Annotated in this window: 49 protein-coding genes (1 of these 49 only partly in view); 45 read left to right on the forward strand and 4 right to left on the reverse strand. The window is 65.3% G+C overall.

Going from position 1 to position 57,671, the window contains the following annotated elements:
* Window positions 1-87 precede the first annotated feature (87 nt).
* From rpoB to tuf, 7 genes are all read left to right on the forward strand, one after another.
* Window positions 88-3,798: a DNA-directed RNA polymerase subunit beta gene (gene rpoB / locus KQI12_RS00800; protein WP_216569933.1), complete on the forward strand. Its 3,711-nt coding sequence runs from the start codon at window positions 88-90 to the stop codon at window positions 3,796-3,798.
* 25 nt (window positions 3,799-3,823) lie between these two features.
* Window positions 3,824-7,648 (forward strand): DNA-directed RNA polymerase subunit beta', encoded by a 3,825-nt coding sequence (gene rpoC / locus KQI12_RS00805; RefSeq protein ID WP_253290752.1) that lies wholly within the window; start codon window positions 3,824-3,826, stop codon window positions 7,646-7,648.
* A 230-nt stretch (window positions 7,649-7,878) separates the two neighbouring features.
* Window positions 7,879-8,121, forward strand: a complete 243-nt coding sequence (locus KQI12_RS00810) for a ribosomal L7Ae/L30e/S12e/Gadd45 family protein (protein ID WP_216569935.1) — start codon at window positions 7,879-7,881, stop codon at window positions 8,119-8,121.
* A 74-nt stretch (window positions 8,122-8,195) separates the two neighbouring features.
* Entirely contained in the window at window positions 8,196-8,630 is a 435-nt protein-coding gene (gene rpsL / locus KQI12_RS00815) for a 30S ribosomal protein S12 (protein ID WP_216569937.1), read from the forward strand.
* A gap of 202 nt (window positions 8,631-8,832) precedes the next feature.
* The gene (gene rpsG / locus KQI12_RS00820) at window positions 8,833-9,303 is read left to right on the forward strand and encodes a 30S ribosomal protein S7 (RefSeq protein ID WP_216569939.1); all 471 of its coding nucleotides are present in this window, start codon (window positions 8,833-8,835) and stop codon (window positions 9,301-9,303) included.
* A 15-nt stretch (window positions 9,304-9,318) separates the two neighbouring features.
* Complete coding sequence (gene fusA / locus KQI12_RS00825; protein WP_216569941.1) at window positions 9,319-11,427, forward strand: elongation factor G; 2,109 nt, start codon at window positions 9,319-9,321, stop codon at window positions 11,425-11,427.
* A gap of 108 nt (window positions 11,428-11,535) precedes the next feature.
* Entirely contained in the window at window positions 11,536-12,735 is a 1,200-nt protein-coding gene (tuf, locus tag KQI12_RS00830; RefSeq protein ID WP_216569943.1) for an elongation factor Tu, read from the forward strand.
* A gap of 117 nt (window positions 12,736-12,852) precedes the next feature.
* Here tuf and KQI12_RS00835 read toward each other — a convergent pair whose 3' ends face one another.
* Window positions 12,853-13,347, reverse strand: coding sequence for a GNAT family N-acetyltransferase (locus KQI12_RS00835; RefSeq protein WP_216569945.1), 495 nt, complete (start codon window positions 13,345-13,347; stop codon window positions 12,853-12,855).
* A gap of 139 nt (window positions 13,348-13,486) precedes the next feature.
* On the opposite strand from KQI12_RS00835, the gene KQI12_RS00840 reads away from it, so the two are divergent.
* A complete protein-coding gene (locus KQI12_RS00840; RefSeq protein WP_216569947.1) occupies window positions 13,487-14,428 on the forward strand; it encodes a mechanosensitive ion channel family protein in 942 nt (313 codons plus the stop codon).
* A complete protein-coding gene (locus KQI12_RS00845) occupies window positions 14,421-15,026 on the forward strand; it encodes a hypothetical protein (protein ID WP_216569949.1) in 606 nt (201 codons plus the stop codon). Before KQI12_RS00840 ends, KQI12_RS00845 begins: the two co-directional genes overlap by 8 nt.
* A 42-nt stretch (window positions 15,027-15,068) precedes the next feature.
* Here KQI12_RS00845 and KQI12_RS00850 read toward each other — a convergent pair whose 3' ends face one another.
* Window positions 15,069-15,548: a DUF4830 domain-containing protein gene (locus KQI12_RS00850; RefSeq protein WP_216569951.1), complete on the reverse strand. Its 480-nt coding sequence runs from the start codon at window positions 15,546-15,548 to the stop codon at window positions 15,069-15,071.
* A gap of 79 nt (window positions 15,549-15,627) precedes the next feature.
* On the opposite strand from KQI12_RS00850, the gene KQI12_RS00855 reads away from it, so the two are divergent.
* From KQI12_RS00855 to rsfS, 25 genes are all read left to right on the forward strand, one after another.
* Entirely contained in the window at window positions 15,628-16,356 is a 729-nt protein-coding gene (locus KQI12_RS00855) for a pseudouridine synthase (protein WP_216569953.1), read from the forward strand.
* 162 nt (window positions 16,357-16,518) lie between these two features.
* Window positions 16,519-17,610: a CdaR family transcriptional regulator gene (locus tag KQI12_RS00860; protein WP_216569955.1), complete on the forward strand. Its 1,092-nt coding sequence runs from the start codon at window positions 16,519-16,521 to the stop codon at window positions 17,608-17,610.
* Between the two features lie 169 nt (window positions 17,611-17,779).
* The gene (gene ftsE, locus KQI12_RS00865) at window positions 17,780-18,469 is read left to right on the forward strand and encodes a cell division ATP-binding protein FtsE (protein ID WP_216569956.1); all 690 of its coding nucleotides are present in this window, start codon (window positions 17,780-17,782) and stop codon (window positions 18,467-18,469) included.
* A 4-nt stretch (window positions 18,470-18,473) separates the two neighbouring features.
* Entirely contained in the window at window positions 18,474-19,346 is an 873-nt protein-coding gene (gene ftsX, locus KQI12_RS00870) for a permease-like cell division protein FtsX (RefSeq protein WP_253290754.1), read from the forward strand.
* 16 nt (window positions 19,347-19,362) lie between these two features.
* Window positions 19,363-20,646, forward strand: coding sequence for a murein hydrolase activator EnvC (locus KQI12_RS00875; RefSeq protein ID WP_216569961.1), 1,284 nt, complete (start codon window positions 19,363-19,365; stop codon window positions 20,644-20,646).
* Between the two features lie 81 nt (window positions 20,647-20,727).
* The gene (locus KQI12_RS00880; RefSeq protein ID WP_216569962.1) at window positions 20,728-21,906 is read left to right on the forward strand and encodes a S41 family peptidase; all 1,179 of its coding nucleotides are present in this window, start codon (window positions 20,728-20,730) and stop codon (window positions 21,904-21,906) included.
* A gap of 105 nt (window positions 21,907-22,011) precedes the next feature.
* Entirely contained in the window at window positions 22,012-22,749 is a 738-nt protein-coding gene (locus KQI12_RS00885; RefSeq protein WP_216569964.1) for a hypothetical protein, read from the forward strand.
* Between the two features lie 78 nt (window positions 22,750-22,827).
* Complete coding sequence (greA, locus tag KQI12_RS00890) at window positions 22,828-23,307, forward strand: transcription elongation factor GreA (RefSeq protein WP_216569965.1); 480 nt, start codon at window positions 22,828-22,830, stop codon at window positions 23,305-23,307.
* Window positions 23,308-23,331: 24 nt separating this feature from the next.
* Window positions 23,332-25,266, forward strand: a complete 1,935-nt coding sequence (lysS, locus tag KQI12_RS00895; protein ID WP_216569967.1) for a lysine--tRNA ligase — start codon at window positions 23,332-23,334, stop codon at window positions 25,264-25,266.
* 195 nt (window positions 25,267-25,461) lie between these two features.
* Complete coding sequence (locus KQI12_RS00900) at window positions 25,462-26,226, forward strand: RNA methyltransferase (RefSeq protein ID WP_216569968.1); 765 nt, start codon at window positions 25,462-25,464, stop codon at window positions 26,224-26,226.
* A 48-nt stretch (window positions 26,227-26,274) separates the two neighbouring features.
* Window positions 26,275-27,546, forward strand: coding sequence for a DNA-processing protein DprA (gene dprA, locus KQI12_RS00905; protein WP_216569969.1), 1,272 nt, complete (start codon window positions 26,275-26,277; stop codon window positions 27,544-27,546).
* 149 nt (window positions 27,547-27,695) lie between these two features.
* Complete coding sequence (gene topA, locus KQI12_RS00910; protein ID WP_216569970.1) at window positions 27,696-30,071, forward strand: type I DNA topoisomerase; 2,376 nt, start codon at window positions 27,696-27,698, stop codon at window positions 30,069-30,071.
* Window positions 30,072-30,098: 27 nt separating this feature from the next.
* A complete protein-coding gene (trmFO, locus tag KQI12_RS00915) occupies window positions 30,099-31,400 on the forward strand; it encodes a methylenetetrahydrofolate--tRNA-(uracil(54)-C(5))-methyltransferase (FADH(2)-oxidizing) TrmFO (protein ID WP_216569971.1) in 1,302 nt (433 codons plus the stop codon).
* 37 nt (window positions 31,401-31,437) lie between these two features.
* Window positions 31,438-32,478: a phosphate acyltransferase PlsX gene (gene plsX, locus KQI12_RS00920; protein ID WP_216569972.1), complete on the forward strand. Its 1,041-nt coding sequence runs from the start codon at window positions 31,438-31,440 to the stop codon at window positions 32,476-32,478.
* A gap of 136 nt (window positions 32,479-32,614) precedes the next feature.
* The gene (locus tag KQI12_RS00925; protein ID WP_216569973.1) at window positions 32,615-32,845 is read left to right on the forward strand and encodes an acyl carrier protein; all 231 of its coding nucleotides are present in this window, start codon (window positions 32,615-32,617) and stop codon (window positions 32,843-32,845) included.
* A 336-nt stretch (window positions 32,846-33,181) separates the two neighbouring features.
* Window positions 33,182-33,859: a ribonuclease III gene (gene rnc, locus KQI12_RS00930; protein ID WP_216569975.1), complete on the forward strand. Its 678-nt coding sequence runs from the start codon at window positions 33,182-33,184 to the stop codon at window positions 33,857-33,859.
* Window positions 33,860-34,030: 171 nt separating this feature from the next.
* The gene (gene smc / locus KQI12_RS00935; RefSeq protein ID WP_216569977.1) at window positions 34,031-37,606 is read left to right on the forward strand and encodes a chromosome segregation protein SMC; all 3,576 of its coding nucleotides are present in this window, start codon (window positions 34,031-34,033) and stop codon (window positions 37,604-37,606) included.
* Window positions 37,607-37,660: 54 nt separating this feature from the next.
* A complete protein-coding gene (locus KQI12_RS00940) occupies window positions 37,661-37,924 on the forward strand; it encodes a cysteine-rich KTR domain-containing protein (RefSeq protein ID WP_216569979.1) in 264 nt (87 codons plus the stop codon).
* 36 nt (window positions 37,925-37,960) lie between these two features.
* Entirely contained in the window at window positions 37,961-38,860 is a 900-nt protein-coding gene (gene ftsY, locus KQI12_RS00945; protein ID WP_216569981.1) for a signal recognition particle-docking protein FtsY, read from the forward strand.
* Window positions 38,861-38,882: 22 nt separating this feature from the next.
* On the forward strand, window positions 38,883-39,614 hold the full coding sequence (gene rph / locus KQI12_RS00950; RefSeq protein ID WP_216569983.1) for a ribonuclease PH: 732 nt from the start codon (window positions 38,883-38,885) through the stop codon (window positions 39,612-39,614).
* Window positions 39,614-40,195 carry an XTP/dITP diphosphatase gene (locus KQI12_RS00955; protein ID WP_216569985.1) on the forward strand — a complete coding sequence of 194 codons (582 nt, stop codon included), beginning with the start codon at window positions 39,614-39,616 and terminating at the stop codon, window positions 40,193-40,195. The genes rph and KQI12_RS00955 overlap by 1 nt, the downstream gene beginning before the upstream one ends.
* Before the next feature lie 72 nt (window positions 40,196-40,267).
* Window positions 40,268-40,588, forward strand: a complete 321-nt coding sequence (gene yhbY / locus KQI12_RS00960) for a ribosome assembly RNA-binding protein YhbY (protein ID WP_253290755.1) — start codon at window positions 40,268-40,270, stop codon at window positions 40,586-40,588.
* A 25-nt stretch (window positions 40,589-40,613) separates the two neighbouring features.
* Entirely contained in the window at window positions 40,614-41,813 is a 1,200-nt protein-coding gene (gene nadD, locus KQI12_RS00965; RefSeq protein ID WP_216569988.1) for a nicotinate (nicotinamide) nucleotide adenylyltransferase, read from the forward strand.
* Window positions 41,814-41,819: 6 nt separating this feature from the next.
* Entirely contained in the window at window positions 41,820-43,370 is a 1,551-nt protein-coding gene (locus KQI12_RS12680) for an LCP family protein (RefSeq protein WP_216569989.1), read from the forward strand.
* A gap of 38 nt (window positions 43,371-43,408) precedes the next feature.
* Window positions 43,409-43,771 (forward strand): ribosome silencing factor, encoded by a 363-nt coding sequence (gene rsfS, locus KQI12_RS00975; RefSeq protein WP_216569990.1) that lies wholly within the window; start codon window positions 43,409-43,411, stop codon window positions 43,769-43,771.
* Window positions 43,772-43,870: 99 nt separating this feature from the next.
* Here the strand turns inward: rsfS and nifU are convergent, their stop codons facing one another.
* A complete protein-coding gene (gene nifU, locus KQI12_RS00980) occupies window positions 43,871-44,308 on the reverse strand; it encodes a Fe-S cluster assembly scaffold protein NifU (protein WP_216569991.1) in 438 nt (145 codons plus the stop codon).
* 151 nt (window positions 44,309-44,459) lie between these two features.
* Between nifU and KQI12_RS00985 the strand changes: the two genes are divergently transcribed.
* From KQI12_RS00985 to KQI12_RS01005, 5 genes are all read left to right on the forward strand, one after another.
* The gene (locus KQI12_RS00985) at window positions 44,460-45,617 is read left to right on the forward strand and encodes an AI-2E family transporter (RefSeq protein ID WP_216569992.1); all 1,158 of its coding nucleotides are present in this window, start codon (window positions 44,460-44,462) and stop codon (window positions 45,615-45,617) included.
* Between the two features lie 150 nt (window positions 45,618-45,767).
* A complete protein-coding gene (gene leuS, locus KQI12_RS00990; RefSeq protein WP_216569993.1) occupies window positions 45,768-48,197 on the forward strand; it encodes a leucine--tRNA ligase in 2,430 nt (809 codons plus the stop codon).
* A 28-nt stretch (window positions 48,198-48,225) separates the two neighbouring features.
* Window positions 48,226-48,612 carry a VOC family protein gene (locus KQI12_RS00995; RefSeq protein WP_216569995.1) on the forward strand — a complete coding sequence of 129 codons (387 nt, stop codon included), beginning with the start codon at window positions 48,226-48,228 and terminating at the stop codon, window positions 48,610-48,612.
* Between the two features lie 173 nt (window positions 48,613-48,785).
* Entirely contained in the window at window positions 48,786-48,968 is a 183-nt protein-coding gene (gene rpsU / locus KQI12_RS01000) for a 30S ribosomal protein S21 (RefSeq protein ID WP_101693723.1), read from the forward strand.
* 178 nt (window positions 48,969-49,146) lie between these two features.
* Window positions 49,147-52,140: a tetratricopeptide repeat protein gene (locus KQI12_RS01005; protein ID WP_216569996.1), complete on the forward strand. Its 2,994-nt coding sequence runs from the start codon at window positions 49,147-49,149 to the stop codon at window positions 52,138-52,140.
* Here the strand turns inward: KQI12_RS01005 and KQI12_RS01010 are convergent.
* On the reverse strand, window positions 52,118-52,906 hold the full coding sequence (locus KQI12_RS01010) for a hypothetical protein (protein WP_216569997.1): 789 nt from the start codon (window positions 52,904-52,906) through the stop codon (window positions 52,118-52,120). The genes KQI12_RS01005 and KQI12_RS01010 overlap by 23 nt on opposite strands.
* 84 nt (window positions 52,907-52,990) lie before the next feature.
* Here KQI12_RS01010 and KQI12_RS01015 point away from each other — a divergent pair, with 84 nt between their 5' ends.
* The 6 genes from KQI12_RS01015 to KQI12_RS01040 all read left to right on the forward strand — a co-directional run.
* On the forward strand, window positions 52,991-53,503 hold the full coding sequence (locus tag KQI12_RS01015) for a YqeG family HAD IIIA-type phosphatase (protein ID WP_216569998.1): 513 nt from the start codon (window positions 52,991-52,993) through the stop codon (window positions 53,501-53,503).
* Window positions 53,500-54,369 carry a TIM barrel protein gene (locus KQI12_RS01020; RefSeq protein WP_216569999.1) on the forward strand — a complete coding sequence of 290 codons (870 nt, stop codon included), beginning with the start codon at window positions 53,500-53,502 and terminating at the stop codon, window positions 54,367-54,369. Before KQI12_RS01015 ends, KQI12_RS01020 begins: the two co-directional genes overlap by 4 nt.
* A 22-nt stretch (window positions 54,370-54,391) precedes the next feature.
* Complete coding sequence (locus KQI12_RS01025; RefSeq protein WP_216570000.1) at window positions 54,392-55,456, forward strand: Xaa-Pro peptidase family protein; 1,065 nt, start codon at window positions 54,392-54,394, stop codon at window positions 55,454-55,456.
* 81 nt (window positions 55,457-55,537) lie between these two features.
* The gene (gene efp, locus KQI12_RS01030; RefSeq protein ID WP_216570001.1) at window positions 55,538-56,107 is read left to right on the forward strand and encodes an elongation factor P; all 570 of its coding nucleotides are present in this window, start codon (window positions 55,538-55,540) and stop codon (window positions 56,105-56,107) included.
* 294 nt (window positions 56,108-56,401) lie between these two features.
* Window positions 56,402-56,851, forward strand: coding sequence for a CD1247 N-terminal domain-containing protein (locus KQI12_RS01035; protein ID WP_216570002.1), 450 nt, complete (start codon window positions 56,402-56,404; stop codon window positions 56,849-56,851).
* Window positions 56,852-56,980: 129 nt separating this feature from the next.
* Window positions 56,981-57,671: the 5' portion of a transglutaminase domain-containing protein gene (locus tag KQI12_RS01040; protein ID WP_216570004.1), read on the forward strand. It continues 326 nt past the right edge of the window; 691 of the gene's 1,017 nt are visible here — the first part of the coding sequence; its start codon is at window positions 56,981-56,983; its stop codon lies off the right edge, out of view.

Below are 57,671 nucleotides of genomic sequence, written 5' to 3' on the forward strand. Positions count from 1 at the left end.
CGCGAGGCGGCCCTGACAGGTACGAAAAGTTTGGACGGCTGTCCGAACGACCGCCAGAGGCTATAGGGAAAGGAATGGTCATTCAGAATGGTCACAGACAGGATCAAAGACGTCTACTATGGCAAGACCCTCCGAAAGAGCTTTGCCCGCCACAAGGAGATACTGGAGATGCCGGATCTGCTGGCGATCCAGAAGGAGTCCTATCAGTGGTTCCTGGATAAGGGACTGCGGGACGTCTTCAAGGATGTCTCCTGCATCACCGACTACGCCGGCAACCTGGAGCTGTCCTTCATCGATTACTCCATGGATGAGCCGCCCAAGTACAACGTGGAGGAGTGCAAGGCCCGCGACGCCACGTACGCCGCGCCCATCAAGGTCCGTGTGCGCCTGCGCAACAAGGAGACCGAGGAGATCAAGGAGCAGGAGATCTTCATGGGCGACTTCCCCATCATGACCCAGGGGGGCACCTTCGTGATCAACGGCGCCGAGCGCGTCATCGTTTCCCAGATCGTCCGCTCTCCCGGTATGTACTACACCCGCACCGAGGACAAGGCCGGCAACGTCACCTACGCCACCACCGTCATCCCCTACCGGGGCGCCTGGCTGGAGTATGAGACCGACCTGTCCGACGTGTTCAACGTGCGGATCGACAAGAACCGCAAGCTCCCCATCACCTGCCTGATCCGCGCCATCGGCCCCAAGACCGACGCGGAGATCATCGAGATGTTCGGCGAGGATCCCCGCATCCTGGCCACGCTGGAGAAGGACACCTGCAAGACCTATGAGGAGGCCCTGCTGGAGATCTACCGCAAGCTCCGTCCCGGCGAGCCCCCCACGGTGGACTCCGCCGAGAGCCTGCTGAACGCCCTCTTCTTCGACCCCCGCCGCTACGACGTGTCCGCCGTGGGCCGCTACAAGTTCAACAAGAAGATGGCGATGGGCGCCCGCCTGAGCGGCCAGAAGCTGGCCATGCCCGTGGTGGATCCCGCCACCGGCGAGCTGCTGGCGGAGCCCGGCGAGGTCCTGACCCGCGAGCGCGCCCATGAGCTGGAGGACAAGGGCGTCAACGAGGCCGTGGTGGATGTGGACGGCGTGCAGGTGCGCGTCTTCGGCAACCACATGGTGGATATGTCCAAATTCGTGGACTTCGACCCCGAGGAGTGCGGCGTCAACGAGCGGGTGCGCTACACCGTGCTGATGGAGCTGCTGGACGAGTTCTCCGGCGAGGATCTGAAGGACGCCGTCCGGGAGCGTCTGGACGACCTGATCCCCAAGCACATCATCGTGGACGACATCATGGCGTCCATCAACTACCTGAACGCCCTGGCCTTCGGCATCGGCGCCCCCGATGACATCGACCACCTGGGCAACCGCCGCCTGCGCTGCGTGGGCGAGCTGCTCCAGAACCAGTTCCGGATCGGCTTCTCCCGCATGGAGCGCGTCATCCGTGAGCGCATGACGATCCAGGATCTGGACATCGTGACGCCTCAGTCCCTGATCAACATCCGGCCCGTCACCGCCGCCATCAAGGAGTTCTTCGGCTCCTCCCCTCTGAGCCAGTTCATGGACCAGACCAACCCTCTGGCCGAGCTGACCCACAAGCGCCGCCTGTCCGCTCTGGGCCCCGGCGGTCTGAGCCGTGACCGCGCCTCCTTCGATGTCCGAGACATCCACTACTCCCACTATGGCCGCCTGTGCCCCGTCGAGACCCCCGAAGGTCCCAACATCGGCCTGATCTCCTACCTGTCCGCCTTCGCCCGGGTCAACCGCTTCGGCTTCATCGAGGCCCCCTACCGCAAGGTGGACAAGGAGACCGGCAGGATCACCGACGAGATCCACTATATGACCGCCGACGTGGAGGATGAGTTCACCATCGCCCAGGCCACCGAGCCCATGGACGAGGAGAACCGCTTCACCAACGAGCGCATCACCTGCCGTCACCGCAACGAGATCGTCTCCGTGGCCGCCAATCAGGTGGACTATGTGGACGTGTCTCCCCAGATGATGTTCTCCGTGGCGACCGCTATGATCCCCTTCCTGCAGAACGATGACGCCAACCGCGCCCTGATGGGCGCCAACATGCAGCGTCAGGCCGTGCCTCTGCTGACCACTCAGGCCCCCATCGTGGCCACCGGTCAGGAGTACAAGAACTGCATCGACTCTGAGGTCGCCATCCTGGCCGAGGAGGACGGCGAGGTGGTCAAGGTCTCCGCTCAGTACGTCTCTGTTCGGTACGAGACCCTGGGCCTGAAGGAGTACAAGCTGATCAAGTTCCTCCGCTCCAACCACGGCACCTGCATCAACCAGCGCCCCATCGTCTCCGCCGGCCAGAAGGTCAGCAAGGGCGAGGTCATCGTGGACGGCCCCTCCACCTGCAACGGTGAGATCGGTCTGGGCAAGAACATCCTCATGGGCTTCATGACCTGGGAAGGCTACAACTACGAGGACGCCGTCCTGCTGAACGAGCGCATGGTCAAGGAGGACGTGTTCACCTCCATCCACATCGAGGAGTACGAGACTGAGTCCCGCGACACCAAGCTGGGGCCCGAGGAGATCACCCGGGACATCCCCAACGTGGGCGAGGACGCCCTGAAGGACCTGGACGAGCGCGGCATCATCCGCGTGGGTGCCGAGGTCCGCTCCGGCGACATCCTGGTGGGCAAGGTCACGCCCAAGGGCGAGACCGATCTGACCGCCGAGGAGCGTCTACTCCGGGCCATCTTCGGTGAGAAGGCCCGTGAGGTCCGCGACACCTCTCTGAAGGTGCCCCACGGCGAGCGCGGTATCATCGTGGACGTGAAGGTCTTCACCCGCGAGGCCGGCGACGAGCTGTCCCCCGGCGTCAACGAGGTGGTCCGCGTCTACATCGCCCAGAAGCGCAAGATCTCTGTGGGCGACAAGATGGCCGGCCGCCACGGCAACAAGGGCGTCGTGTCCCGCATCCTGCCCCAGGAGGATATGCCCTTCCTGCCTGACGGCACTCCGCTGGACATCGTCCTGAACCCCCTGGGCGTGCCTTCCCGTATGAACATCGGTCAGGTGCTGGAGGTCCATCTTGGCTACGCCGCCAAGACGCTGGGCTGGAAGGTGGCCACCCCCATCTTCAACGGCGCCGACGAGAAGGACATCGCTGAGACCCTGACTCTGGCCGGCCTGTCCCCCGACGGAAAGAGCTGGCTGTACGACGGCCGTACCGGCGACCGGTTCGACAACCGGGTCACCGTGGGCTACGTCTACTTCCTCAAGCTGCACCATCTGGTGGATGATAAGATCCACGCCCGCTCCACCGGCCCCTACTCCCTGGTCACCCAGCAGCCTCTGGGCGGCAAGGCCCAGTTCGGCGGCCAGCGCTTCGGCGAGATGGAGGTGTGGGCCCTGGAGGCTTACGGCGCGGCCTATACCCTGCAGGAGATCCTGACCGTCAAGTCCGACGATGTGACCGGCCGTGTCCGCACCTATGAGGCCATCGTGAAGGGCCACAACGTGCCCAAGCCCGGCGTGCCCGAGTCCTTCAAGGTCCTGGTGAAGGAGCTCCAGTCCCTGTGTCTGGATATGAAGGTCCTGGACGAGAACGGCAGCGAGATCGAGCTCAAGGAGGACGACGAGGACACCTATCAGCCCGACCGCATCCGTGACGATGACGACTTCTACGGCTATCGTGACGAGAACACCGAGTCTGAGTTCGCGGCCGCCGGCGGCTTCACCTTCAAGGAGAACGACGACGATGACGATCTGGCTGCCGCAGGCACCGAGAGCCAGTCGGATGAGGATACGTTCCTGGACGACCAGGACATCTGAGATAGAGGGAGGAACGATCTAATCTATGAGTTACGCTGAATTCGACGCCATCCAAATCGGCATCGCCTCCCCGGAGAAGATCCGAGAGTGGTCCTACGGCGAGGTCAAGAAGCCGGAGACCATCAACTACCGTACCCTGAAGCCGGAGCGGGACGGCCTGTTCTGTGAGCGCATCTTCGGGCCCACCAAGGACTGGGAGTGCCACTGCGGCAAGTACAAGAAGATCCGCTACAAGGGCAAGATCTGCGACCGCTGCGGCGTCGAGGTCACCCGTGCCAAGGTCCGCCGGGAGCGCATGGGCCACATCGAGCTGGCCGCCCCCGTGTCCCACATCTGGTATTTCAAGGGCATCCCCTCCCGGATGGGTCTGCTGCTGGACATCTCCCCCCGCATCCTGGAGAAGGTCCTCTACTTCGCCAGCTATATCGTCACCGACCCCGGCTTCGCCCCTCTGGCCAAGAACCAGATCCTGTCCGAGAAGGAATACCGGGACATGCGGGAGAAGTATGAGGATGATTTCGACGCCGGCATGGGCGCCGAGGCCATCAAGAAGCTCCTGCAGGACATCGACCTGGAGCAGCTCTCCGAGCAGCTCCGCGCCGAGCTGAAGGACGCCTCCGGCCAGAAGAAGATGCGCATCGTCAAGCGGCTGGAGGTCGTGGACGCCTTCCGCATCTCCGGCAACAAGCCTGAGTGGATGATCATCGACGTACTGCCCGTCATCCCTCCCGAGCTGCGCCCCATGGTGCAGCTGGACGGCGGCCGCTTCGCCACCTCTGATCTGAACGACCTGTACCGCCGGGTCATCAACCGGAACAACCGCCTGAAGCGGCTGATCCAGCTGAATGCCCCTGATATCATCGTCCGCAACGAGAAGCGGATGCTCCAGGAGGCGGTGGACGCCCTGATCGACAACGGCCGCCGCGGCCGTGCCGTCACCGGCGCCAACAACCGCGCCCTCAAGTCCCTGTCCGATATGCTCAAGGGCAAGCAGGGCCGCTTCCGCCAGAACCTGCTGGGCAAGCGCGTGGACTACTCCGGCCGTTCCGTCATCGTGGTCGGCCCTGAGATGAAGATCTACCAGTGCGGCCTGCCCAAGGAGATGGCCATCGAGCTCTTCCGGCCCTTCGTCATGAAGAAGCTTGTGGAGGACGGCGTCGCCAACAACATCAAGTCCGCCAAGAAGATGGTGGACAAGGGCAAGGCGGAGGTCTGGGACGCGCTGGAGTTCGTGATCAAAGAGCACCCCGTCATGCTGAACCGTGCACCTACCCTGCACCGCCTTGGCATCCAGGCCTTCGAGCCGGTGCTGGTGGAGGGCCGTGCCATCAAGCTGCACCCTCTGGTTTGTACCGCCTTCAACGCCGACTTCGACGGCGACCAGATGGCTGTCCACGTCCCCCTGTCCGCCGAGGCCCAGACCGAGGCCCGGGTGCTGATGCTCTCCGCCAACAACCTGCTGCGGCCCCAGGACGGCGGCCCCGTCACGGTGCCGACTCAGGATATGGTGCTGGGCTCCTACTACCTGACCTTCGAGCGCTATGCCCCCCACGCGCCCGAGGAGGTCTATGAGGACGGCGCGGCCGTCAAGGCCGCCTTGGACGAGGGCAAGCTGGCCCCCGCCGATATGGTGTGGGTGAAGCATCCCGGTTCTCTGGACGACATCCCTACCGTGGCCGATGTGGCCGCCAACACCCCCGCCGGCGAGCTGCCCCGGGAGTGCCTGCCCTGCTACGGCAGTGACGACGAGGCCCGCCTGGCCTACGACGAGGGCGAGCTGGAGCTGCATATGCCCATCATGGTCCGCCGCACCGCGGTGGTGGACGGCGTGGAGCACCATAAGATGGTGCGCACCACCGTGGGCCGCCTGATCTTCAACGAGGGCATCCCTCAGGATCTGGGCTTCATGGACCGCACCGATCCCGAGCAGATGTTCGAGCCTGAGATCAACTCCATCACCGGCAAGAAGCAGCTGGGCAAGATCATCGACCGTTGCATCATCAAGCACGGCTTCACCGTGTCCGCCGGCGTGCTGGACGTGATCAAGGCCAAGGGCTACAAGTTCTCCACCCGCGGCTCTCTGACCGTCTCCATCTACGACATGACCATCCCTCAGAAGAAGTACGGCATGATCGCCGACACCGAGAAGGAAGTCGTGAAGATCGAGCGCCAGTACAAGCGCGGCTTCCTGACCAACGACGAGCGCTACCGCCTGGTCGTCAAGGCCTGGGAGCAGACCACTGCCGACGTATCCAAGGCACTGATGGACGGCCTGGACCGCTACAACCCCATCTGGATGATGGCGGACTCCGGCGCCCGTGGTTCCTCCGCCCAGATCCGTCAGCTGGCCGGCATGCGCGGCCTGATGGCCGATACCTCCGGCCGCACCATCGAGATCCCCATCAAGTCCAACTTCCGTGAGGGCCTGTCCGTGCTGGAGTACTTCATCTCCGCCCGAGGCGCCCGAAAGGGCATGGCCGATACGGCCCTGCGTACCGCCGACTCCGGTTACCTGACTCGCCGTCTGGTGGATGTCTCCCAGGAGGTCATCATCCGTGAGCACGACTGCGGTACCGACGACGGTATCATGGTCTCCGAGATCAGCGAGAACGGTCAGGTCATCGAGACCTTCGGCGAGCGCCTGAAGGGCCGCTATCCCGTGGATGACATCTGCAATCCCAAGACCGGCGAGGTGCTGTTCTCCAAGGACCGCATGATGATCCCCGACGACGCCAAGGTCCTGGAGGAGCACGGCATCTTCGAGGTCAAGCTCCGCAGCGTCCTGACCTGCCGCGCCCGGAGCGGCGTGTGTTCCAAGTGCTATGGCATCAACCTGGCCATCGGCGAGCCCGTGGGCGAGGGCGAGGCCGTGGGCATCATCGCGGCCCAGTCCATCGGTGAGCCCGGCACCCAGCTGACCATGCGTACGTTCCACACCGGCGGCGTCGCCGGCGGCGATATCACTCAGGGTCTTCCCCGCGTCGAGGAGCTGTTCGAGTCCCGCCGTCCCAAGAAGATGGCTCAGCTGGCCGAGATCGGCGGCCGGGTCACCATCGAGGAGACCAAGCGGAACGCCATGTGCAACCTCACCATCACGGCCCCCGACGGCGAGACCGTCACCTACCCCCTGCCGTACAGCGCGGGCATCCGCGTCAAGGACGGCGAGACCGTGGAGAAGGGCTTCGCCCTCACCGACGGTGCCCTGTATCCCCAGGACGTCATCCGGATCCGCGGCGTCCATGCGGTGTATGACTATCTGATCCGCGAGGTCCAGAAGCCCTACCGTCAGCAGGGCGTGGATATCAACGACAAGCACATCGAGGTCATCTGCCGCCAGATGATGCGGAAGGTCCGTGTGGAGGACGCCGGCGATTCCACGCTGCTCTCCGGCTCCACCGTGGAGCTCATCGAGTTCGAGGACGCCAAGGCCGCCGTCCAGGCCCGCATCGATGCCGGTGAGACCAACGACGGTCTGGAGCTCCGCCTCCCCACCGCCACCCGCCTGCTGATGGGCATCACCAAGGCCTCTCTGGCCACCGAGTCCTTCCTGTCCGCCGCCTCCTTCCAGGAGACCACCAAGGTCCTGACCGAGGCCGCCATCAAGGGCAAGGTGGACCACCTGCTGGGCCTGAAGGAGAACGTCATCATCGGCAAGCTGATCCCCGCCGGCTCCGGCCTGGCCGCTTATCGCAAGTACGATAAGATCGCCGACGAGGAGCCCGCCGCCGAGGGCGCCTCCGCTCCCATGGAGGACACGGTGGGCGCTCAGCCGGAGGTGGAGGAGCATGAGCCTCCCATGGAGGACGAGATCCTCTCCATCTCTCTGGACGATACCGGAGCGGACGCCTGATCCGGCGCTGGATAAAGTCCCAAGCGGCCCCCAGGAGCGATCCTGGGGGCCGCTTTTCACGTCTTTGTGCGAAAAATGGGGAAAAGCCGGTGAAAAAAGAGCAGTTTTTTTCTTGACGGACCGGAAGTACTATGGTATAATCCCAAATTGCGCAGGTATGCCTGCCATCTATGGAAAGAGTCCCAAAAACGACTCTTTCCCGAACGTTCGACCAGAAGGAGGGGGACGCGATGCTGACAGAGCTGAAGACTGGTTCCAAGGTCGTGGGCGTGAAGCAGACCAAGCGTGCCCTCGGAGACGGGAAGGCCGCACGGGTCTTCCTGGCGGAGGACGCTGATCCCCGCGTGGTCGAGCCGGTGGAGGCCATGTGCGCTGAGCGCGGTATCCCCGTGGTCCGGGTGCCCCATATGAAAGAGCTGGGGAACGCCTGCGGCATCGCGGTGGGCTCCGCTGTGGCCGCGCTCCTGGTTTGATTTTAACGGGGTGATCTTCGGACCATCCGGTTAAAATGATAGAATATGATCGATCAGAAAGGAGGAAACTACTCATGCCTACTTTTAATCAGCTCGTGCGCAAGGGACGCAAGGCTGCGACCTACAAGTCCAACTCTCCCGCCATGCAGTACAGCCTGAACACCCTGAAGAACCGTGAGACCGACCTGCCCTCTCCCCAGAAGCGAGGTGTCTGCACCGCGGTGCGTACGGCGACCCCCAAGAAGCCTAACTCCGCTCTGCGTAAGATCGCCCGTGTGCGTCTGACCAACGGTTACGAGGTCACCGCTTATATCCCCGGTGTCGGTCACAACCTGCAGGAGCACTCTGTGGTCATGATCCGCGGCGGCCGTGTCAAGGACCTGCCCGGCGTTCGTTACCACATCATCCGCGGCACTCTGGATACCCAGGGCGTCAACGGCCGGATGCAGAGCCGTTCCAAGTACGGTGCGAAGCGGCCCAAGGCTGGCAAGGGCGGCGCGAAGAAGTAACTTCGTCCCCCAAACTCACGCGGCATAGCCGCACACTGAACTGCATTGTGCGCTGAGCGCAAGGCAAACCGCCTTGCCGAGCGTTTACCATATAGGGTAGACCTCGGAGAGGCACTGGACAAGCAGGCACTTGTCTTGAACACGGGCCGCAGATCTGCGGTTCGAGTACCTATGAAATCATACTATGAAGGAGGGAAGCAAAGTGCCCAGAAGAGGTAACGTACCCAAGCGGGAGGTTCTGCCCGATCCGCTTTATAACTCCGTCCTGGTGACTAAGCTGGTCAACAGCATCATGCTGGACGGCAAGAAGGGCGTGGCCCAGAAGGTGGTCTACAGCGCGTTCGATATCATCAAGGAGAAGACCGAGAAGGATCCCCTGGAGGTCTTCACCACCGCTCTGGAGAACATCATGCCGTCCCTGGAGGTCAAGGCCCGCCGCGTCGGCGGCGCCACCTACCAGGTGCCTATCGAGGTCCGGCCTGAGCGCCGTCAGACCCTGGGTCTGCGCTGGCTGACCAACTACTCCCGCGCCCGCAGCGAGAAGACCATGAAGGAGCGTCTCGCCGGCGAGATCATGGACGCCGCCAACAACACCGGCTCCGCGGTCAAGAAGCGCGAGGACACCCATAAGATGGCCGAGTCCAATAAGGCCTTCGCCCACTACCGTTGGTAAGGGGGAGGAGAGACTATGCCTAGAAAAGTCGCTCTGGAGAACACCCGCAACATCGGCATCATGGCTCACATCGATGCCGGCAAGACCACTACCACCGAGCGTATCCTGTACTACACCGGCGTCAACTACAAGATCGGTGAGACCCATGATGGTACCGCCACCATGGACTGGATGGCTCAGGAGCAGGAGCGCGGCATCACCATCACTTCCGCCGCCACCACCTGCTATTGGAAGGGTACCAAGAACCAGTTCCCCCAGACCCGTCTGAACATCATCGACACCCCGGGCCACGTGGACTTCACCGTCGAGGTGGAGCGCTCTCTGCGCGTGCTGGACGGTTCCGTGACCGTCCTCTGCGCCAAGGGCGGCGTCGAGCCCCAGTCCGAGACCGTGTGGCGCCAGGCCGATAACTACAAGGTCCCCCGCATGATCTACGTCAACAAGATGGACATCATGGGTGCCGACTTCTACAACGTGCTGCACATGATCCACGACCGTCTGAAGTGCAACGCCGTCCCCATCCAGCTCCCCATCGGCAGCGAGGAGAGCTTCAAGGGCATCATCGACCTGGTGGAGATGGACGCTGACATCTACTATGACGATCTGGGCAAGGATATGCGCGTGGAGGAGATCCCCGCCGACATGATGGAGCTGGCCCAGGAGTACCGGACCAAGCTGATCGACGCCTGCGCCGATCTGAACGATGAGATCATGGAGCTGGCCCTCGAAGAGCAGCCCATCCCCCAGGATCTGATCCGCAAGACCATCCGTCAGGCCACCATCGACAACCACATGGTCCCCGTCACCTGCGGCACCTCTTACAAGAACAAGGGCGTGCAGAAGTTGCTGGACGCCATCGTGGATTATATGCCCTCTCCCGTGGACATCCCCGCCATCGACGGTGTGGACCCCGATACCGGCGAGGAGGACGAGCGTCATGCCGACGACAACGCCCCCTTCTCCGGCCTGGCCTTCAAGATCGCCACGGACCCGTTCGTGGGCCGTCTGTCCTTCGTGCGCGTCTACTCCGGCATCCTGAACACCGGCACCAGCGTGCTCAACTCCACCAAGCATCAGAAGGAGCGCATCGGCCGTATCCTCCAGATGCACGCGAACCATCGCGAGGACATCGAGTGCTGCTACGCCGGCGATATCTGCGCCGTCATCGGCCTGAAGAACACCACCACCGGTGATACCCTGTGTGATGAGAAGGCTCCCATCATCCTGGAGTCCATGGAGTTCCCCGAGCCCGTCATCCGCGTCGCCATCGAGCCCAAGACCAAGGCTGGTCAGGAGAAGATGGGCATCGCGCTGATGAAGCTGGCCGAGGAGGACCCCACCTTCAAGACCTACACCGACGAGGAGACCGGTCAGACCATCATCGCCGGCATGGGCGAGCTCCATCTGGAGATCATCGTGGACCGTCTGCTCCGCGAGTACAAGGTCGAGGCCAACGTGGGCGCACCTCAGGTCGCCTACAAGGAGACCGTCAAGAAGACCGTCGAGCAGGACACCAAGTATGCCCGTCAGTCCGGCGGTAAGGGCCAGTACGGCCACGTCCGCATCACGCTGGAGCCCAACGAGCCCGGCAAGGGTTATGAGTTCCTCAACGAGATCACCGGCGGCGTCATCCCCAAGGAGTATATCCCCGCGGTCGACGCCGGTATCCAGGGCGCCATGCAGGCCGGTATCCTGGCCGGCTACCCCGTCGTGGACGTGAAGGTCCATCTGACCTTCGGCTCCTACCACGAGGTCGACTCCTCCGAGATGGCGTTCAAGATCGCCGGCTCCATGGCCTTCAAGGAGGCCATGCGCAAGGCCAACCCCGTCCTGCTGGAGCCCGTCATGAAGGTCTCCGTCATCGTTCCTGATGAGTACCTGGGCAACGTCATCGGCGACCTGAACGGCCGCCGCGGCATGATCCAGGGCCAGGAGAGCCGTCCCGGCGCCACTCAGATCGACGCTCTGGTGCCTCTGGCCAACATGTTTGGCTACGCCACCGACCTGCGGTCCAGCACTCAGGGCCGCGGCCAGTACTCCATGGAGCCCCACAGCTATGTGGAGATCCCCAAGAGCATCGCCGAGAAGATCATCGCTGAGCGTGGCCGCAAGGACGCCGACTAAGCGAGAACTGAAAAATGAGGTTGCATTTTGTCTCTGCGTGGGATAAAATAGCATCATCATGACACCTTTTTCACCCCTACGAATCGAATTTAAGGAGGATAACCAAACATGGCTAAGCAGAAGTTTGAGCGCACTAAGCCCCATGTCAACATCGGCACCATCGGCCACGTTGACCACGGCAAGACTACCCTGACCGCCGCTATCACCAAGTACCTGGCTCTGAAGGGCCAGGCCCAGTATGAGGACTACTCCGCCATCGATAAGGCTCCTGAGGAGCGCGAGCGCGGCATCACCATCAACACCGCCCACGTCGAGTACGAGACCGACAAGCGTCACTACGCTCACGTCGACTGCCCGGGCCACGCCGACTATATCAAGAACATGATCACCGGCGCTGCTCAGATGGACGGCGCTATCCTGGTCATCGCCGCCACCGACGGCCCCATGGCTCAGACCCGCGAGCACATCCTGCTGGCCCGTCAGGTCGGCGTGCCCGCCATCGTTGTCTTCCTGAACAAGTGCGATCAGGTCGACGACGAGGAGCTGCTGGAGCTGGTCGAGATGGAAGTCCGTGAGATGCTGAGCACCTATGAGTTCCCCGGCGACGAGATCCCCGTGATCAAGGGCTCCGCTCTGAACGCTCTGACCTGCGAGGGCGGCGTGGACGATCCCGACTTCGCCTGCATCAAGGAGCTGATGGATGCCGTCGACGACTATATCCCCACTCCTGCCCGTAACGATGACCTGCCCTTCCTGATGCCCGTCGAGGACGTGTTCACCATCACCGGCCGCGGCACCGTCGCCACCGGTCGTGTGGAGCGCGGCGTCGTGAAGATGGGTGAGGAAGTCGAGATCGTTGGCCTGTCCGACGAGAAGAAGAAGACCACCGTCACCGGCATCGAGATGTTCCGCAAGCTGCTGGACTACGCTGAGGCTGGCGACAACATCGGCACCCTGCTGCGCGGCATCTCCAAGGCCGACGTGGAGCGTGGCCAGGTCCTGTGCAAGCCCGGCTCCATCCATCCCCACACCAAGTTCGTTGGTCAGGTCTACGTCCTGTCCAAGGACGAGGGCGGCCGTCACACCCCCTTCTTCAACAACTATCGTCCTCAGTTCTACTTCCGTACCACCGACGTGACCGGCGTCATCACCCTGCCCGAGGGCACCGAGATGTGCATGCCCGGCGATAACGTCGACATGAAGGTCGAGCTGATCACCCCCATCGCCATCGAGAAGGGCCTGCGCTTCGCTATCCGCGAGGGCGGCCGTACCGTTGGTTCCGGCGTCGTCATCGAGATCGACGAGTAATTTCAAGCCTGCTTGGAGTTATCGAGGCCCCCTGCCGCAAGGCAGGGGGCCTTTTCGCACCCGGATACTAGAAAATGCCCGGACCGTATCTCGCGGTCCGGGCATTTCCGGGTAAAATCAGAGTTCGATATAGTAGGGACAGATGTCCTCATAATGGCCGTCCTTCATCCGGAAGCCGCCGGGGATGACGCCCAGCTGGCGGAAGCCGATCCGCTCGTACAGGTGCCGGGCGTGGATGTTGCTGGCCACCACCGCGTTGAACTGGAGCACCCGGAAGCCGTGCGCCCTGGCCTGGACCAGAGAGTCCAGGACCAGCTTCTCGCCGATGTGGAGGCCCCGGCTCTCCCGGGAGACGGCGTAGCTGGTGTTGGCGATGTGGCCGCACCGTCCCACGTTGTTGGGATGGAGGATATAAAGGCCCAGGATCTGATGCCGCTCCGTGTCCTCGGCCACGCCGCACCAGGTCTGGGCGGCGAAGAAGGGTGCGGCAGTGGTCAGGTCCAGCAGGTCCTCCTGGGGGAAGGCGATGCCGTCCTCCACCACCTGATCCCAGATCGTGGTCATGGCGGGCAGGTCCTGCTCCGTATAGCCGCGGATGATGATGTGTTCCATAGGTCCGATCACGCTTTCTGTGAGATGATGTCTTATTATAGCATCCCGTCCCTGCGGACGCAAACGGTCGGATGCTTGCGCTTTTCGGCGCTTCATGGTACACTATGGAGACCGACTTTTTTGAGAGGAGGAGACGCCAATGCCTGCGGCTTCCATTCCCAGCCCGAGCCCCACCGCCAAGGCGGTGGATGAGATCATCAGCGACGTGGCCGACAGTACCGGCTCGACCGTCAGCGATGCCTTCCAGGAGGTGGCTCAGTCCACCGGCCTGAGCGATGTGCTCAAGGACCTGACCGGCCTGACCCCGGCCCGGCTGATCTCCATCGCCGTGCTGATCCTCTGCTGTATCCTGATCATCAAGGTGGTCCAGCGCTGTGTAGAGAAGCTCCTCCAGCGGGGCACCGTCGAGAAGAGCCTCCACAGCTTCCTGCGGACCAGCATCAACATCGTCCTCTGGTTCCTCTTCGTGCTGATCGTGGCCAGCGCCCTGGGCATCGACGTGACCTCACTGGTGGCCGTCCTGAGCGTAGCCGGCTTGGCCGTCTCCCTGGCGGTGCAGGGGAGCCTGTCCAATCTGGCGGGCGGCATCCAGGTGCTGGTCTCCAAGCCCTTCAAGGTGGGGGACTACATCGAGACCAACAGTGTCTCCGGCACTGTCCGGGAGATCAGTATGTCCCACACGAGGCTGGAGACGCTGGACAACAAGGTGATCTTCGTGCCCAACAGCGAGATCGCCGCCGCCAAGATCATCAACTACAACATGGAGGAGCGCCGCCGGGTGGACCTGACCTTCAGCGCCTCCTATGACGACTCCACGGAAGAGGTGGTGGGCGCGATCCAGGACGTGATCGCCGCCCATCCCAAGGCCCTCCGGGACCCCGCCCCCTTCGTCCGGCTCAGCGACTTCCAGGACAGCGCGGTCGAGTACACCGTGCGGGTCTGGTGCAGGACCGCGGACTACTGGGATCTGCGCTTCGACCTGCTGGAGCAGGTCCGGGACGCCTTCGACCAGAGGGGCATCGAGATGACCTATCCCCACCTGAACGTCCACATGATCGGAGGCGGGAAGCAGGATGGATGACCGTCAGCGGCGGATCATAGCCGGGCTCCAGCTCCTGATCACGGCTCAGACCCTCCAGATCGCGGCGGCCGCCGCCGGGCTCCTGCCCTCTGTCAGCATGATGCTCACCGGAGCCCTGGGCGTGGCCCGCATGTGTGTGGGCCTGACCGGCGCCTCCACTCTGCGGGGGCTGGGCGGCGCCTTCCGGAGCGCCTTCCGGCTGGCCGCGGCCGATGTGCTGGTGGTGTTCGGCGGGTCGATCGCCGCGTCGGTGCTGTCCGTGACGATCGACCTGGCCCTGCTGCCCCTGTTCATCGCGGCGCTGGGCTGTACCACCCAGGTGCTGGGCTTCCTGACCGTGGCCCGGACCTGTGAGGGCGTGTGCGGCCTCCTGCGGGAGCGGGGGGCCGAGGGCCTGTGTGGACAGAGCGTCCAGGTCTATGCCCTTTGTGCCATCAGTGCTCTGGCCGGCATGGCGGCTCAGGTGCTCAGCTTCGTGCCCATGGCGGCGGGCCGTTATCAGTTCGCCGTGACTCTGGCCGATATGATCATGATCGGCGCCGGAGGGGTGTACATCCGCTTCCTCCGCCAGAGCGGGAAGACACTGGCCGTCCGGTGAATGGAACACTGCCGCGCGGGGCTTCCCCGGGCGGCAGTCGTGCTATGAGGACGGTCCCGGCATGGCCAGGCCATGGAGGAATCCCCCCAGATCGGTGGCCAGGATGTCGCCGCCCACCACGGTGTCCCGGTAGAGGAGCAGGTCGGCCTGGACGTCTGTCTCCCCGGTGGGGTAGTTGGTGACGGCATAGGTGTACCGCCGGATCTTCTTCCCGCGGAGGGCGGCCAGATCGAAGCCCTGCTCCGCCTGGAGCTCCACATACTGGGCATAGGTCTCGTCGAACGCCTCCGGGACGCGGAGCTCCTCCACGGCCACGGGCTCCGGGGAGACCTGCCAGCCGTAGGAGGCCAGGTAGGCGATCCGGTCCTCGTTCGTGTGGATGCCGCCGGCGTCCAGCGCGGCAGCGGCCGGGTCCGCGGGAGAGCGCCGCGCGGCGGCGAAGAAGGCCCCGCCGCAGACCGCCGCCGCGGTCAGGAGGGCCAGGAGAGGTGCCCGGCGGAGCCGGGCCGTCCAGATGAACACATACAGCGCCCCTTTCTGCCGGAGCTTATGCGGGGGAGGGGCGTACTATGCCAGACAGAGGAACGAGGAGGACCGAGATATGGAACGGCTGGACAAGATCCTCACCGGAACGGGACGCTGGTCCCGGCGGGAGGTCAAGGAGCTGGTGAAGGCCGGACGGGTGCGGGTCAACGGGGCCGCGGCCCGTTCGCCGGAGGAGAAGTATGACCGGGAGGGGCTGGACCTCCGGGTGGACGGGGAGACGATCTCCGGAGCGCGCTTCGTCTATCTGATGCTCCACAAGCCCGCCGGTCTGGTGTCCGCCACGGAGGACCCCAGACAAAAGACGGTGCTGGAGCTCCTGCCTCCCCATCTGCGGCGGGTGGGCCTCTTCCCGGCGGGACGGCTGGACCGGGACACGGAGGGCCTGCTCCTGCTCACCAACGACGGGGCCCTGGCCCATGACCTGCTCTCCCCGAAGAAGCACGTGGACAAGACCTACTTCGTCCGGGTGGACGGGGCGCTGGACGAGGCGGACTGCGCCGCCTTCGCCTCCGGCATGACTCTGGGGGACGGACTGGAGTGTCTCCCGGCGGGACTGGAGCGGCTGGAGGCCCCGGACGAGGGCATCGTCACCCTCCGGGAGGGGAAATACCACCAGATCAAGCGGATGCTGGCCGCCCGGGGCAAGCCGGTGGTCTATCTGAAGCGGCTGACCATGGGCCCGCTGACCCTGGATCCCACACTGGAGAAGGGGGCCTGGAGGCCACTGACCGGGGAGGAGCGGGCGGCGCTGGAGGCCTGCCGGAGCCTGCGCCGCCCCGGATGAAGACCGGACGTTTCGGCATTTTCCACAAAAAACTTTCTCTGACCTATTGAAAAGAGAAAAAAAAGTCGTTATAATAGAGACCGTATCGAATGATCAGACAAGCGTGCGTGTGGATTTGAGAAGGGTTCCCAACGCAAACAGAGTTTAGGGGGGCATTTGTACATGTCTAGCAGGATTTTTCAAAGTGTGGTTCTCCAGATGAAGGACAGCACCGACCGGCCCATCGGCGTGATCGATTCTGAGGGCACGGTGGTCGCCTGCAATGAGCTCACCTGCATCGGTGAGCGCTGGTCCGGCGTGGTCGAGGCCGTCAACAGCGGCGAGGGCAACATCGTCACCTTCGAGGGCCGGACCTTCAAGACCCTCAGCGGCTGGGGCTCTCAGTTCGATTACGCGGTGTTCGTCCGCGGCGACGACGCCGAGGCCCGGATGCTCTGCTCCATGGCCGTGGTGGCCCTGAACGGCGCCAAGACCTACTATGAGGAGAAGCATGACAAGGCCACCTTCATCAAGAACATCATCTCTGACAACATCCTGCTGGGGGACATCTATGTCCGGGCCAAGGAGCTCCACTTCGTGTCTGAGCTCCCCCGCGCCGTGTTCCTGATCCGTCAGGTGGAGAGCAGCGACGTGGCCGCCATCGACGTGGTGCAGGCCCTCTTCCCCGATAAGCAGACCGACTTCGTCCTCTCCATCAGCGAGACCGACGTGGCCCTCATCAAGCAGCTCCCCGACGGGACCGAGAGCAAGGAGCTCTACAAGATCGCCAAGCAGATCGAGGAGGCCATCACGGAGGAGCTGAACATCAAGGTGGTCATCGGCATCGGCACCATCGTCAGCCACATCCGGGACTTGGCCCGGGCCTATAAGGAGGCTCAGGTGGCCATCGACGTGGGCAAGGTGTTCGATACCGAAAAGTCCATCATCAACTATGAGAACCTGGGCATCGGGCGCCTGATCTATCAGCTGCCCACCACCCTGTGCGAGATGTTCCTCCAGGAGGTCTTCAAGAAGAATCCCATCGACGCGCTGGATCAGGAGACCCTGTTCACCATCAACAAGTTCTTCGAGAACAACCTGAACGTGTCCGAGACCGCCCGGAAGCTCTTCGTCCACCGGAACACGCTGGTGTACCGTCTGGAGAAGATCAAGAAGCTCACCGGTCTGGATCTGCGGGAGTTCGACGACGCCATCACCTTCAAGGTGGCCCTGATGGTCAAGAAGTACCTGGTCTCCCGCGGCATCGACAATTGACAGATATCTCCCTGAATATGGACGATGGACATGCAGGATACAGGACGCGGAAACTGTATTCTGCATGTTTCCGTTCCGGGGACGTCCCATGTGTGTGGACCGGCACCGCTCGATACGCTGGGCCCGGATGCTCGCGGGCCACATCAAGACGCGCGAAAAAGAGGTAGTTATGATCCGTTTCATCGACATCTATAAGTCATACGACAACGGGACCAAGGCCCTGAAGGGCATCTCCATGCGGATCGACGACGGCGAGTTCGTCTTTTTGGTGGGGCCCTCCGGTTCCGGCAAGTCCACGATCATCAAGCTCATCACCGCCGAGGCGGCCCCCACCGAGGGGCGGCTGATGGTCAACGGCTACAACCTGAACACCATCCGTCCCCGGCAGGTGCCCTATATGCGCCGGACCATGGGCGTCATCTTCCAGGACTTCCGGCTCATCGAGAAGAAGAGCATCTATGAGAACCTGGTGTTCGCCATGCGGGCGGTGGGGGCCTCTCCCAAGGAGATCCGCACCCGGATCGCCTATGTGCTGGAGCTGGTGGGGCTGTCCACCAAGGCCGAGCGCCGGCCGGACGAGCTCTCCGGCGGCGAACAGCAGCGCGTGGCCATCGCCCGGGCGCTGGTGAACAACCCCAGCGTCATCATCGCCGACGAGCCCACGGGCAATCTGGACCCCCAGCGGTCCATGGAGATCATGATGCTCCTGGAGAAGATCAACGAGCTGGGCACCACCGTGCTGGTGGTCACCCATGAGAAGGAGCTGGTGGACCGCTTCGCCAAGCGGGTGGTCGCCATCGAGAACGGCCGGATCATCAGTGACGGCGTAGGCGGGTATTACGATAATGAGACGTTTTAATAATTTGGGATATTTCTTCTTGGAGGGCTTCCGGAGCATCTTCACCCACGGGCTCATGTCCTTCGCGGCGGTGTGCATGATCGTGTGCTGTCTGCTGATCATGGGCTCCTTCTCCCTGGTGGCCGTGAACCTGGACGAGATGCTGGGGGACTTCGAGAAGCAGAACGAATTTTTGGCCTACATCGACGAGAGCTGGAGCGACGAACAGGCCAGGGCCCTCCAAAGCCAGATCGAGGCCATCCCCAACGTGTCCACGGTCCAATTCATGAGCCGGGCGGAGGCCATGGAGGAGTTCGCCGCCAAGCAGGAGGAGACGGAGCTCTTCGACAGCCTGCCGGACACCGTCCTGCGGGACCGCTACCGGATCCATGTGGAGAACTTGGACCAGCTCAAGCAGACCGTGGCCCAGGTGGAGGCGGTGGACGGCGTGGTCAAGACCAGCGCCGCCTTCGAGGTGGCGGAGGGCTTCACCGTGGTGCGCAACATCGCCAGCGCCGTGGCCCTGATCCTGGTGGGCATCCTCCTGCTGGTGTCCCTGTTCATCATCACCAACACGATCAAGCTGGCCACCTTCAACCGCCGGGAGGAGATCGCCATCATGAAGATGTGCGGCGCCACCAACGGCTTCGTCCGCTGGCCCTTCGTGTTCGAGGGCATGATCCTGGGTCTGACGGGCTCTCTGGCGGCCTACTTCATCCAGTGGGGCGTCTACGTGCTGATCGGCCGGGCCATCAACACCTCGGACACCATGCAGCTGATCACCATGCTGCCCTTCGAGCAGATGGCCACGCAGGTGCTGGGCGTGTTCCTGGGCACCGGCTTCGTGATCGGCGTGGGTGGCAGCCTCATGGCCATCCGCAAGTTCCTCCAGGTCTAAGGCAAGGAGCGTCTGAATGGGAAACAAGACACAGAAGAAGCTGCGGAAGCAGCCGCCCAAGGGGGAGCGCTGGGACGGCCGCCGGATCCTCACCGCCGTGCTGGCCGTGGTCATGGCCCTGCTCATGATCCTGCCCATGGTATCCATGATCGCCAGCGGCACCGCCAGCGCCGTGACGCAGGCGGATATCGACAAGCTCAAGAAGGCCCAGCAGGCCTCCAAGGACCGTCAGGCCCAGCTGAAGGACCAGCTCAGCGGCCTGAAGGATGACCAGGCCGACGCCATCCAGAAGCGGACCCTCATCCAGCAGCAGCTGGAGGCCATCAGCAGTGAGATCGACAGCATCCAGGGCCAGATCACCTACTATGACGGCCAGATCCAGCAGAAGGAGGCCGAGCGGGTGGAGGCCGTGGCCAAGGAAGAGGCCCAGTACGACCTCTTCTGCCAGCGGGTCCGGGCCATGGAGGAGGACGGTACCGTCTCCTACTGGTCCATCATCTTCCAGGCGGAGAGCTTCACCGACCTGCTGGACCGGATCACCATGGTGGATGAGATCATGGACTACGACCAGGCGGTCATGGACCAGCTGGTGGCCACCCGGAAGCAGATCGAGGCCATCAAGGCCGACCTGGAGACCTCCCGGGCGGAACAGCAGGCCAAGAAGGAGGAGCAGGAGGCCAAGAAGAAAGAACAGCAGGCCAAGCTGTCCGAGGCCCAGGCCCTCCTAGACAAGATCAACGCCGACACGGCAGAGGTCAACCGCCAGCTGGACGCGGAGAGCAAGGCCGCGGCCCAGATCCAGGCGGATATCATCGCCAAGCAGAAGAAGCTGGAGGAGGAGCGGAAGAAGCAGAACATCGTGCTGGACACCGGCGGCGACTATATGTGGCCTCTGCCCGGCTACTATCGTCTGACCTCCGCCTTCGGCTACCGGATCCACCCGATCACCCACAAGGCCCACAGCCATACCGGCATCGACATCCCCGCGCCCGCCGGTACGCCGGTCTACGCGGCCAAGGGCGGGCAGGTGGTCACCTCGGCCCGGCACAGCTCCTATGGCAACTATGTGGTCATCGACCACGGCAATGGCAACTCCACCCTGTATGCCCACATGAGTAGCCGGGCGGTGTCCGAGGGCCAGATCGTGAAGAAGGGCGCCGTGATCGGCTATGTGGGCTCCACAGGCTCCTCCACCGGCAACCACCTGCATCTGGAGGTCCGGGTGAACTACACCCGGACGAACCCGGAGAAATGCTTCCCCGGACTGTACAATTCGTTCGTCCGGGCATATAATTCGTAAGAGACACATACATTCGGAACGAGACTGAGAGGGGAGCGCGGGAACGTGCTCCCCTCTGCGCATCTCCAGGGAGGGACCGATATGGACAAAACGAAGGACGGGCGGCGCTTCCGGGCGCGGGCCTTGGTACTGACGGCAGTGTGCGCCGTGCTGGCGACGCTGGCCCTGCTGGCCGCCGCCGTGTGGCTCGTGTTCGGGAAGGACGGCACGGCGGTGCTGGAGGGCCTCTTCCTGGTCCGGACCCAGTATGTGGGGGACGACGACTCCGCCGCCGTGGCGGACAGCGCCCTCTCCGGGCTGATCGACGGAGTGGGGGACCGCTGGTCTTACTATCTGGATCCGGAGCGCTATCAGGCGGAGCAGACCCGCCGGGAGAACGCCTATGTGGGCATCGGCGTCACGGTGGACTATACCAGCGGGGAGGGCCTGCGGATCCGGTCCGTCACCCCGGGCGGGCCGGCGGAGGCGGCGGGCCTCCAGGCGGACGAGATCATCACCGAGGCGGACGGCGTGTCTCTGGCGGGAGACGCCCGCTATGATGCCACCGACCGGATCGCCGGGGCGGAGGGCACCACCGTGCGCCTCACGGTCAAGGGCACAGACGGCGCCCTCCGGGAGGTGACGGTGGAGCGGAAGAGCATCCACACGGATCCGGTGTCCTATGAGATGCTGGACGGTCGAGTGGGCTATGTGGCCCTGAGCAATTTCTTCCGGGGGAGCGAGGAGGCCGTGAAGGCGGCGGTGGAGGACCTCCAGAGCCAGGGGGCCAGGGCGCTGGTGTTCGATATGCGGAACAACGGCGGCGGCTATCTGGATGAGCTGATCCCCATGCTGGACGATCTCCTGCCCGAGGGGACCATCTTCCAGACTAGGAGCAATGTGGGACGGGTCAAGACCTATGAGTCTGACGCGGACGGTGTGGATCTGCCCATGGCGGTGCTGGTGAACGCCGATACCTACTCCGCCGCCGAGATCTTCGCGGCGGAGCTCCAGGAGAAGGTGGGGGCCGCGGTCGTCGGCGTGCCCACCACCGGGAAGGGCTATTCTCAGATCCTGTTCCCCCTGACCAATGGGGGCGCGGTCGGCCTGTCCACGGCGGAGTACTTCACCGGAGAGGGCGTCAGCCTGATCGGCACCGGCCTGACGCTGGACCGGGAGGTGGCCCTCACGGACGAGGACGCCGCCAAGCAGAAGGCCGGGGTCCTGCCCAAAGAGGAGGATGCCCAGCTCCAGGCGGCACTGGAGCTGTTGCAAAGCTGATATCGTATCGTATAAAATAAAGCTCGATATACAGATAGGTGCGAAAAACATCGCCGGACGCATGGGACAGACCTGTCCCGCATATCCTGTCCCGAGGTGAGGGACATGGTGGGGATAGTCGTGTTGGAGCCGTCCGGAGGCTGGAGGCCCCGACTGGAGGAGGTCCAGATCCGGGGCCTCCGGCTGTATCGGGCCTCCGTGCCGGTGCCGGCCAGACCATCCCCGAAGCGGCTGGAGCGGCGGATCCGCCGGGCCGGACATCTCCTGCGGGAGGCGGGGTGCCGCCGGGTATTGACGGCGGAAGCGTTCTCCGGCTGGCCGGTGTTGGAGGAAGCGGGGCTCCGGCGGGTGGACCCCGGTCCGCTGTGTCAGGCCATGGGTGCGGAGCTGGCCCGGGCCTGGCTGGCGGCCCGGCATATCCCGCCCGGAGAGGCGGTGGTCGCCCTCTGCGGGGATGGGGTGGACGCGCGGCTCTTCGAGGCGGCCCAGACGCTCTGTCCGGAGGTACGGGGGCTGATCCTCCGAGCGGGAGAGCGGGGCCGGGAGCTGGCGGTCTGGTTGGAGGACCGGTATGGACTGCCCGTGCTGGAGGAGGACCGGCGGGCCTGCCTGCGGCTCTGGTATGCCCCGCCGCCGGACCCGCCGGAGGAGCGGGATCTGGTCCTCTGCGGACCGGTCCCGGCACTGGGCGGGCTGTCCCTCCAGCCACCCTTCGATCCGCCGGAGAAGCTGGCTCCGCTCCCCTTGACGGCCCTGCTCTGGGAGGAGGGGCGCCTGGCGCCGGAGGAGCTGAGGATACAGCTTGACAGCACAGGAAAAAGTACATATAATGTAGGGACATGATACGATAGTCTGGAATATCATGAGCCGTTCAGGCTCATTTCTCATGTTTCCGGCAAAAAAGGAAAGGTGTGCACAGCAATGGCAAAAGAGTTCAAGCTGAGCCCTGAGCGCTTCGAGCAGCTGAAAGAGGAGCTCAATTATCTCAAGACGGTCCGCGAGAAGGAAGTGGCCGATCAAATCAAGGAGGCCCGCTCCTTCGGCGACCTGTCCGAGAACAGCGAATATGACGAGGCCAAGAACGAGCAGGGCAAGCTCTACTCCCGGATCGCCGAGGTGGAGAACATCCTGGCCAACTGCACCGTCATCGAGGAGGAGCACAGCGACGACACCTCCATGGTCCGTCTGGGCAGCCGCATCAAGGTCCTGGACAAGGAGTTCGACGAGGAAGTGGAGTATGAGGTCGTGGGCTCTCAGGAGGCCGACCCCATGAACGGTCTGATCTCTGAGGACTCCCCCTTCGGTCGCGCCCTGCTGGGCAAGACCGTGGGCGACGAGGTGGAGGTGGAGGCCCCTGCCGGCACCCTGTACTACAAGATCCTCAGCGTAGAGAAGGCGTAACGAGAGAAAGGCGGAAGCACCACGATGAGTGAAGAAAAGAAGAAGCCCCAGCAGGAGGAGCCCTCTCTGTCCAGCCTCCTCCAGATCCGTCGGGACAAGCTGAAGGAGCTCCAGGACGCGGGGGAGGACCCCTTCCAGCAGACCCGCTTCGACTGGGACGCGACCTCTCAGCAGATCAAAGATCATTTCGACGCCATGGAGGGCAAGCCTGTGAAGGTGGCAGGCCGTCTCATGTCCAAGCGCGGCATGGGCAAGGTCAGCTTCTGCGACCTCCAGGACCGGGACGGTCGGATCCAGCTCTACGCCCGTCAGGACGAGATGGATGAGGCAGTCTATAAGAAGTTCAAGAAGTTCGACATCGGCGACATCGTGGGCGTCGTGGGCGAGGTGTTCCGCACCCAGCGGGGCGAGATGAGCGTTCGGGCCCACGACATCATCCTGCTGAGCAAGTCCCTCCTGCCTTTGCCGGAGAAGTTCCACGGCCTGCAGGACAAGGAGCTCCGCTACCGCCAGCGCTATGTGGACCTGATGGTCAACCCCGAGGTGAAGCGCAACTTCGTCATCCGGGCCCAGTTCATCAAGTTCATGCGCAGCTATCTGGACGACATGGGCTACATCGAGGTGGAGACCCCCGTCCTGAACACCATCGCTGGCGGCGCCGCCGCCCGGCCCTTCGTCACCCATCACAACACCCTGGACATCGATATGTATATGCGCATCGCCACTGAGCTGCCCCTGAAGCGGCTGATCGTGGGCGGCATGGACCGGGTGTATGAGATCGGCCGCATCTTCCGCAACGAGGGCATGGACCCCAAGCACAACCCTGAGTTCACCACCGTGGAGCTCTATCAGGCCTATGCCGACTTCCACACCATGATGGACATCGCCGAGGGCATCCTCTCCGGCGCGGCCCAGGCCATCCACGGCTCCTATGAGGTGGAGTGGCAGGGCGAGCGGATCGACCTGACTCCCGGCTGGCGCCGCCTGACCATGGTGGACGCCGTCAAGGAGTATGTGGGCATCGACTTCGGCGCGATCACCGATGACGCCGAGGCCGTGGCTGCCGCCAAGGGCGCCGGCGTGGAGCTGGCCGACGCGGCGGAGAAGACCTGGGGCAACGCCCTGTACGCCTGCTTCGACCAGAAGGTGGAGGAGAAGCTGATCCAGCCCACCTTCATCACCATGTACCCGGTGGAGGTCAGTCCCCTGACCAAGCGCTCTCCCGCCGACCCCCGGCTCACCGAGCGCTTCGAGCTGTTCATCTGCCACAGTGAGCTGGCCAACGCCTATTCCGAGCTCAACGACCCCATCGACCAGCGCTATCGCTTCGAGAAGCAGGTGGAGCAGCGGGAGCGGGGCGATGACGAGACCGAGATGCTGGATGAGGACTTCCTCACCGCTCTGGAGTACGGCATGCCCCCCACCGGCGGTATGGGCATGGGCATCGACCGCGCGGTCATGCTCCTGACCGGCGCGGACTCTATCCGTGACGTGCTCCTGTTCCCGACGATGAGGCCGCTGGACGCCCCCAAGAAGGACGCCAAGGCTCCGGCCGCCGCTGTGTCCGCTCCTGAGGAGACGATCGACTTCTCCAAGGTGCAGATCGAGCCCCTGTTCCAGGACTTCGTGGACTTCGAGACCTTCTCCAAGTCCGACTTCCGGGCGGTGAAGATCCTGGCCTGTGAAGCGGTGAAGAAGTCCAAGAAGCTGCTGAAGTTCACTCTGGACGACGGCGAGCGCACGGATCGCGTGATTTTGAGCGGCATCCATGAATATTATGAGCCGGAAGAGCTGGTGGGCAAGACGGCCATCGCCATCGTGAACCTGCCCCCCAGAAAGATGATGGGCATCGACTCCTGCGGTATGCTGATCTCCGCCGTCCACAGCGAGGAGGGTGAGGAGCGCCTCCATCTGCTGATGGTGGATCCCCATATCCCCGCTGGTGCGAAGCTGTACTAAGAGACCGGATATCGGACGCCCCGCTCTGTGGAAACGCAGGGTGGGGCGTTCGTTCGTCCAGATCGGTCCCGCCCCGCCGATTTCCGGCGACCGCTTGCAAAACACGGGACGGTTCGCTATAATGGATAGCCGTATCGGGCCCATCCTGACCGATGGAGCGCCGGAGCGGCCGGAGGGCCGCGGGAGGAGGGACCTATGGAGACGATCACGAGCCGCCAGAACCCGCTGTGCGTCCACATCCGAAAGCTGGGCGCCGAGCGGAAGTACCGCCGGAGCCAGGGACAGTTCCTCTGTGAGGGGGACAAGCTGGTGGAGGAGGCCCTACGCTGGGACGGCGGGGTGGAGGTCCTGCTCTGTGCCGGGGAGACCGAGCCGCCGGAGGGCGTCCCTCAGGGCGTCCGGCTGGTCCGGGTGCCGGAGGCGCTGATGAAGAGCCTATCCACCGTGGAGACGCCTCAGCACCGGCTGGCGGTGTGCCGCCGGAAGGACCGGACGCCGCCGGAGCCTCTGCCCGCCGGGAGCTATCTGGTGCTGGACGGGGTCCAGGATCCGGGCAATGTGGGCACCATCTGGCGGACTGCGGACGCTTTGGGGGCCGAGGGGCTGTTCCTGCTGAACGGGTGTGCGGACCCCTTCTCGCCCAAGGTGGTGCGCTCCACCATGGGGGCCTGTTTCCGCATGCCCGTCTGGGAGACGGACTTGGAGGGCCTGTGCCGGAGGTTGGAGGAGAGCGGCATCCCCCTGTATGCCACGGCTCTCCGGACAGACACGGCGGATGTGCGGCACATCGGCCTGCGCCCCGCCGCCGTGGTGATCGGCAGTGAGGGACGGGGCGTGTCGGCTCCGGTGCTGGAGCGGTGCGCCCAGACCATCCGCATCCCCATGCGGGAGCGGTGCGAGTCCCTGAACGCGGCGGCGGCCGCCGCGGTGGTCCTCTGGGAGATGGCCCGGGGCTTGTGAGCCCCAGATGCAGACAGAGCGATATAGATATAGAGGAGTGATGATCGGATGTCCACGCTGACCTACTGGCTGTGGCTGACCACCCGGCCCTCGCTGAAGCCCGGAGAGGCCGCCCGTCTGGCGGACCGCTTTGGCGGTCCGGAAAAGGTCTATTTCGCTGACCCGGCGGAGTATGAGCTGGCCGGCCTGTCCGCCCCGCTCCGGGAGGAGCTGGCCGCCAAGGAACTGGACTGGCCGGAGCGGATCCTGGAGGACTGCGCCCGTCTTGGCATCCGCATCCTCACGATCCAGGACGCGGAGTACCCGGAGCGCCTGCGGCAGATCGACACGCCGCCGGCCCTCCTCTACGTGAAGGGGCGGGCGATCCCCTTCGACGAGCTGGTGACGATCGGAGTGGTGGGCTCCCGGAACGCCACGCCCTACGGCAAGCGCATCGCCGAGGAGTTGGGCCGGGACCTGGCCCTCCGGGGCGCGGTGCTGGTGTCCGGCATCGCCCAGGGGCTGGACTCCACGGCTCTGCGCAGCGCCATCGAGGCCGGCGGCACCGTCTGCTCCGTCCTGGGCGGCGGCATCGACCGGGTGTATCCGGTCACCAGCGAGGATCTGTTTCGGATCGTCCCCCAGGTGGGGGCCCTCATCAGCGAGTATCCCCCGGGGACCGAGCCCGAGGGCTGGCACTTCCCAGTGCGCAACCGGCTGATCAGCGGCCTGAGCCTGGGCGTGGCGGCGGTGCAGGCCGGCGAACGGAGCGGGACCCTCATCACCGCCCGCACGGCATTGGATCAGAACCGGGACGTGTTCGCCTTCCCCGGCCCTGCAGGCAAGCGGTCCTGCGCCGGCACCAACCTGCTCATCCAGCGGGGCGAGGCCAAGCTGATCCAGTCGGCGGAGGACATCCTGGTGGAGTATGAGGGCCTCTATCCCGGACGGCTGACCGATCCGGACCGGGAGGGGACGCTCCTGACGGACGAACCTCCGCAGGCGGCTCCGCCCAGACGGGGGACCGCCGCCTCCCGACCGCTCCCGGTCCGTCCCCAGCGGCCGCCGGAGCCGGAAAAGGCGGTTGACAAGCCGGAGGGAAGGGCTTATAGTACGTTCAAAGACCAGAACGAGGGGTTTACGGAGGACGAGAAGCAGATCCTCCTGACCTTGGGTGAGCGGACTCTCCGTCCGGACGATCTGGTGGAGGAGACCGGCCTGACCGCCAGTCAGGTGCTGACGGCCCTGACCATGCTGACCATGCGCGGCTTCCTGAAGGAGGAGCCGGGCAACCGGTTCTTGGCACCCCTGATCTTCCGGGAGGAAGCCCCGGAGGAGTGACATCATAGAAGAGCGTACCTGAACATCGGCAGACCGGCCCCGCGGCGGCCTGCCGACGATCAGATCCGCTCTGCCGCCTGGATACAGGCGCGCCCGCGTGAGACGGGCAGGAACGGGACCTCGGGTCCCGCATATTTGGAGGTAGGAACGTGGCGAAAACTGATCTCGTGATCGTGGAGTCCCCCGCCAAGGCCAAGACCATCGGGAAATATCTGGGTCCCGGCTATCAGGTGAAGGCGTCCATGGGACATGTGCGCGATCTTCCGAAAAGCAAGCTGGGCGTGGACGTGGAACACGGCTTCGCCTTGGATTATCAGCCGATCAAGGGCAAGGAGGAGGTCATCGAGGACCTCCAGAGCGCGGCGAAGAAGAGCGCGAAAGTGTTCCTCGCCACCGACCCGGACCGGGAGGGCGAGGCCATCTCCTGGCATCTGAAGGAGCTTTTGGGCATCCCGGACGACAAGACCTACCGGGTGACGTTCAATGAGATCACCAAGAAGGTGGTCAACGAGTCCATCGCGGCCCCCCGGGCCATCGACCAGAACCTGGTGGATGCCCAGCAGGCCCGCCGGGTGCTGGACCGTCTGGTGGGTTATCAGATCTCCCCGCTCCTGTGGAAGAAGATCCGCCGGGGCCTGAGCGCCGGCCGGGTCCAGTCCGTGGCCACCCGTCTGGTGGCCGAGCGGGAGGCCGAGATCCGGGCCTTCGTCCCCGAGGAGTACTGGTCCCTGGACGTGGATCTGGAGCGGATCGCCCCCAACACGGGGGCCTTCAAGGCGTCCTTCTACGGGAAGGAGAAAAAGGTGGAGCTCCACAGCGAGGCGGAGGTCCAGGCTGTGGTGGCCGACATCCAGGGGGCCCCCTTCACCGTGCTGGGCGTGAAGCGGCAGGACAAGCAGCGCAATCCCGCGCCCCCCTTCACCACCTCCACCCTCCAGCAGGAGGCCAGCCGCAAGCTGAACATGACGCCCCGGCGTACCATGTCCATCGCCCAGCAGCTCTATGAGGGCGTGGATATCGAGGGCGAGGGCACCGTGGGCCTCATCACCTATATGCGTACCGATTCCCTGCGCCTCTCTGACGAGGCCACGGCGGCGGCCAAGGATATGATCCTGGGCCGCTACGGGCAGGACTACTATCCCGGAAAGCCCCGGGTGTTCAAGACCAAGTCCGGCGCTCAGGACGCCCACGAGGCCATCCGGCCCTCTGACGTGCGCCTGACCCCGGAGCAGGTGCGGAAGGACCTGACCAGTGAGCAGTACCGGCTCTACAAGCTGATCTGGAGCCGGTTCCTGGCCTGTCAGATGGCCCCCGCCATGTATGACAGCGTGTCCATCGACGTGGAGAGCGCCGGCTGGCGCTTCCGGGCCAACCACTCTGCCCTGAAATTCTCCGGCTACACCGCCGTGTATGTGGAGGGGAAGGATGAGGACGACGAGGTCCTGCGCCAGTCGCCCCTGCCCGACCTGAAGGAGGGCGAGCCCCTGACCCTCCTCCGGAACGAGCCGGGCCAGCACTTCACCCAGCCCCCCAGCCGCTATACTGAGGCCACCCTCATCAAGGCGCTGGAGGAGAAGGGGATCGGTCGTCCCTCCACCTATGCCCCCACCATCTCCACCATCCTGGACCGGGAGTATGTGGTCAAGGAGGGCAAGAACCTCCGTACCACCCCTCTGGGCGAGGTGGTCAACGACCTGATGAAGGAGAAGTTCCCCGACATCGTGGACACCGCCTTCACCGCCCGGATGGAGGAGCAGCTGGACGAGGTGGAAGAGGGCAAGGAGGACTGGAAGCAGGTCCTGGGCGGCTTCTACGGCGGCTTCGAGAAGGAGCTGGAGGCCGCCTCTCAGGACACGGAGCGCATCAAGGTCCCCGACGAGGTGTCCGATGTGATCTGCCCCCTGTGCGGCCGGAACCTGGTGTTCAAGTCGGGCCGCTTCGGCCGGTTCCTGGCCTGCCCCGGCTGGCCGGACTGCCCCCACACCCAGCCCATCGTGATCGAGATGCCCGGCCGGTGCCCCAAGTGCGGCGGAAAGATCCTGAAAAAGACCTCCAAGCGGGGCTATGCCTACTACGGCTGTGAGAACAACTCCAACAAGGACGAGAGCAAGCGGTGCGACTTCATGACCTGGGACGTGCCCGTGAAGGACAACTGCCCTGAGTGCGGCCACACCCTGTTCAAGAAGTCCGGCCGGGGCTTCAAGAAGCCCTTCTGCATCAACCCGGAGTGTCCCAACTTCCTGCCCGAGGACCAGCGGGGCTATAAGAAAAAGACCGCTGAGAACGCCGACCCCGCTCAGGGCGTGCCCCCTGAGGAGGAGAAGAAGCCCGCGAAGAAGGCTGCCGCCAAAAAGACGGCCTCCACGGCCAAGAAGGCTCCGGCCAAAAAAGCGGACTCCACCGCGAAAAAGACTCCGGCCAAGAAGCCGGCAGCGGCCAAAAAGACGGCTTCTGCCACGAAAAAGACCACGGCCGCCAAAAAGACGGCGGCGAAAAAGACGACGAAAAAGACCGACGCGGAGTAAGCGCTCCCGCCGGATGAAGGAGCATCCATGGAACCTGTGATCGTGATCGGCGCCGGCCTCGCGGGCTGTGAGGCCGCATGGCAGCTGGCCCAGCGGGGCATCCCCGTGATCCTGCGGGAGATGAAGCCCGCCCAAAAGACCCCCGCCCACCACTCCGATGACTTCGGAGAGCTGGTGTGCTCCAACTCCCTGCGCTCCGACCAGCTGGAGAACGCGGTGGGGCTCCTGAAGGAGGAGCTCCGCCGGATGAGCTCCCTGATCCTCCAGTGTGCCGATGAGCACCGGGTGGAGGCCGGCGGAGCCCTGGCGGTGGACCGCCACGCCTTCTCTCGCGCCGTCACGGAGAAGATCCAGGGCCATCCGCTCATCACGGTAGAGCCCGGCGAGGTCACGGAGATCCCTGCGGAGGGGAACGTGATCGTGGCCTCCGGTCCTCTGACCTCCGAGGCCCTGAGCCGGGGCATCCGGGCGTTCTTCCCGGAGAGCCGCTACCTGAACTTCTATGACGCGGCGGCCCCTCTGGTCACCTTCGAGAGCGTGGACATGGAGTCGGCCTGGTTCGCCTCCCGCTATGACCGGGGCACCCCGGACTACATCAACTGTCCCATGACCGAGGAGGAGTACGACGCCTTCTGGACCGAGCTCTGCGCCGCCCAGGAGGCGGAGGTCCACGGCTTCGAGGACAAGCACGTGTTCGAGGGCTGCATGCCTGTGGAGGTCATGGCCCGGCGGGGCAGGCAGACCCTCTGCTATGGTCCCCTCAAGCCCCGGGGCCTCAAGGATCCCAAGACCGGGAAGGAGCCCTATGCGGTGGTCCAGCTCCGCAAGGACAACGCCGAAGGGTCCATCTACAACATCGTGGGCTTCCAGACCCACCTGAAGTGGCCGGAGCAGAAGCGGGTGTTCTCCATGATCCCGGCCCTGCGGGAGGCGGAGTTCGTGCGCTACGGCGTCATGCATCGGAACACCTATCTGGACTCCCCCCGGATGCTGGACCGGTACTACCGGGCGAAGCACGACCCCCGGGTGTGCTTCGCCGGACAGATCACCGGCGTGGAGGGCTATGTGGAGTCCACTGCCTCCGGTTTCTTGGCGGCGGTGGAGCTGGCCCGCCGGCTCCAGGGGAAGGCTCCGGTGGACTTCCCCCAGGAGACCGCCGTGGGGGCTCTGGCCCTCTATGTGAGCAACGAGACCGTCACTGACTTCCAGCCCATGAACGTGAATTTCGGCATCATCCCGCCTCTGGGCTATAAGGTCAAGGGCAAGCGGAACAAGAACGCGGAGCTCAGCCGCCGCTCTCTGGAGCGCCTGGCGGAGCTGGAGGTCTGATCGGCCCGCCGCTGGGAAAGGAAAGAAGGAACTGCTTATGAAGATCATCGTGGACGCCATGGGCGGCGACAATGCGCCGGCCTCGAACGTGAAGGGCGCTCTGGCCGCCGTGAAGGAGCAAGGCGTCGAGGTCGTCCTGGTGGGCCGGGGCGAGGAGATCATGAAGGTCCTGGCCGATGAGGGGCTCAAGGAGCCCCCTGCCGGGGTGGAGATCGTCCACGCCTCCGAGGTGGTGGAGATCTGCGACGATCCGGCCACCGCCTTCCGGGAGAAGAAGGACTCCTCCCTGACCGTGGGCCTGGAGATGCTCAAGGCGGGGAAGGGCGACGCCTTCGTCTCCGCCGGGAGCACCGGCGCCCTGCTGGCCGGCGCCACCCTGGTCGTGAAGCGGATCCGGGGCATCCGCCGGGCCGCCATGGCCCCCGTGGTGCCCACCGGGAACGGCGGGGCCGTGCTGATCGACTGCGGCGCCACCGCCGAGTGTACCCCCGAGTATCTGCTCCAGTTCGCCTTCATGGGCTCCTACTATGCCGAGCACGTGCTGGGCCGCCCGGAGCCCCGGGTGGGCCTGCTGAACATCGGTGCGGAGCCCTCCAAGGGCACCGACCTCCAGCGCAAGACCTATGAGCTCCTCCAGAAGGCCGGGGACGAGGGCCGCATCCATTTCGTGGGCAATGTGGAGGGCAAGGAGGCCGTCTACGGCACGGTGGACGTGATCGTGTCCGACGGCTACTCCGGCAATATCTTCCTCAAGACCATGGAGGGCACCGGCGGCTTCCTGGCCAAGCGGCTCAAGGAGATGTTCAAGAAGAACGCCCTCACCAAGCTGGCGGCGGTGCTGGTCTCCGGCGGCCTGAAGGACTTCAAGAAGATCCTGGACGCCGGCGAGGTGGGCGGCACTCCCTTCATCGGCATCTCCAAGCCGGTGATCAAGGCCCACGGCTCCTCGGATGCCTACGCCATCAAGAACGCCGTGCGGCAGGCGGCCCGCTTCGCCTCCTCCGGCATCATCGAGGACATCACCGAGAACGTGGAGCATATGCGCCTGCCAGTCATGACCAAAAAAGAAGAGGCCTGATCGTGTAAGGACACGATTTTCCGCAGAGACGGGAAAATATGCCGCGCCCTATTGACAGAGCGCATCTTCTTGCCTATTATTTTAGTGCGATCACCCGGCCCGGATCCCGGGCCATAGATGATAGGAGAAGATAGAAATGATTTTTGAGAAGATCGTTGCGCTGCTGTCTGAGCAGCTGGGCGTGGACCCGGAGAACATCACCATGGACACCTCCTTCGAGGAGCTGGGCGCCGACTCCGTGGACGTGGTGGACCTGACCATGGCGGTGGAGGAGTCCTTCGGCCTGGAGGACCTGGCGGATGAGAACCTGTCCGGCATGACCACCGTGGGCGACTTCGTCCGCTTCCTGCAGACCAAGCTGGACTGAGACCGAACACGAACTGTCTGGAAAGCCCCGCTTCGGCGGGGCTTCCTCAGCGTGTCGAACCAGTTCGACACGCTTCTCAGAAATACAAGCATTTCTTCGATAGGATGCAGGCCGCCGCGCGCACTCGCTGTGCTCGCATGGTTGCAGCCTGAGAAGCGTTTTTTCTGAGGCACATGTCCTCAGAAAAAACGCCTTACATCTGATCCCGTCACCTGCGGGTGACGGAACTCTGCGAGGCTCATACATCGTTCGACGGAAGAAATGACTTTTTTGACAGTCTGAAGCCCCGCTTCGGCGGGGCTTCCTGTTTGAGACGATCAAAGGAGGAACATCATCATGCAGCACCTGGAAGAGATCCTGGGCTATACGTTTCGGGACCGTTCTCTGCTGGAGAACGCGCTGACCCACAGCTCCTACGCCAACGAGAACCGGTCCCGGGGCTGTCAGAGCAACGAGCGGCTGGAGTTCCTGGGGGACTCCGTGCTGGGCATGGTGACGGCCGATTTCCTGTACCGCACCCATCCCGACCTGCCCGAGGGCGACCTGACCCGCACCCGGGCGGCCCTGGTGTGCGAGGAGAGCCTGGTGGAGGTGGCTCGGACCTGGGGCCTGGGCGAATACCTGAAGCTGGGCAAGGGCGAGAACGCCGGCGGCGGCCGGAAGCGCCCCTCCATCCAGGCCGACGCGGTGGAGGCTGTGCTGGCGGCGGTCTATCTGGACGGAGGCATCGGCTCCGCCCGGAAGATCATCCAGACCTTCATCCTGGACAAAGAGGCGGAGAAGGCCCACAGCCGGGACTACAAGACCGCGCTCCAGGAGCTGGTCCAGCGGGAGAGCGGACAGGTGCTCCAGTACCGGCTCACCGGTTCCAGCGGACCGGACCACGCCAAGGTGTTCCTGGTGGAGGTGGATCTGAACGGGACCACCGTGGGCCAGGGCGAGGGCCACAGCAAGAAAGAGGCGGAGCAGAACGCCGCCAGGGCCGCGATCCAGCACCTGACCGCCGGCAAGTGACGGAACGAGATACGGGACCGTCCCACAGAGGGGCGGCCCCGTATCTTTTTGTCCGGACGGGCTGGAACTTCACCGAAAGGGTTTGCAAGGGGCGGAGAGAGTTGATATAATGATATATCACCCCTTTGTCCCGCCGGGACAGAGAGACAGAACGAGACGCGAGGTGACAGGATGTTCCTGAAAGCGCTTGAGATCCAGGGCTTCAAATCCTTTCCCGACAAGACCGTGCTCACCTTCGGGGAGGATATCACCGCCATCGTGGGACCGAACGGCTCAGGGAAGTCCAACCTCTCGGACGCGGTGCGCTGGGTCATGGGCGAGCAGTCCAGCCGGGCCCTCCGGGGCGGGAAGATGGAGGACGTGATCTTCGGCGGCACCGAGAAGCGCCGCCAGCTGGGCTTCGCCGAGGTGAGTCTGGTGCTGGAGGACCCCGACCATCAGCTGGGCCAGCCGGAGGACGAAGTCCGGGTCACCCGCCGCTACTACCGCTCCGGAGAGAGCGAATACTACATCAACCGGCACACCGTCCGGCTCAAGGACGTGAACGAGCTCTTCATGGACACCGGCCTGGGCCGGGAGGGCTACTCCATCATCGGGCAGGGCCGGATCGACGAGATCCTGTCCGTCAAGAGCGCCGACCGTCGGGAGGTCTTTGAAGAGGCCGCCGGCATCTCCCGCTTCCGCCACCGGAAGGAGGAGGCCGAGCGCCGGCTGGAGCGCACCGAGGAGAACCTGGTCCGCATCCGGGACAAGATCGACGAGCTGGAATTGCAGGTGGAGCCCCTCCGCCAGCAGGCGGAGAAGGCCAAAAAGTTCCTCCTCTGCCGGGACGAGATGCGGGGGCTGGAGATCTCCCTCTGGCTGGAACAGCTGGACCGGCTCCGCACCGAGGCCCTGCGCACCACGTCTGAGCACGAGCGGGCCGTCCGCCGGAAGGAGGAAGCCGCCAGGGCGCAGGAGGACCTGTACGCCAAGGCCGAGGCCCTGGGAGCTAGGATGCGGGAGAAGGATGTGGAGGCCGAGGGCATCCGCTTCACCATGATGCAGCGGCAGGCCGACGCCAACGGACTGGAGAGCGCCGTGGCCGTCCTCCGCAGCAGCATCCGGCATAACACCGACAACGCCGGGCGCATCCGGCGGGAGCTGGAACAGCAGGAGGGCCGGGAGGGCTCTCTGGACGAGCAGATCCGGAGCCGGAAGGACCGGCTGGCGGCCATCGCCGCCGAGACGGCGGACATCCGGACGGCCCTGACGGAGCAGGAGCAGGAGGCCGTCCGCCTGTCCGGTCAGGCGGGAGAGCTGGACGGCCAGCTCCAGGAGCTCCGCCGGAAGGCCGAGCTGGACACCGCCTCCGCCGCGGAGGCCAAGGCCCTGCTGTCCGCGCTGGCGGCGGCGGCCCAGGAGCTGCTGGACCGGGACGAGGCCATCCGCCGCTCCATCGCCGAGGAGGAGGAGTCCATCCGGGCGCTGGAGACCGAGGCCGCCGGGGCCCAGGCCGAGCTGGACAAGGCCCGGGAGGGCCGGGACGCCCTGCGCAACATCATCCAGGGCTATGGCCTGCGGGTCAGGACCCGGAGCGACAAGGCCGACAAGGCGGAACAACTCCGCCGGGACCTGGAGGTGGAGGACCGGAGCCTCACCGCCCGGATCCGGATGCTCCGGGAGCTGGAAAAGTCCTATGAGGGCTTCCAAAAGGCGGTGAAGCTGGTCATGGGCGAGGCCGGCCGGGACCGGCTCCGGGGCATCCGGGGCCCGGTGGCCAGCCTGATCCGGGTGCCGGATCCCTGGGCCGTGGCCATCGAGACCGCTCTGGGCGGGGCCATGCAGCACCTGGTGGTGGAGCGGCAGGAGGATGGCAAGGCCGCCATCCAGTGGCTCAAGCGCCGGGACGGCGGACGGGCCACCTTCCTGCCCATGGACGCGGTGCGGCCCTCAGACTTCCGGGACAAGGCCGTGGCGCAGGAGCCCGGCTTCGTGGGCATGGGCGACGCGCTGGTGTCCTTCGAGGCGGAGTACGGCCGCATCTTCTCCAACCTGCTGGGCCGGACCGTGGTGGCGGAGGACATGGACGCCGCCATCGCCATGGCCCGGAAGTACGGCCACCGCTTCAAGATCGTCACGCTGGACGGACAGGTGCTCAACCCCGGCGGCTCCATGACGGGCGGCTCGGCGAGCCGGTCCGCCGGCATCCTCAGCCGGGCCAACGAGCTGGAGCGTCTGGACCGGCAGGCCGCCGGCCTGTCCCAAAAGCTGGAGGAGGCCTCCCATGCCGCCGCCGAGGCGGCCCGGGAGGCGGCCAAGGCCCGCTATGAGCTGGAGACCGCTCAGGGCCAGGTCCGCCAGCACGAGGACGCCATCCTCCAGCTGGAGGAGCGCCGCGCCCGGCAGGAGGAGCGGCTGAGGGAGCTCCGGACCCGCCGGGACGAGCAGAGGGAAGAGCTCTCCCAGCTCTCCCAGCGGCAGGAGCAGACCGAGAACGACACCGGGAAGGCCCGGGCGCGCATCGAGGCCCTGGAGGGCTCCGCCGCCGCCCTGCGGGCCGAGGCCCAGGGCAAGGAGGCGGGCCAGCAGTCCTTCCGGGAGAAGATGGAGCTCCTCCAGACTGCCCTCCACGAGGGGAAGGCCCGTCTGGCCGCCCTGTCTGCCGAGAAGGAGACCACGGCGGACAGCCTGGAGGAGCTGGAGGCCCTGCGGCAGGATCTGGCCGGGGACCGGCTCCAGCAGACCGCCCTGCTGGCGGAGTTCGACGAGAAGAACGCCGGGCTGGAGCGGGAGATCCGGGAGAAGGAGGATCGGCTCTGTGCCATCCGCGCCGAGGCCAAGGACCGCGAGGAGGACATCGCCCGCCTGAACCGGGAGAAGCTGGACCTGGAGGCCCAGCGCAACCAGGCCGACAAGGACAGCCGGGAGCAGAACGCCGTCCTGCTGGAGCTGGAGCGCTCCGCGGCGGCGCTGGAGCAGAAGAAGCAGACCCAGGCCATGGAGGAGAAGAACCTGCTGGACAAGCTGTGGGAGACCTACGAGCTGACCCATCAGGCGGCCCTCCGCCAGCGGGTGGCGCTGGAGAGCGTCTCTCAGGCACAGCGCCGGGTGGCGGAACTCAAGCGGACCATCTCCGGACTGGGCAACATCAATCTGGACGCCATCGAGGAGTTCCAGCGGGTGAACGAGCGCTACACCTATCTGACCGACCAGCGGGACGACGTGGAGAAGGCCAAGAAGGAACTGGGCGGCATCATCGCCGCCATCACCGACGAGATGAAGCGCATCTTCGGCGAGGAGTTCGCCAAGCTCAACGAGGTGTTCCAGTCCACCTTCAAGGAGCTCTTCGGCGGGGGACACGCCTCGCTGGAGCTGGAGGATGAGGACGACATCCTCAACTGCGGCATCGAGATCCGGGTCCAGCCCCCGGGCAAGGCCCTGAAGATCCTGACCCTGCTCTCCGGCGGGGAGAAGGCCTTCGTGGCCATCGCCCTCTACTTCGCCATCCTGAAGGTGCGGCCCACCCCCTTCTGCGTCATGGACGAGATCGAGGCCGCTCTGGACGACGCCAACGTGAGCCGCTATGCCCACTACCTGCGCCGGATGGCGGACAAGACCCAGTTCATCGTCATCACCCACCGCCGGGGCACCATGGAGGAGGCCGACGTGCTCTACGGCGTCACCATGCAGGAGCGGGGCGTCAGCCGCGTCCTCACCATCGACCTGAACCGGGCCGAGCGGGAGTTGGGGCTCAAGGCCGATTGACCGGGAACTTTGACACGGCTTCGGCCGTCTATCCAGGAAGGAGCGATCCAAAGCATGGACTACAAGAAAGCGTGGAACTGGTCCAACGCGCTGACGGCGCTGGGCGTATTCGGCCTCATGCTGGGAGGCGGGTTTGCCCACCGGTCCCAGACCCTGTTCTGGGCGGTGGTGATCGGGGCCCTGGCCCTGGTGGCCGTGGGCTATGTGATCCACTTCAAATGGTGCCGCTGTCCCCACTGCGGGGACCGCATCCGGGTGACGGACTGGCTCATGCGCCTGCCCAAGATCTGCCCCAAGTGCCATGAGGAGCTGAAATGACGCCAGACCCATCAAGACAGAAAGGACCGAGATGACATGGGCTTTTTCGATAAGATCAAGGCGGGCCTGACCCGCACGAAGGAGAACATCGGACACTCCTTCGACCAGCTCTTCGCCGGGGAGCTGGACGACGATTTCTACGACGAACTGGAGGAGGCGCTGATCCTCTCCGACATGGGCGTGGAGACCGCCATGGAGGCGGTGGAGGAGCTCCGCCGCCGCGCCAAGAGCGAGAAGATCCGGGATGCGGAAGGGGGCCGGGAGTGCCTGCGGGGCATCCTCACCGAGTTCCTGGATGTGGGCGACCTGAGCCTGAAGCTGGACACGAAGCCCTCCGTGGCCCTGTTCATCGGGGTGAACGGCGTGGGCAAGACCACCACCATCGGCAAGCTGTCCGCCCATCTGAAGGGAGAGGGCAAACGGGTCCTCATGGCCGCCGCCGATACCTTCCGGGCCGCCGCCGCCGACCAGCTGGAGATCTGGTCCGAGCGGTGCGGGGTGGACATCGTCCGCCAGCACGAGGGGGCCGACCCCGCCGCCGTGGTGTTTGACGCCCTGTCCGCCGCCAAGGCCCGGGGCACCGACGTGGTCCTGGTGGACACCGCAGGCCGGCTCCACAACAAGCAGAACCTGATGAACGAGCTCAACAAGATCAGCCGCATCCTGGATCGGGAGCTCCCCGGCGCCGACCGGGAGACCCTGCTGGTGCTGGACGCCACCACTGGCCAGAACGGCCTCATCCAGGCCAAGCAGTTCCGGGAGGCCGCCGGCATCACCGGCATCGTCCTCACCAAGCTGGACGGCTCCGCCAAGGGCGGCATCGTGGTGGCCATCGCCCGGGAACTGGGCGTGCCCGTGAAGTACATCGGCGTGGGCGAGGGCATCGACGATCTGATGCCCTTCCAGCCCGCCGAGTTCGTGAAGGCGTTCATCTGAAACGAGACAGGAGGTCATTGATATGGGCAGTCGCATCGACGGCCGCGGGCCGGAGGAACTGCGTCCGGTGGAGATCCTCCCCGGCGTCAACAAATTCGCGGAGGGGTCCTGCCTCATCCGCTGTGGGAACACCCATGTGCTCTGTACCGCCAGCGTGGAGGACCGGACCCCGCCCCATGTGGCGGAGGGTCACGGCTGGGTCACGGCGGAGTACTCCATGCTCCCCCGTGCCAACCGGGAGCGGTCCCGGCGGGACATCTCCAAGCTGAAGCTCTCCCCCCGCTCGGCGGAGATCCAGCGGCTGATCGGCCGCTCCCTCCGGGCCTGCGTGGACATGGAGGCCCTGGGCGAGCGGTCCATCACTGTGGACTGCGACGTGCTCCAGGGGGACGGGGGCACCCGCACCGCCTCCGTCACCGGCGGCTTCGTGGCGCTGGCGCTGGCCTGCCGGAAGCTGATGGCCGAGGGGAAGCTGGAGAAGGACCCCATCGTGGGCCAGACGGCGGCCGTGTCCGCCGGCATCGTGGGGGAGGAGACCCTGCTGGACCTGTGCTATGAGGAGGACTCCTCCGCGCAGGTGGACCTGAACTGCGTCATGGATGACCAGGGCCGCCTGATCGAGCTCCAGGGCACCGGCGAGGGCCGTCCCTTCACCATCGAGGAGCAGCGGGCCCTGGTGGATCTGTGCGCCAAGGGCATCGAACGGCTCCAGGCCATCCAGCGGGCGGCGCTGGGAGAGGAGGCGCAGGCGTGATGAAGCTGGTGCTGGCGAGCAGGAACCAGAAGAAGCTCCGGGAGCTCCAGGAGATCCTGTCCGAGCTGGGCGTGGAGGTCCTCTCCGAGGCCGACGCCGGCGTGGACGTGGACGTAGAGGAGACCGGGACCACCTTCGAGGAGAACGCCTTCCTGAAGGCTCATGCGGTCATGGAGGCCAGCGGCCTGCCCGCGGTGGCCGACGACTCCGGCCTGTGTGTGGACGCCCTGAACGGCGCGCCGGGGATCTACTCCGCCCGATACGGCGGTCCGGGGCTGGATGACGTGGGCCGCTATCAGCTCCTGCTGGAGAACATGCGGGGCCAGCTGGACCGGCGGTGCCGGTTCGTCTCGGCGATCTGTTGCTGTTTCCCCGACGGGCGGAGGGTGGAGGCCCGGGGCGAGTGTCCCGGCACTCTGGCCTATGCCCCCAAGGGGGAGGACGGCTTCGGCTACGACCCCATCTTCTTCGTGCCGGAGCAGAAAAAGACCTTCGCCGAGCTGTCGGCGGAGGAGAAGAACGCCATCTCCCACCGGGGCAGGGCACTGGCCCTGTTCCGCCGGAAGCTGGAGGAGGCGTGACCATCGGCCGCGCTTCGGCCGGCCGGATGTCGGACCGATCAAATGTTGAGACTATCAAAGGAGACAAGTACATTGGAACTGACGAGCAAGCAGAGGGCCCAGCTTCGGGGCCTGGCCAACCACATCGACACCATCGTGCAGGTGGGCAAGAACGGCATCGGGGACGACCTGGTGGCCGACGTGAACAGCGCTCTGGAGGCCCGGGAGCTCATCAAGGGGCGGGTGCTGGAGAACTCCATGCTCAGCCCCCGCGAGGCGGCGGAGGAGCTGGCCGTGAAGGCCCGGGCCGAGGTGGTCCAGGTCATCGGGAGCAAATTCGTCCTCTACCGCAAGAGCCACCGCAAGGACCTCAAGGATCCCATCGTTCTGGTCAAGGACAAAAAGCGCGGCTGATGCCGAGCGGAAAGGGTGCGGTTCCATGAAGATCGGTATTTATGGCGGGACCTTCGATCCCCCTCATCTGGGACATATGGCGGCGGCCCGGGCGGCGCTGGACGCGCTGGAGCTGGACAAGCTCCTCTTCGTGCCGGCGGCGGTCCCGCCCCACAAGGCCCTGCCGGAGGACGCCCCTTCGGCGGAGGAGCGTCTGGCCATGACGGCCATCCTGGCGGACGCGATGCTGCGGCCGGACCGGGTGGAGGCCGACGGGCTGGAGCTGGAGCGGACCGGCAAGAGCTTCTCCTCCGACACGGTGCAGGCGCTCCGGGCCCGCTGGCCGGAGGATGAGTTGTGGTTCCTGGTGGGGACCGATATGTTCCTGTCCCTCCAGGACTGGCATGAGCCGGAGACGATCCTCTCCAACTGCGGCATCGTGGCCTTCGCCCGGGCCCGGGACGACCGCATGGAGGCGCTGGAGCGCCATGCGGCCCGGCTCCGGGAGAAGTTCGGGGCCAAGGTGCGGGTCATCCAGATCCCCGACCTGGTGGAGATCTCCTCCACCGAACTGCGGGGCCTGCTGGCCATGGGGAAGGGCCAGGAATGGCTCTGCCCCTCCGTATACGGCTACATCCTGATGCACGGGCTCTACGGCACCCACGCGGATCTGGAGCATCTGGATGACGCAGACCTGCGGGCCTGCTCCTATTCCATGATGAAGGCCAAGCGTATCCGCCATGTGAAGGGCGTGGAGGAGGAGGGCGTCAAGCTGGCCCTCCACTGGGGCGCCGACCCGGAGAAGGCCCGGAAGGCCGGCATCCTCCACGACTGCACCAAATACTGGGACTTGGAAAAACAGTTGCGGACCTGTGAGAAATATGGTATCGTTTTGGACGACTTGGAGCGCCGCGCGGTGAAGCTGCTCCATGCCAAGACCGGCGCGGCGATCGCACGGTATGTGTTCGGCATGCCGGAGGACGTGTGTGAGGCCATCTACTGGCATACCACCGGCAAGGGGGACATGACCCTGCTGGACAAGATCCTGTACATGGCCGACTATATGGAGCCTGGCCGGGACTTCGAGGGGGTGGAGCGCCTGCGGGAGCTGGCCTACACCGACCTGGACGAGGCGGTGCTCCTGGGGTGTGAGATGAGCATCCAGGATATGGAGGAGCGGGGACAGCCCATCCACTACCGTACCCAGGAGGCTTACGATCAGCTGCGAGACAGAAAGCGAGACTAAAACAGAATGGAACCTGATAAGAGAGAACACCGGAGGGGCGGCGCCCGGCTCCAGCAGAAGCCGGACACCGTCCGGACCTCCCGATCCCGGAAGCAGACGAAGCGGCCCCGCCGCCCCTGGCGGACGCTCAGCGGCCGGGAGAAGGCCCTGCGCGTGCTGATCGGCATCGCCATCGCTCTGGCGGCGGTGCTGATCGGGCTGGTCCTCTTCTGGAACGTGTTCGTCCAGAAGCCCTCCATCCCCGGCGAGCCCGACTTGCCCGATCTGCCCATGGAGAGCGGCGGACAGCTCCTCACCGACCGGCCGGGACGGACCTCGGCGGACCGGAAGAAGGACTTCTTCACCTTCCTGGTGATCGGCCGGGACACCGGCGGCGGCGGCAACACCGACACCATCCTGCTGGCGGCCTATGATGTGCCGAACCAGAAGCTCAACGTCATGAGCATCCCCCGGGACACGATGGTCAACGTGTCCTGGGACATCAAGAAGATCAACTCCGTCTATAACTTCAACGGCGGAGGCGACGACGGCATCAAGGCCCTGTACAAGGAGATCAGCCAGCTGGTGGGCTTCGTGCCCGACTTCCAGGTGGTGGTGGAGTGGAAGGCCGTGGGCGAGCTGGTGGACGCCCTGGGCGGCGTCTACTTCGACGTGCCCCGGAACATGAACTATGAGGACCCGACGCAGGACCTGTCCATCCACATCAAGAAGGGCTATCAGAAGCTGGACGGCGAGGCCGCCATGGGCGTGGTCCGCTACCGCCATGACAACGATATGCGCTACGGCTACGCCGACGGCGACCTGGGCCGCATCAAGACCCAGCAGGCCTTCCTGAAGGCCGTGGTCAAGCAATGCCTCCAGATCCAGAACGTGAGCAAGATCAACGAACTGGCCAGGGTGTTCACCGACAACGTGACCACCGACCTGACCATCAACAACCTGGCCTGGTTCGCTCAGGAGGCCATCTTCGGCGGGCTGGACATGGAGAACGTGGACTTCTGCACCATGCCCAACGAGGGCCAAATGGTGTGGAGCCGGAGCTATCACAACTATCAGTCCTATGTGACCCCCATCGAGGACGAGCTGGTGGACCTGGTGAACGAGAGCTTCAACCCCTATAAGGAGGACCTGGACCCCAGCGAACTGGACATCATGGGCGTGGACGCCAACGGGCGCCTCACCTCCACCACCGGCCATGTGGAGGACTCCAAGGCCAACAGCTCCGTGGGGAGCGGCAGTTCCTCCGGCGGCTCCGGCAGCAGCTCCAGCGGCAGGGACGACAGCAGCCAGCCTCAGACCAGCAGCCGTCCCAGTCCCAGCGATGAGCCGGCGGTCAGCACCGCCCCCAGCCACAGCACCGCGCCGGAGGAGAACGGCTCTCATGGGAACGATGAGCCGGCGGCCTCTCAGGAGCCTGCCGCCAGCACCGTGCCCGAGGAGCCGGTCTCGACCCCGGAACCCACCCACACGCCGGCCGCCACCCAGCCCCCCGCCCATGAGGAGCCCTCCTCCGGCGGCGGGGAAGAGGTGGCCATGCCCCCGGAGGCCGCCGCCTGACGGCCGCGCCGATGAAGAATGAACAAGGAGGAGTCTCAATGACGCCGAAGGAACTCGCCCTGGCCGCGGCCAAGGCTTTGGACAGCAAGAAGGGCCAGGACATCAAGGTCCTGGAGACCGGCCATCTCACCACCCTGGCCGACTATTTCGTGATCTGCACCGCCACCTCCACCACGCAGGTGAAGGCGCTGGCGGACACCTGTGAGAAGATGCTCAAGGATCTGGGCGAAGCTCCCCACCATGTGGAGGGCCACCGGGAGGGCGGCTGGATCCTGCTGGACTTCTCCGCCGTGGTGGTCCATGTGTTCATGGACGAGACCCGGAAGTTCTACGGCCTGGAGCGTCTCTGGTCTGACGCCACTGAGGTGGACATCAGCGATATCGTCCTGCCCAACGGCTGAGGACGGCCCCATCTGCCATCTCTCCCCAAAAAACAAACGCGCTCTGTCCCATCCATCGGGACAGAGCGCGTTCGTCTTATATGGGGGGTACGGGACGGATCAGTCCTCTTCGGGCTGGTCTTCGCCGGCGTGGGGGTCGTCGTAGACCTTGATGTCGTCGGCGGTCAGGATGCCCTGGCGGACGTAGTAGTCGCCGATAGCGGCCTTGATCGCCTGCTCGGCCAGGACGGAGCAGTGCATCTTGTGCAGGGGAAGTCCGCCCAGGGCGTCGGCCACCTGCTGGTTGGTGAGGGCGAAGGCCTGCTCGATGGTGCGGCCTCGGATCATCTCCGTGGCCATGGAGCTGGTGGCGATGGCGGAGGCACAGCCGAAGGTCTTGAACTTGGCGTCCTGGATGACGTCGTCCTCCACCCGGAGCGTCACCTGCATGATGTCGCCGCACTTGGGGTTGCCGGCCACGCCCACCGCGTCGGCGTCCTCGATGGTGCCCACGTTGCGGGGGTTGTGGAAATAGTCCATGACTTTGTCCGTATACATGGAAGGTCCTTTCTGCCTGCCCGCCGCTCAGAGACGAAAGGGGAACGGGGCAGGATGGTTTTCTCCTACGATCATAGTCCAGCAGGGGGAAAAAGTCAAGCGAACTTGACGCCCCCGGCGGGGGATGCTATATTGAAAAGACGACCCATGGATGGAAGGGGAGGATATCGTGGACAAGAAGCTCGTTCGGAGCATCCTGCTGATCGTGACCTACACGGTCCTGCTGGTGCTGGCCCTCCTGCGGTTCGAGGAACTGCGGGGGCTGTTCGCCCGGCTGATGGGCCTGCTCCGGCCGGTGTACATCGGCTTCGCCGTGGCCTTCGTGCTGGACCGGCCCTGCCGGTGCTTCTACAAACTCTACCAGAGGATACTGGGGGGCGGCCCGGCGGGACGGGCCAGCCGGCCGCTGGCGGTGGCTACCTCCTATCTGGCCCTGTTGGCGGCGCTGGCCGTGCTGGTGTCCTTCGTCCTGCCGAAAGTAGGGGAGAGCGTCCAGCTCTTCGTCAGCCAGCTGGGGGGCTATCTCTACGCCCTCCGGGACATGGCCCAGAGCCTGATGAGCTGTCTGCACCTGGACACGGACGCCCTGTACGCGGGCCTCCCCAGCGTGTCGGAGCTGACCCGCTATCTGCGGGACGCGGTCGATGGGCTGTTCCAGGGCCTGAGCAGTACCCTGATGGGGGTGGTGAACTTCACCAGCGCCCTGATCTCGGTGGCGGTGACGGGCCTGCTGTCTCTGATCTTCTCCATCTATATGCTGGGCGGCCGGGACACCCTCTTGCCCCAGTGCCGCCGGGTCCTGCTGGCCTATGTGCCCCGGAAGTGGGCGGAGCCCATCCTGGGGGTGGTGCGGCTGACGGCGGCCACCTTCACCAACTACGTCAGCGGCCAGCTGATCGAGGCCTGCATCCTGGGGGCCCTGTGCGCGGCGGGGACCCTGTTCATCCAGGCGGACTATGCCCCGCTGATCGGCGTGATCGTGGGGGCGTCGGCCCTGGTCCCCGTGGCGGGGGCCTATATCGGGGCGGCGCTGGGGGCCTTCCTCCTGCTGATGGTCTCCCCGCTGAAGGCCCTGATCTTCCTGGTGTTCCTGGGCATCCTCCAGCAGATCGAGGGCAACGTGATCTACCCCCGGGTGGTGGGGACCTCCATCGGCCTGCCCGGCATCTGGGTGCTGGCGGCGGTGACGGTGGGCGGCGGGCTCTTCGGCCTGCCCGGCATCCTGCTCAGCGTGCCCACCGCCTCGGTGCTGTACGCCCTGCTCAGGAAGGACGTGCGGCGTAGGACCGCGGAGCGGGAGGCGCGGTGACGGCAGGCCCGCCAGCCGTCCCGAGTTTCCGTGCGCCGCTCTTGCGCTCCGCATCGGTTTTCGGTATAATAGAACGGATCTCTTAAAAAGACCGGTCCGCCGGAGCGCTCCGGGACCGGGAACGATATTTTTCAGGAAAGCGTGATAGCGTTGAAGTACGATTTCGCAGCCATCGAGCCCAAGTGGCAGAAGAAGTGGATGGAGGAAAAGACCTTCCACTGTGAGGACCACAGCGACAAGCCCAAGTTCTACGCACTGGTGGAGTTCCCCTATCCCTCCGGACAGGGCCTGCACGTGGGCCACGCCCGGCCCTACACCGCCATGGACGTGGTGGCCCGCAAGCGCCGCATGGACGGCTATAATGTCCTGTTCCCCATGGGCTATGACGCCTTCGGCCTGCCCACCGAGAACTACGCCATCAAGAACCACATCCACCCCGCCAAGGTGACCCACGACAACATCCAGAACTTCTCCAAGCAGCTCCATATGCTGGGCTACTCCTTCGACTGGGACCGGGTCATCAACACCACCGACCCCAGCTACTACAAGTGGACCCAGTGGATCTTCCTCCAGCTCTACAAGCACGGCCTGGCCTACAAGACCACCATGCCCGTGAACTGGTGTACCTCCTGCAAGTGCGTGCTGGCCAATGAGGAGGTCGTGGAGGGCGTGTGCGAGCGCTGCGGCTCCCCCGTCATCCGCAAGGAGAAGAGCCAGTGGATGCTCAAGATCACCGAGTACGCCCAGCGCCTGATCGACGATTTGGACGACCTGGACTTCATCGAGCGGGTCAAGACCCAGCAGAAGAACTGGATCGGCCGCTCCACCGGCGCGGAGGTCACCTTCAAGGCTACCACCGGCGACGACATCGTGGTCTACACCACCCGCCCCGACACCCTCTTCGGCGCCACCTACATGGTCCTTTCCCCGGAGCATGAGCTGGTCCGGAAGTGGATGGACAGCGGCGTGCTGAAGAACGTGGAGGAGATCGGCGCCTATCAGAAGGCCGCCGCCTCCAAGTCCGACCTGGAGCGCACCGAGCTCAACAAGGAGAAGACCGGCGTGCGCCTGGACGGCGTCATGGGCATCGACCCCGTGAACGACAAGGAGATCCCCATCTTCATCTCCGACTACGTGCTGTCCACCTACGGCACCGGCGCGATCATGGCCGTGCCCGCCCACGACGAGCGCGACTGGGAGTTCGCCAAGAAGTTCGGCTGTGAGATCATCGAGGTGGTCTCCGGCGGCGAGGACGTGCAGAAGGCCGCCTTCACCGCCAAGGACGACACCGGCATCCTGGTGAACTCCGAGTTCCTGAACGGCATGACCGTGAAGGACGCGATCCCCGTCATCACCAAGTGGCTGGAGGACAAGGGCATCGGCCAGGCCAAGGTCAACTACAAGCTCCGGGACTGGGTGTTCTCCCGCCAGCGCTACTGGGGCGAGCCCATCCCCATGGTCTGGTGCGAGAAGTGCGGCTGGCAGCCCCTGCCCGAGGACCAGCTCCCCCTGGTCCTGCCCGACGTGGAGAGCTATGAGCCCACCGACGACGGCGAGAGCCCCCTGAGCAAGATGACCGACTGGGTGTCCACCACCTGCCCCTGCTGCGGAGGCCCCGCCAAGCGCGAGACCGACACCATGCCCCAGTGGGCCGGCTCCAGCTGGTACTTCCTGCGCTACATGGATCCCCACAACGACAAGGCCCTGGCCTCTCCCGAGGCCCTGAAGTACTGGTCCCCCGTGGACTGGTACAACGGCGGCATGGAGCACACCACCCTGCATCTGCTCTACTCCCGCTTCTGGCACAAGTTCCTGTACGACATCGGCGTGGTACCCACCAAGGAGCCCTATCAGAAGCGCACCTCCCATGGTATGATCCTGGGCGAGGGCGGCGAGAAGATGTCCAAGAGCCGCGGCAACGTGGTCAACCCCAACGACGTGGTGGCCCAGTACGGCGCCGACACCATGCGCCTGTACATCATGTTCATCGGCGACTTTGAGAAGGCCGCCGCCTGGTCCGACAACGCCGTGAAGGGCTGCAAGCGCTTCCTGGACCGGGTGTGGAACCTGGCCGAGCAGTGCGCCGACGGCCTGGAGTACAGCGCCGCCAATGAGAGCGCCATCCACAAGGCCATCAAGAAGGTCTCCGCCGACATCGAGGCCATGAAGTTCAACACCGCCATCGCCGCCCTCATGGCCCTGGTCAACGACTTCTACGCCAACGGCTGTTCCAAGGGCGACATGGGCGCCCTCCTGCTGATGCTGTCCCCCTTCGCCCCCCACATGGTGGAGGAGCTGTGGGAGCAGCTGGGCTTTGCCGCCGCCAAGGGCGGCATGGCCTGCCAGCAGCCCTGGCCCGCCTATGACGAGAGCAAGACTGTGGCCAGCGAGGTCACCATGGCCGTCCAGGTCTCCGGCAAGCTGAAGGGCACCATCGTGGTCCCCATGGACAGCGACGAGGCCGCTGTGGTGGCCGAGGCCATGAAGCTGGACAAGGTGGCCAAGGCCGCCGAGGGCCTGACCCTGTTCAAGACCATCCTGGTCAAGAACAAGCTGGTCAACCTGATCTTTAAGAAATAAGATGCCGCGGGAAAAGGAGGCGCCTGCCATGTCGTTTCAGGGACTGCACCATGTTTGTCTGAAGGCGAAGGGCCGGGAGGCCTTCGACCGTACCGTCCGCTTCTATACCGGGACGCTGGGATTCTCCCTCCTCCGCACCTGGGGGACGGGGGACCGCTCCGGCGCGATGGTGGATCTGGGCAACTGCGTCCTGGAGATCATGGCCACTGGACAGGCGGGGGAGGAGAAGGGGATCTTCCCCCACATCGCCCTGCGCACGGAGGATGTGGACGGGGCCCTGGCTCTGGCTGTGTCCGCCGGATGCCCCGTGGTTATGGAGCCCACGGACAAGTCTCTGGGGGAGGCGTACCCCATCCGGATCGCCTTCTGCACCGGCCCCGCCGGGGAGGAGATCGAGTTCTTCCAGGAGCGCTGAGGCCGGAGAGATCCCACCGGCGGGAGGCGTTTTGTGGAAAACTCGGCAGGATCGCAAAAGTTCTGCTTGACAAACCGGGGCCGAGCCCGTATAATAAATCAATGTTAAAGCCATAACTATCAGTATGTGGCCCTTTGGCGGCGTGACCGCCGCTTCGGAGGGAGGGGAAATCAATGTCGGAAGTCCGTGTGAAGGACGGCGAGTCTCTGGAGAACGCTCTGAAGCGCTTCAAGCGCAGCTGTGCCAAGTCGGGCGTCCTGGCCGAAGTGCGCAAGCGTGAGCACTACGAGAGCCCGAGCGTCAAGCGGCGTAAGAAGTCTGAGGCCGCCCGAAAGAACCGCAAGAAGTTTTATTGATCGATAGGTAAAGCCCCGCACCTTCGTGGTGCGGGGCTTTCAGTTTACAGCAGAGCCGAGCGCGGACAGCGGGGCTCCTCCGTCCCTTGCGATCGGGAGGAGAACATGATACACTGACCCATGTACGAAATGCAGAAGAGGCGGCCCGCGGGAGGACGCCTGTAAGGAGGAAGCAGCCATGATCTATCATTGTACCGATCCGGACTGTACCTGTGTGGTCGAGCAGGCGGAGCGGCCGGAGTGCTGTCCCCAGTGCGGCAAGACCATGGAGGCCATCCGGGAGGACGCCCTCACCGGTCAGCAGTGGACCGTGCTGGGCACCTGGTGGATCGAGGGGCCCGTGCGCGACGAGGCCCGGGCCTATGCCTGCTTCCGCCAGGCCGCCGGCAAGGGAGAGCCCTGCGGCATCAGCGATCTGGGCTGGTGCCTGGAGAACGGCATCGGCGCCGCGGCCGACCCCCGGATGGCGGCCTGGCTCTATGAGGAGGCCGCCGAGCTGGACTATGTGCCCGCCATGTGCAATTTCGGCTGGTGCCTCCAGAATGGCGTGGGCGTGGGCCGGGATCCGGAGCGGGCCGTGGAATGGTACCGGACCGCCGCCGAGCGGACCTTCCCCCGGGCCCAGATCCTGCTGTCCCGCTGTTACCACGAGGGGGACGGCGTGGAGAAGGACCTGAAGAAAGCGGTCTGGTGGCTCCAGTGCGCCGCCTATCAGGGGGACCCGGCGGGACAGACCGAGCTGGGCCGCCGCTATGAGTTCGGCGACGGCGTGGACAAAGACCTCAAGACCGCCGTCCGCTGGTACAAGGCCGCCGCCGACCAGGGCTGGGGCGACGGGATGTGCTGTCTGGGCGTGTGCTGTGAGTACGGCCACGGGACCGAGCGGGACCCGTCCGCCGCCGCCGAGTGGTACCGGAAGGCCGGCGAGGCCGGAGATGCCCGGGGCATGTGCAACTATGCCTGGTGCTGTGAGAGCGGTCAGGGCCGCCCCAAGGACATGGCCGAGGCCGCCGTCTGGTACCGCCGGGCTGCCGAGCAGGGCGAGGTCCGGGCCCAGAGCTGTCTGGGCTGGTGCTATGAGTACGGCCAGGGCGTAGAGAAGGACCAAAAGGAGGCGGTCCGCTGGTACCGGGCCGCCGCGGAGCAGGGCTATCCCCGGGCCCAGACCGACCTGGGCCTCTGCCTGGAGCGGGGCGAGGGCGTGGAGCAGGACGAGGGGGCCGCCGTGTCCCTCTACCGGGCCGCCGCGGAGCAGGGCTATGCCCCCGGCATGTGCTGTCTGGGCTTCTGCTATCAGATGGGCATCGGCATGGACCCCGACCCGAAGGAGGCCGTCCGCTGGTATCAGGCCTCGGCCGCTCTGGGCTATCCCCGGGCCATGCGGGAGCTGGGCGTGTGCTGTACCACCGGCACCGGCGTCCCCAAGGACGAGAAGAAGGGGGCCGAGGCCTACCGGCTGGCGGCGGAGGCCGGCGACGTGCCCGCCATGTGCGACCTGGGCTGGTGCTACGAGTACGGCTCCGGCGTGGAGACCGATCCGAAGGAGGCCGTCCGCTGGTACAAAGCCGCCGCCGAACAGGGCCATCCCCGGGCCCTGACCAATCTGGGCGTCTGTCTGGAGCGGGGACAGGGGGTGGATGCCCCTGACAGTGCCGGGGCTCTGGCCCTCTACTTACAGGCCGCCCAGCAGGGCTACGGCCGGGCCCAGTGCTATGTGGGCATCGACTGGTACTGCGGCGAGGGCGGCGTGGCCGAGGACGGGGCCAAGGCCCTGGACTGGTTCCGGCAGGCGCTGGACAACGGCTATGAGGAGGCAGCCTACTGGCTGGGCCTCTGCGCTTGGAACGGCAGGGGCATGGGACAGGACCAGGCGGAGGCTGTCCGGTGGTTCCACCGGGCCGCCATGGCCGGGAACGCCCACGCGGGCTTCTACCTGGGTCTGGCCTCCGAACAGGGATGGGGCCGGGACAAGGACCTCCATGAGGCCGTGAAGTGGTACCGCTGGGCCGCCGACCTGGGGGACCACGCCGCCATGTACGATCTGGCGCTCCTCTACGCCCGGGGCGAGGGAGTGCGCCGGGACCCGAAGAAGGCCGCCGACTGGCTCCGGCAGTCCGCCCAGCGGGGCAATACCGCCGCCATGTGCTCTCTGGGGCTCCGTTTCGAGCGGGGCGAGGGCGTGGAGCAGGACGACCGGGAGGCCTCCCGCTGGTACGGCATGGCCGCGGAGCTGGGGGACCCGGAAGGCATGTGCGCCCTGGGCTGGCTCCATCTGGTGGGCCGGGGATGCCGCCGGAGCGCCCGGCAGGCCGCGGCCCTCTACCGGAAGGCGGCGGAGCTGGGCCATCCCCGTGGGATGTACGACTTCGGATGCTGCTGTCAGACCGGCGAGGGGGTCCGGAAGAGCGTCCGGCAGGCGGAGCGGTGGTTCCGAAAGGCCGCGGAGGCGGGCCATCCCGGGGCCATGTGCGCCCTTGGGGACCTCTGCGAACGGGGCGACGGCGTGCCCAAGGACCCGGAGCGGGCCGTGGAGTGGTACCGGAAGGCCGGCGAGGCCGGAGACCTGAACGGCATGTGCGCCTACGCTTGGTGTCTGGAGAAGGGCATCGGCGTGGACCGGGACTATGCCGCCGCCGCCCGGTGGTATGCGAAGGCCGCGGAGGCCGGGAGCCTCCGCGGCATGAACAATCTGGGCGAGCTCTACCGGAAGGGCCGGGGCGTGGACCGGGACCCGGAGCGGGCTGTGGCCCTCTACCAGCGGGCCGCCAAGCGGAAGGACGACACCGCCCTGTACAATCTGGGCGAGTGCTACGAGCTGGGCCAGGGTGTGGAGCAGGACCTGTCCAAGGCCCTGAGCTTTTACCGGAAGGCCGCCAGACTGGGCGAGGGCAGCGCCCTGTGCGCGCTGGGCCGGTTCTATGAGCAGGGCGAGCAGGTCCGTCTGGACATGGGCAAGGCCCTCTCCTACTACCGGAAGGCGGTGGAGCGGCGGGATGCCGAGGGGATGTACCAGCTGGCCCTGTGCTATCTGGAGGGCAAGGCGGTGGCCGCCGACCCCGAGGCCGCCCGGGAGCTGTGCCGTCAGGCGCTGGACAGCGAGGACCTGCGGGATCAGGAGGACACGGCGCTGGAGCGGAAGCTCCAGGCCCTCATGGCCCGGCTGGAGGGATGACCTCGTCCAGCAGGTCCGCCGTTTCGGCGTAGTCCAGAAAGGCCCGGCGGAGGCCCAGGCGGGCGGCGGCGCGGAGCTTCTGCCGCAGGGAGCCAGCGTCATCGAAGAGGACGAAGTGGACCCCCTCCGGCCCGGTCCGGTAGGTGAAATACCGGGCGCACAGCTCCGGCGAGAAGAACACCGCCGGGACCTGCTCCCGCAGGAGGGCCTCCAGGGCCTCCCGGCTCAGGGCAGCGCCCTGCCCCGTGGGGGAGGGGAGCCGGAAGTCCACGGCGGTCCGCTCCGCCCGCAGGACGGTCCGGTCCGGGCCGAAGCGGTCTGCCGCCTCCCGGAGCCGCTGTTCCAGCGACCCGCCGGACAGGGCGGAGGAGATCAGCGGCCGGACGTGAGGGCCCACGTCCCCCAGCGCCTCGGGCACATAGAGGGGCAGGCCCCGGCGGGCCAGGGCCTCTGCCAGACGGGCGGCCCCCTGCCGGAGCGGGGGCGGCGTCCGGTCCCGGAAGGCGCAGTACACGCCGGAGGCCCGCCGGGCCAGGCACTCGTCCAGCACCTCCCGGCAGAACACGGCGGGATCTGCCCGGCCGTCGGCCCCCAGGTCGTCCAGCGCCAGCAGCCCCCCCGGAGGGACCGCCGGCTGGCGGGACCGGAAAAGATGGCCGCCGCCCCCCACCCGATAGGCCAGACAGGCCACCGGGAGGCCCCGCCGCCGGGCGGCCTGGACCTGCTCTGGGGCGGCGATCAGGGTCAGCTCCAGATCGGCGTCCATGACGCGCTCCTCCCTTCTGTTCGGAACTTCATCATACTCTATGCGGGGCCTGCGGCAGACAGTCCCGTGGAAAGGAGATCCACCATGCCCTTCCCACTTTTGGCGGACCGGACGTTCCGTTCGGTCCTGGACATCTCCCCCCAGTGGCTGGCGGGGGAGGGGATCCGCCTCCTGCTGGCGGACCTGGACAACACGCTGGCCCCCTATGGGGAAGAGCCGGACGAGGCCGTCCGGGCCTGGGCCGGGAGCCTGGCGGCGGCGGGCGTGGACCTCTTTCTCCTCTCCAACAGCCGGAAGCCCGCCAGGCCCGGCCGGTGTGCCGGCGTGCTGGGTATCCCCTTCCTGGGCCACGCGGGCAAGCCGAAGACCGGTGGCTTCTTCCGCGCCATGGAGCGGATGGGGGCCGCCCCGGCGGAGACCGCCGTCGTGGGGGACCAGATCTTCACCGATATCTTGGGCGGGAACCGGGCGGGGGTGCGCACCCTGCTGGTGGAGCCCATCCGGCTGGCGGGCAACCCCGGCCGCTACCTGCGCTACGCCGTGGAGTGGCCCTTCCGGGCTCTGAGCGGCCATCCCGGAGAGGAGGGACGCCCATGAGCGCCTTGTTCGGACCTGCGGGGAACGCCGACTCCTTCACGAAGGACCACAAGTCCTCGCTGGACGCCCCGGCCTGGATCCGGTCCTTCGGTCTGGACGCCTATGAATACCAGTGCGGGAGAGGGGTCCGCATCAAAGAAGAGACCGCCCGGAAGCTGGGGGAGCGGGCCCGGGCGGCGGGCATCGTCCTCTCCCTCCACGCCCCGTACTTCATCAACCTGGCGGATCCGGACCCGGAGCGCCTGCGCAAGACGATCGGCTATATCACCGCGGCCTGTCAGGCGGCGGACTGGATGGGGGCCGGACGGGTGGTCATCCACTCCGGGGCCCTGCTGAAGCGGTCCCGCCGGGCGGCGCTGGACATCGCCCTCCGGTCGCTGGAGCAGGTGACCACCGCCTGCGACGCCGCCGGGTTCGGACACATCGTCCTCTGCCCGGAGACCATGGGCAAGATCGGCCAGCTGGGCGATCTGGACGAGGTGCTGGAGCTCTGTCAGGTGGACGAGCGGCTCCTGCCCACGGTGGACTTCGGGCACCTGTACGCCCGGAGCCTGGGGGCGGACGAGGGCGCGGAGGCCACCGAGCGGATGCTGGACAAGCTGGCCGCCGCTCTGGGCGAGGCGCGGGCCAGCCGCTTCCACAGCCACTTCTCCAAGATCCAGTTCACCCCCAACGGGGGCGAGAAGATGCACCTGACCTTCGGGCAGGAGGCGTTCGGCCCGGACCCGGTCCCCCTGATGGCGGCGGTGGCCCGCCGGGGCTGGAGCCCCACCATCATCTGCGAGTCCGCCGGGACCCAGGCGGAGGACGCCCTGACCATGAAGCAGACCTACACGTCGTTCCTCGCATCGGACGACAGAACATAAGACGAGATAGGAGAGAGATACCATGGATCATCTGACGAAGATCGCGGCTCAGCTGGAGGCGAACGGCCTGGACGCCATGCTGGTGACCAGCGAGCCCGGAGAGTTCTACGCCATCGGCTTCCACGGCGAGGGCGTGCTGGTGGTGGGGAAGGACGAGAAGCGCTATTCCACCGACTCCCGCTATATCGAGGCCGCGGGACAGCGGGTGGCCGGCGCCAAGATCGCCATGACCGACCGGGCGCGCACCCACATGGACCTGACGGTCCAGGCCGTGAAGGAGATGGGCGTGGAGCGGCTGGGCTTCGAGGAGGGCTATATGAGCGTGGCGGCCTTCCGGGCCTATGAGGCCGCCCTGCCCTGTGAGCTGGTGCCCGCCCAGGGGCTGATCGACGGCCTGCGGGCCGCCAAGGACGCCGGCGAGCTGGACCGGATGGAGAAGGCCCAGGCCATCACGGACCAGGCCTTCACCGCGATCTGCCAGTTCATCCGGCCCGGCATGACCGAGCAGGAGATCGCCGCCCGGCTGGTATATGAGATGCTCCGCCTGGGGGCGGAGAAGATGTCCTTCGACCCCATCGTGGTGTCCGGCCCCAACGGCAGCCTGCCCCACGGCATCCCCAGCGGTAAGCCGGTGCGGGAGGGCGAGTTCATCACCATGGACTTCGGCTGCAAGTGGGGCGGCTACTGCTCCGACATGACCCGCACCGTGGCCCTGGGCAAGCCCTCCGCCGAGATGGAGCGGGTCTACCACACCGTGCTGGAGGCCCAGCTGGCCGGCCTCACCGCCGCCAGAGCCGGGGTGCCCGGGAAGGTCGTGGACGCCGCCGCCCGGAAGGTCATCGAGGACGCGGGCTACGGCCCCTATTTCGGCCACGGCTTCGGCCACAGCCTGGGCATCGAGATCCATGAGGCCCCCAACGCCAACGCCCGGGAGGAGCGCCTCATGCCCGTGGGCGCGGTGGTGTCCGCCGAGCCCGGCATCTATCTGCCCGGGAGGTTCGGCGTGCGCATCGAGGACGTGGCGGTCTACACCGAAGAGGGCTGTCAGATCCTCACAAAGTCCCCGAAAGAGCTGATCATTCTGTAAAACCCCTTGCAAATGAGGGCCGAATAGGGTAAAATAAACTCGCTGAATTTTGAGAACCTTTATTTTTGGAGGATGAGTACAATGCCTACGATCACAGCCGGTGAGTTCCGCAACGGCATGACCTTTGAGATGGATGGTCAGGTCATGCAGGTCGTCGAGTTCCAGCACGTGAAGCCCGGTAAGGGTGCCGCCTTCGTGCGCACCAAGATGAAGAACGTCCTGAGCGGCGGTGTCACCGAGACCTCTTTCAACCCCACCGCCAAGTTCGAGAGCGCCTACATCGAGCGCAAGGACGCCCAGTACAGCTACAATGACGGCGACCTGTACTACTTCATGGACCAGGAGACCTTCGACATGATCCCCGTGGCCAAGGCTGAGCTGCCCGCCGGCTTCGCCTTCGTGAAGGAAGAGACCATCTGCAAGCTGATGTTCTACAAGGAGAAGGTCGTGGGCGTGGAGCCCCCCACCTTCGTGGAGCTGGAGATCACCGAGACCGACCCCGGCTTCCGCGGCAACACCGCCACCAACGCCACCAAGCCCGCCACCGTCGAGACCGGCGCCGAGATCAAGGTGCCCCTGTTCATCGACCCCGGCGACAAGATCAAGATCGACACCCGCACCGGCGAGTATCTGGAGCGCTGCAAGGGCTGATAAGAGCGGAGTACAGGAGCGGCCGGAGCTGTGACGAGCGGGCGTCGATGGGGCCCCACAAAGTGGGGCGTGCCGGAGGCACGTCAAGCGTCCCGCGGGGCGGGACCTTGGCGCAGACAGGATCCATTCCTGTCGCGCAAGTCATAAAGAGGGGGACCCCATCGGACTTGTCCGATGGGGGGAAACGCCCGCACCGGCGAGTACCTGGAGCGCCGCAAAGGCTGAGTCTGCACAGACTGTGCTGTAACCAACAAGGCCGCTTCGGCGGCCACCGTAAGAAGGAGATGGATCCATATGACTATTTCTGAGAAGGTCGCGTACCTGAAGGGTCTGGCCGAGGGCTTGGACATCGACGTCGAGAAGTCCAAGGAGGGCAAGCTGATTTCTGTGATGATCGGCATCCTGGAGGAGATCGGCATGTCCATCGAGGACCTGGAGGAGAACAACGTGGCTCTGGGCGAGGAGATCGACGCCATCTCCGACGACCTCTCTGACGTGGAGAAGGTCGTGTTCGACGAGGATGACGAGGACGAGTGCGGCTGTGGCTGCGAGGATGAGGACGACGACTTCTTCGAGGTCGAGTGTCCCAACTGCGGCGAGCAGCTGGTCATCGACGAGGACGTGCTGGAGGCCGGCACCATCCAGTGCCCCAGCTGCAAGCAGAAGTTCGCGCTGGACCTGTCCGATGAGTGCGGCGACGATGACTGCGGCTGTGGCTGCGGCCATGACCACGACGAGGAGTAAGTCCTCTCTTTTTCCAACGAACGGCTGATGAGGGCCGCCGCGTTTCAGATGCGGCGGCCCTTTTCACATATCGGCGGGATCGTTGCGCCCGTGGCGGGGCGACAGAACGAAACGAAAGGAACGATGCCCATGCCGCCTTACTACTACAGCCAGATGAGCCGGGAGGAACAGAGCGTCTACCATGCCATGAAGGAGGGCGTCACCGCCCTGCGGCCCTCCTTCCCGGTGCCCCGGATGGAGATGCGGGAGCTGAGCAGCGTCCTCTTCCGCCTGCGGCTGGACTGCCCGGAAATCTTCTGGGTCACCGGCTTCTCCTGCCGGGTCCATCCGCTGGCCTCCAGCATGGAGTGTCTGCCCGAATACCTCTTCGACAAGGACAAGGTGAAGGCGCACCGGCAGGCCATGGAGGCCCGCCGGACCAAGCTGGTCCGCTCCGCCCTTGCCCTCAGTGACTGGGAGAAGGAGCAGTACGTCCACGACTTCATCTGCCGGAACGTGCGCTATGACAAGCTGAAGAAGCCCTACTCCCATGAGATCATCGGGCCGCTGGGCCAGGGCGTGGGGGTGTGCGAGGGCATCGCCAAATCGGTGAAGCTCCTCTGCGACACGCTGGGGCTGGAGAGCGTGATCGCCATCTCCGAGAACGCCCCAGACAAGGGGATCCGATACCGCCACGCATGGAACCTGGTCCGCCGGGGGAAGGGCTGGCACCATCTGGACGCCACCTTCGATGACACCCTCACCGCCGGGGGCGAGCCCCGATACGACTACTTCGGTCTGGACGACCGGCAGGTGTTCCGGGACCACCAGCCCGTGGTGT

The organism is Pseudoflavonifractor sp. MSJ-37 (genome assembly GCF_018917965.1).
In the GTDB taxonomy this organism is placed as follows: Bacteria; Bacillota; Clostridia; order Oscillospirales; family Oscillospiraceae; genus Pseudoflavonifractor_A.

What these genes read in the sequence shown, in the direction of transcription:
- rpoB (WP_216569933.1), top strand. Translation starts at nt 88, where the DNA reads ATGGTCACAGACAGGATCAAAGACGTCTACTATGGCAAGACCCTCCGA.
- rpoC (WP_253290752.1), top strand. Translation starts at nt 3,824, where the DNA reads ATGAGTTACGCTGAATTCGACGCCATCCAAATCGGCATCGCCTCCCCG.
- KQI12_RS00810 (WP_216569935.1), top strand. Translation starts at nt 7,879, where the DNA reads ATGCTGACAGAGCTGAAGACTGGTTCCAAGGTCGTGGGCGTGAAGCAG.
- rpsL (WP_216569937.1), top strand. Translation starts at nt 8,196, where the DNA reads ATGCCTACTTTTAATCAGCTCGTGCGCAAGGGACGCAAGGCTGCGACC.
- fusA (WP_216569941.1), top strand. Translation starts at nt 9,319, where the DNA reads ATGCCTAGAAAAGTCGCTCTGGAGAACACCCGCAACATCGGCATCATG.
- tuf (WP_216569943.1), top strand. Translation starts at nt 11,536, where the DNA reads ATGGCTAAGCAGAAGTTTGAGCGCACTAAGCCCCATGTCAACATCGGC.
- KQI12_RS00835 (WP_216569945.1), bottom strand. Translation starts at nt 13,347, where the DNA reads ATGGAACACATCATCATCCGCGGCTATACGGAGCAGGACCTGCCCGCC.
- KQI12_RS00840 (WP_216569947.1), top strand. Translation starts at nt 13,487, where the DNA reads ATGCCTGCGGCTTCCATTCCCAGCCCGAGCCCCACCGCCAAGGCGGTG.
- KQI12_RS00845 (WP_216569949.1), top strand. Translation starts at nt 14,421, where the DNA reads ATGGATGACCGTCAGCGGCGGATCATAGCCGGGCTCCAGCTCCTGATC.
- KQI12_RS00855 (WP_216569953.1), top strand. Translation starts at nt 15,628, where the DNA reads ATGGAACGGCTGGACAAGATCCTCACCGGAACGGGACGCTGGTCCCGG.
- KQI12_RS00860 (WP_216569955.1), top strand. Translation starts at nt 16,519, where the DNA reads ATGTCTAGCAGGATTTTTCAAAGTGTGGTTCTCCAGATGAAGGACAGC.
- ftsE (WP_216569956.1), top strand. Translation starts at nt 17,780, where the DNA reads ATGATCCGTTTCATCGACATCTATAAGTCATACGACAACGGGACCAAG.
- KQI12_RS00875 (WP_216569961.1), top strand. Translation starts at nt 19,363, where the DNA reads ATGGGAAACAAGACACAGAAGAAGCTGCGGAAGCAGCCGCCCAAGGGG.
- KQI12_RS00880 (WP_216569962.1), top strand. Translation starts at nt 20,728, where the DNA reads ATGGACAAAACGAAGGACGGGCGGCGCTTCCGGGCGCGGGCCTTGGTA.
- KQI12_RS00885 (WP_216569964.1), top strand. Translation starts at nt 22,012, where the DNA reads ATGGTGGGGATAGTCGTGTTGGAGCCGTCCGGAGGCTGGAGGCCCCGA.
- greA (WP_216569965.1), top strand. Translation starts at nt 22,828, where the DNA reads ATGGCAAAAGAGTTCAAGCTGAGCCCTGAGCGCTTCGAGCAGCTGAAA.
- lysS (WP_216569967.1), top strand. Translation starts at nt 23,332, where the DNA reads ATGAGTGAAGAAAAGAAGAAGCCCCAGCAGGAGGAGCCCTCTCTGTCC.
- KQI12_RS00900 (WP_216569968.1), top strand. Translation starts at nt 25,462, where the DNA reads ATGGAGACGATCACGAGCCGCCAGAACCCGCTGTGCGTCCACATCCGA.
- dprA (WP_216569969.1), top strand. Translation starts at nt 26,275, where the DNA reads ATGTCCACGCTGACCTACTGGCTGTGGCTGACCACCCGGCCCTCGCTG.
- trmFO (WP_216569971.1), top strand. Translation starts at nt 30,099, where the DNA reads ATGGAACCTGTGATCGTGATCGGCGCCGGCCTCGCGGGCTGTGAGGCC.
- plsX (WP_216569972.1), top strand. Translation starts at nt 31,438, where the DNA reads ATGAAGATCATCGTGGACGCCATGGGCGGCGACAATGCGCCGGCCTCG.
- KQI12_RS00925 (WP_216569973.1), top strand. Translation starts at nt 32,615, where the DNA reads ATGATTTTTGAGAAGATCGTTGCGCTGCTGTCTGAGCAGCTGGGCGTG.
- rnc (WP_216569975.1), top strand. Translation starts at nt 33,182, where the DNA reads ATGCAGCACCTGGAAGAGATCCTGGGCTATACGTTTCGGGACCGTTCT.
- smc (WP_216569977.1), top strand. Translation starts at nt 34,031, where the DNA reads ATGTTCCTGAAAGCGCTTGAGATCCAGGGCTTCAAATCCTTTCCCGAC.
- KQI12_RS00940 (WP_216569979.1), top strand. Translation starts at nt 37,661, where the DNA reads ATGGACTACAAGAAAGCGTGGAACTGGTCCAACGCGCTGACGGCGCTG.
- ftsY (WP_216569981.1), top strand. Translation starts at nt 37,961, where the DNA reads ATGGGCTTTTTCGATAAGATCAAGGCGGGCCTGACCCGCACGAAGGAG.
- rph (WP_216569983.1), top strand. Translation starts at nt 38,883, where the DNA reads ATGGGCAGTCGCATCGACGGCCGCGGGCCGGAGGAACTGCGTCCGGTG.
- KQI12_RS00955 (WP_216569985.1), top strand. Translation starts at nt 39,614, where the DNA reads ATGAAGCTGGTGCTGGCGAGCAGGAACCAGAAGAAGCTCCGGGAGCTC.
- nadD (WP_216569988.1), top strand. Translation starts at nt 40,614, where the DNA reads ATGAAGATCGGTATTTATGGCGGGACCTTCGATCCCCCTCATCTGGGA.
- KQI12_RS12680 (WP_216569989.1), top strand. Translation starts at nt 41,820, where the DNA reads ATGGAACCTGATAAGAGAGAACACCGGAGGGGCGGCGCCCGGCTCCAG.
- rsfS (WP_216569990.1), top strand. Translation starts at nt 43,409, where the DNA reads ATGACGCCGAAGGAACTCGCCCTGGCCGCGGCCAAGGCTTTGGACAGC.
- nifU (WP_216569991.1), bottom strand. Translation starts at nt 44,308, where the DNA reads ATGTATACGGACAAAGTCATGGACTATTTCCACAACCCCCGCAACGTG.
- KQI12_RS00985 (WP_216569992.1), top strand. Translation starts at nt 44,460, where the DNA reads ATGGAAGGGGAGGATATCGTGGACAAGAAGCTCGTTCGGAGCATCCTG.
- KQI12_RS00995 (WP_216569995.1), top strand. Translation starts at nt 48,226, where the DNA reads ATGTCGTTTCAGGGACTGCACCATGTTTGTCTGAAGGCGAAGGGCCGG.
- rpsU (WP_101693723.1), top strand. Translation starts at nt 48,786, where the DNA reads ATGTCGGAAGTCCGTGTGAAGGACGGCGAGTCTCTGGAGAACGCTCTG.
- KQI12_RS01005 (WP_216569996.1), top strand. Translation starts at nt 49,147, where the DNA reads ATGATCTATCATTGTACCGATCCGGACTGTACCTGTGTGGTCGAGCAG.
- KQI12_RS01010 (WP_216569997.1), bottom strand. Translation starts at nt 52,906, where the DNA reads ATGGACGCCGATCTGGAGCTGACCCTGATCGCCGCCCCAGAGCAGGTC.
- KQI12_RS01015 (WP_216569998.1), top strand. Translation starts at nt 52,991, where the DNA reads ATGCCCTTCCCACTTTTGGCGGACCGGACGTTCCGTTCGGTCCTGGAC.
- KQI12_RS01020 (WP_216569999.1), top strand. Translation starts at nt 53,500, where the DNA reads ATGAGCGCCTTGTTCGGACCTGCGGGGAACGCCGACTCCTTCACGAAG.
- KQI12_RS01025 (WP_216570000.1), top strand. Translation starts at nt 54,392, where the DNA reads ATGGATCATCTGACGAAGATCGCGGCTCAGCTGGAGGCGAACGGCCTG.
- efp (WP_216570001.1), top strand. Translation starts at nt 55,538, where the DNA reads ATGCCTACGATCACAGCCGGTGAGTTCCGCAACGGCATGACCTTTGAG.
- KQI12_RS01035 (WP_216570002.1), top strand. Translation starts at nt 56,402, where the DNA reads ATGACTATTTCTGAGAAGGTCGCGTACCTGAAGGGTCTGGCCGAGGGC.